General features: G+C 69.6%; 50 protein-coding genes and 1 pseudogene. 28 read left to right on the forward strand and 23 right to left on the reverse strand.

Annotated features, from left to right (window positions below; genetic code table 11):
• Nucleotides 1–116: 116 nt before the first annotated feature.
• Both OUA97_RS16625 and OUA97_RS16630 read right to left on the reverse strand, forming a co-directional pair.
• Nucleotides 117–578 carry a hypothetical protein gene (locus OUA97_RS16625; protein ID WP_267233146.1) on the reverse strand — a complete coding sequence of 154 codons (462 nt, stop codon included), beginning with the start codon at nucleotides 576–578 and terminating at the stop codon, nucleotides 117–119.
• Nucleotides 579–985: 407 nt separating this feature from the next.
• Entirely contained in the window at nucleotides 986–4,609 is a 3,624-nt protein-coding gene (locus OUA97_RS16630) for a hypothetical protein (protein WP_267233147.1), read from the reverse strand.
• Between the two features lie 186 nt (nucleotides 4,610–4,795).
• On the opposite strand from OUA97_RS16630, the gene OUA97_RS16635 reads away from it, so the two are divergent.
• Both OUA97_RS16635 and OUA97_RS16640 read left to right on the forward strand, forming a co-directional pair.
• The gene (locus OUA97_RS16635) at nucleotides 4,796–5,266 is read left to right on the forward strand and encodes a hypothetical protein (RefSeq protein ID WP_267233148.1); all 471 of its coding nucleotides are present in this window, start codon (nucleotides 4,796–4,798) and stop codon (nucleotides 5,264–5,266) included.
• 47 nt (nucleotides 5,267–5,313) lie between these two features.
• Nucleotides 5,314–6,120 (forward strand): acyl-CoA thioesterase, encoded by an 807-nt coding sequence (locus tag OUA97_RS16640; protein WP_267233149.1) that lies wholly within the window; start codon nucleotides 5,314–5,316, stop codon nucleotides 6,118–6,120.
• On the opposite strand, the gene OUA97_RS16645 is transcribed toward OUA97_RS16640, so the two are convergent.
• Nucleotides 6,117–6,587 (reverse strand): hypothetical protein, encoded by a 471-nt coding sequence (locus tag OUA97_RS16645; protein WP_267233150.1) that lies wholly within the window; start codon nucleotides 6,585–6,587, stop codon nucleotides 6,117–6,119. The genes OUA97_RS16640 and OUA97_RS16645 overlap by 4 nt on opposite strands.
• A gap of 91 nt (nucleotides 6,588–6,678) precedes the next feature.
• On the opposite strand from OUA97_RS16645, the gene OUA97_RS16650 reads away from it, so the two are divergent.
• Complete coding sequence (locus OUA97_RS16650; protein WP_323690916.1) at nucleotides 6,679–8,736, forward strand: carbon starvation CstA family protein; 2,058 nt, start codon at nucleotides 6,679–6,681, stop codon at nucleotides 8,734–8,736.
• A 5-nt stretch (nucleotides 8,737–8,741) separates the two neighbouring features.
• Entirely contained in the window at nucleotides 8,742–8,951 is a 210-nt protein-coding gene (locus OUA97_RS16655; protein ID WP_267233151.1) for a YbdD/YjiX family protein, read from the forward strand.
• A 57-nt stretch (nucleotides 8,952–9,008) separates the two neighbouring features.
• On the opposite strand, the gene OUA97_RS16660 is transcribed toward OUA97_RS16655, so the two are convergent.
• Nucleotides 9,009–9,284 (reverse strand): hypothetical protein, encoded by a 276-nt coding sequence (locus OUA97_RS16660; RefSeq protein ID WP_267233152.1) that lies wholly within the window; start codon nucleotides 9,282–9,284, stop codon nucleotides 9,009–9,011.
• Nucleotides 9,285–9,608: 324 nt separating this feature from the next.
• Here OUA97_RS16660 and OUA97_RS16665 point away from each other — a divergent pair, with 324 nt between their 5' ends.
• Both OUA97_RS16665 and OUA97_RS16670 read left to right on the forward strand, forming a co-directional pair.
• Nucleotides 9,609–9,878 (forward strand): hypothetical protein, encoded by a 270-nt coding sequence (locus tag OUA97_RS16665; RefSeq protein ID WP_267233153.1) that lies wholly within the window; start codon nucleotides 9,609–9,611, stop codon nucleotides 9,876–9,878.
• 66 nt (nucleotides 9,879–9,944) lie between these two features.
• Complete coding sequence (locus tag OUA97_RS16670) at nucleotides 9,945–10,925, forward strand: aldo/keto reductase (protein WP_267233154.1); 981 nt, start codon at nucleotides 9,945–9,947, stop codon at nucleotides 10,923–10,925.
• Here the strand turns inward: OUA97_RS16670 and OUA97_RS16675 are convergent.
• The 3 genes from OUA97_RS16675 to OUA97_RS16685 form a co-directional block, all read right to left on the reverse strand.
• A complete protein-coding gene (locus OUA97_RS16675; RefSeq protein WP_267233155.1) occupies nucleotides 10,922–11,131 on the reverse strand; it encodes a hypothetical protein in 210 nt (69 codons plus the stop codon). The two genes, OUA97_RS16670 and OUA97_RS16675, sit on opposite strands and share 4 nt — an antisense overlap.
• Nucleotides 11,132–11,223: 92 nt before the next feature.
• On the reverse strand, nucleotides 11,224–12,036 hold the full coding sequence (locus OUA97_RS16680) for an arylamine N-acetyltransferase family protein (protein WP_267233156.1): 813 nt from the start codon (nucleotides 12,034–12,036) through the stop codon (nucleotides 11,224–11,226).
• 1 nt (nucleotide 12,037) lies between these two features.
• Entirely contained in the window at nucleotides 12,038–13,255 is a 1,218-nt protein-coding gene (locus tag OUA97_RS16685) for an LLM class flavin-dependent oxidoreductase (protein WP_267233157.1), read from the reverse strand.
• Nucleotides 13,256–13,433: 178 nt separating this feature from the next.
• On the opposite strand from OUA97_RS16685, the gene rlmJ reads away from it, so the two are divergent.
• The 5 genes from rlmJ (at nucleotide 13,434) to OUA97_RS16710 (ending at nucleotide 16,631) form a co-directional block, all read left to right on the forward strand.
• Nucleotides 13,434–14,255, forward strand: a complete 822-nt coding sequence (rlmJ, locus tag OUA97_RS16690) for a 23S rRNA (adenine(2030)-N(6))-methyltransferase RlmJ (RefSeq protein ID WP_267233158.1) — start codon at nucleotides 13,434–13,436, stop codon at nucleotides 14,253–14,255.
• A gap of 80 nt (nucleotides 14,256–14,335) precedes the next feature.
• Nucleotides 14,336–14,749, forward strand: coding sequence for a hypothetical protein (locus OUA97_RS16695; RefSeq protein ID WP_267233159.1), 414 nt, complete (start codon nucleotides 14,336–14,338; stop codon nucleotides 14,747–14,749).
• Between the two features lie 81 nt (nucleotides 14,750–14,830).
• Nucleotides 14,831–15,394 (forward strand): sugar transferase, encoded by a 564-nt coding sequence (locus OUA97_RS16700; protein WP_267233160.1) that lies wholly within the window; start codon nucleotides 14,831–14,833, stop codon nucleotides 15,392–15,394.
• Between the two features lie 99 nt (nucleotides 15,395–15,493).
• Complete coding sequence (locus OUA97_RS16705) at nucleotides 15,494–15,958, forward strand: c-type cytochrome (RefSeq protein ID WP_267233161.1); 465 nt, start codon at nucleotides 15,494–15,496, stop codon at nucleotides 15,956–15,958.
• A gap of 1 nt (nucleotide 15,959) precedes the next feature.
• A complete protein-coding gene (locus OUA97_RS16710) occupies nucleotides 15,960–16,631 on the forward strand; it encodes a cytochrome b/b6 domain-containing protein (RefSeq protein ID WP_267233162.1) in 672 nt (223 codons plus the stop codon).
• 136 nt (nucleotides 16,632–16,767) lie between these two features.
• Here OUA97_RS16710 and OUA97_RS16715 read toward each other — a convergent pair whose 3' ends face one another.
• From OUA97_RS16715 to OUA97_RS16725, 3 genes and pseudogenes are all read right to left on the reverse strand, one after another.
• Nucleotides 16,768–17,100, reverse strand: a complete 333-nt coding sequence (locus tag OUA97_RS16715) for a hypothetical protein (protein WP_183777139.1) — start codon at nucleotides 17,098–17,100, stop codon at nucleotides 16,768–16,770.
• Nucleotides 17,101–17,152: 52 nt separating this feature from the next.
• Complete coding sequence (locus tag OUA97_RS16720; RefSeq protein WP_267233163.1) at nucleotides 17,153–18,577, reverse strand: amidase; 1,425 nt, start codon at nucleotides 18,575–18,577, stop codon at nucleotides 17,153–17,155.
• Nucleotides 18,578–18,599: 22 nt separating this feature from the next.
• Nucleotides 18,600–19,870, reverse strand: a pseudogene (locus tag OUA97_RS16725) (aminotransferase class III-fold pyridoxal phosphate-dependent enzyme).
• A gap of 76 nt (nucleotides 19,871–19,946) precedes the next feature.
• On the opposite strand from OUA97_RS16725, the gene OUA97_RS16730 reads away from it, so the two are divergent.
• On the forward strand, nucleotides 19,947–20,954 hold the full coding sequence (locus OUA97_RS16730) for a DUF1176 domain-containing protein (protein ID WP_267233164.1): 1,008 nt from the start codon (nucleotides 19,947–19,949) through the stop codon (nucleotides 20,952–20,954).
• On the opposite strand, the gene OUA97_RS16735 is transcribed toward OUA97_RS16730, so the two are convergent.
• Nucleotides 20,955–21,578: an exopolysaccharide biosynthesis protein gene (locus tag OUA97_RS16735; protein ID WP_267233165.1), complete on the reverse strand. Its 624-nt coding sequence runs from the start codon at nucleotides 21,576–21,578 to the stop codon at nucleotides 20,955–20,957.
• A gap of 111 nt (nucleotides 21,579–21,689) precedes the next feature.
• Between OUA97_RS16735 and OUA97_RS16740 the strand changes: the two genes are divergently transcribed.
• The 4 genes from OUA97_RS16740 to OUA97_RS16755 all read left to right on the forward strand — a co-directional run bounded on the left by OUA97_RS16740 (nucleotide 21,690) and on the right by OUA97_RS16755 (nucleotide 25,201).
• The gene (locus OUA97_RS16740) at nucleotides 21,690–22,850 is read left to right on the forward strand and encodes an MFS transporter (RefSeq protein WP_267233166.1); all 1,161 of its coding nucleotides are present in this window, start codon (nucleotides 21,690–21,692) and stop codon (nucleotides 22,848–22,850) included.
• Between the two features lie 142 nt (nucleotides 22,851–22,992).
• Nucleotides 22,993–24,012: a zinc-dependent alcohol dehydrogenase family protein gene (locus OUA97_RS16745; RefSeq protein ID WP_267233167.1), complete on the forward strand. Its 1,020-nt coding sequence runs from the start codon at nucleotides 22,993–22,995 to the stop codon at nucleotides 24,010–24,012.
• A 14-nt stretch (nucleotides 24,013–24,026) separates the two neighbouring features.
• Nucleotides 24,027–24,557, forward strand: a complete 531-nt coding sequence (locus OUA97_RS16750) for a VOC family protein (protein WP_267233168.1) — start codon at nucleotides 24,027–24,029, stop codon at nucleotides 24,555–24,557.
• Nucleotides 24,558–24,562: 5 nt separating this feature from the next.
• Nucleotides 24,563–25,201 (forward strand): carboxymuconolactone decarboxylase family protein, encoded by a 639-nt coding sequence (locus tag OUA97_RS16755; RefSeq protein WP_267233169.1) that lies wholly within the window; start codon nucleotides 24,563–24,565, stop codon nucleotides 25,199–25,201.
• A 39-nt stretch (nucleotides 25,202–25,240) separates the two neighbouring features.
• Here OUA97_RS16755 and OUA97_RS16760 read toward each other — a convergent pair whose 3' ends face one another.
• Entirely contained in the window at nucleotides 25,241–25,663 is a 423-nt protein-coding gene (locus tag OUA97_RS16760; RefSeq protein ID WP_267233170.1) for a CBS domain-containing protein, read from the reverse strand.
• Nucleotides 25,664–25,840: 177 nt separating this feature from the next.
• Here OUA97_RS16760 and gdhA point away from each other — a divergent pair, with 177 nt between their 5' ends.
• Nucleotides 25,841–27,184, forward strand: a complete 1,344-nt coding sequence (gene gdhA / locus OUA97_RS16765; RefSeq protein WP_267233171.1) for an NADP-specific glutamate dehydrogenase — start codon at nucleotides 25,841–25,843, stop codon at nucleotides 27,182–27,184.
• Between the two features lie 8 nt (nucleotides 27,185–27,192).
• Here the strand turns inward: gdhA and OUA97_RS16770 are convergent, their stop codons facing one another.
• From OUA97_RS16770 to cysD, 3 genes are read right to left on the reverse strand one after another with little or no spacing between them, the layout of a single operon-like run.
• A complete protein-coding gene (locus tag OUA97_RS16770; protein WP_267233172.1) occupies nucleotides 27,193–28,752 on the reverse strand; it encodes a DUF389 domain-containing protein in 1,560 nt (519 codons plus the stop codon).
• 59 nt (nucleotides 28,753–28,811) lie between these two features.
• Entirely contained in the window at nucleotides 28,812–30,716 is a 1,905-nt protein-coding gene (gene cysN / locus OUA97_RS16775) for a sulfate adenylyltransferase subunit CysN (RefSeq protein WP_267233173.1), read from the reverse strand.
• On the reverse strand, nucleotides 30,716–31,645 hold the full coding sequence (gene cysD / locus OUA97_RS16780; RefSeq protein ID WP_267233193.1) for a sulfate adenylyltransferase subunit CysD: 930 nt from the start codon (nucleotides 31,643–31,645) through the stop codon (nucleotides 30,716–30,718). The genes cysN and cysD overlap by 1 nt, the downstream gene beginning before the upstream one ends.
• 251 nt (nucleotides 31,646–31,896) lie before the next feature.
• Between cysD and OUA97_RS16785 the strand changes: the two genes are divergently transcribed.
• From OUA97_RS16785 to OUA97_RS16815, 7 genes are all read left to right on the forward strand, one after another.
• On the forward strand, nucleotides 31,897–33,393 hold the full coding sequence (locus tag OUA97_RS16785; protein ID WP_267233174.1) for an AlkA N-terminal domain-containing protein: 1,497 nt from the start codon (nucleotides 31,897–31,899) through the stop codon (nucleotides 33,391–33,393).
• Complete coding sequence (locus OUA97_RS16790) at nucleotides 33,377–33,904, forward strand: methylated-DNA--[protein]-cysteine S-methyltransferase (protein ID WP_267233175.1); 528 nt, start codon at nucleotides 33,377–33,379, stop codon at nucleotides 33,902–33,904. Before OUA97_RS16785 ends, OUA97_RS16790 begins: the two co-directional genes overlap by 17 nt.
• A 107-nt stretch (nucleotides 33,905–34,011) precedes the next feature.
• On the forward strand, nucleotides 34,012–34,263 hold the full coding sequence (locus tag OUA97_RS16795) for a hypothetical protein (RefSeq protein ID WP_267233176.1): 252 nt from the start codon (nucleotides 34,012–34,014) through the stop codon (nucleotides 34,261–34,263).
• A gap of 138 nt (nucleotides 34,264–34,401) precedes the next feature.
• Nucleotides 34,402–36,936 (forward strand): polar localization protein TipN, encoded by a 2,535-nt coding sequence (locus OUA97_RS16800; RefSeq protein ID WP_267233177.1) that lies wholly within the window; start codon nucleotides 34,402–34,404, stop codon nucleotides 36,934–36,936.
• Nucleotides 36,933–37,916 (forward strand): N-acetyl-D-Glu racemase DgcA, encoded by a 984-nt coding sequence (gene dgcA / locus OUA97_RS16805; RefSeq protein ID WP_267233178.1) that lies wholly within the window; start codon nucleotides 36,933–36,935, stop codon nucleotides 37,914–37,916. The genes OUA97_RS16800 and dgcA overlap by 4 nt, the downstream gene beginning before the upstream one ends.
• A gap of 40 nt (nucleotides 37,917–37,956) precedes the next feature.
• Complete coding sequence (locus tag OUA97_RS16810; RefSeq protein ID WP_267233179.1) at nucleotides 37,957–38,388, forward strand: DUF4112 domain-containing protein; 432 nt, start codon at nucleotides 37,957–37,959, stop codon at nucleotides 38,386–38,388.
• 17 nt (nucleotides 38,389–38,405) lie between these two features.
• On the forward strand, nucleotides 38,406–38,774 hold the full coding sequence (locus OUA97_RS16815; protein WP_267233180.1) for a VOC family protein: 369 nt from the start codon (nucleotides 38,406–38,408) through the stop codon (nucleotides 38,772–38,774).
• On the opposite strand, the gene OUA97_RS16820 is transcribed toward OUA97_RS16815, so the two are convergent.
• The 3 genes from OUA97_RS16820 to OUA97_RS16830 all read right to left on the reverse strand — a co-directional run bounded on the left by OUA97_RS16820 (nucleotide 38,771) and on the right by OUA97_RS16830 (nucleotide 42,739).
• Nucleotides 38,771–39,094 (reverse strand): antibiotic biosynthesis monooxygenase family protein, encoded by a 324-nt coding sequence (locus tag OUA97_RS16820; RefSeq protein ID WP_267233181.1) that lies wholly within the window; start codon nucleotides 39,092–39,094, stop codon nucleotides 38,771–38,773. The genes OUA97_RS16815 and OUA97_RS16820 overlap by 4 nt on opposite strands.
• Before the next feature lie 67 nt (nucleotides 39,095–39,161).
• Nucleotides 39,162–41,312, reverse strand: coding sequence for a methylmalonyl-CoA mutase (gene scpA, locus OUA97_RS16825; RefSeq protein ID WP_267233182.1), 2,151 nt, complete (start codon nucleotides 41,310–41,312; stop codon nucleotides 39,162–39,164).
• On the reverse strand, nucleotides 41,309–42,739 hold the full coding sequence (locus OUA97_RS16830) for a methylmalonyl-CoA mutase family protein (protein ID WP_267233183.1): 1,431 nt from the start codon (nucleotides 42,737–42,739) through the stop codon (nucleotides 41,309–41,311). Before OUA97_RS16830 ends, scpA begins: the two co-directional genes overlap by 4 nt.
• Nucleotides 42,740–42,874: 135 nt before the next feature.
• Here OUA97_RS16830 and OUA97_RS16835 point away from each other — a divergent pair, with 135 nt between their 5' ends.
• Nucleotides 42,875–43,882 carry an NAD(P)H-dependent flavin oxidoreductase gene (locus OUA97_RS16835; protein WP_267233184.1) on the forward strand — a complete coding sequence of 336 codons (1,008 nt, stop codon included), beginning with the start codon at nucleotides 42,875–42,877 and terminating at the stop codon, nucleotides 43,880–43,882.
• Nucleotides 43,883–43,955: 73 nt separating this feature from the next.
• On the opposite strand, the gene OUA97_RS16840 is transcribed toward OUA97_RS16835, so the two are convergent.
• Complete coding sequence (locus OUA97_RS16840) at nucleotides 43,956–44,789, reverse strand: flagellin (protein WP_267233185.1); 834 nt, start codon at nucleotides 44,787–44,789, stop codon at nucleotides 43,956–43,958.
• Nucleotides 44,790–45,158: 369 nt separating this feature from the next.
• Between OUA97_RS16840 and OUA97_RS16845 the strand changes: the two genes are divergently transcribed.
• A complete protein-coding gene (locus tag OUA97_RS16845; protein ID WP_267233186.1) occupies nucleotides 45,159–46,511 on the forward strand; it encodes a dicarboxylate/amino acid:cation symporter in 1,353 nt (450 codons plus the stop codon).
• A 67-nt stretch (nucleotides 46,512–46,578) separates the two neighbouring features.
• Nucleotides 46,579–47,964: a sensor histidine kinase gene (locus tag OUA97_RS16850; RefSeq protein ID WP_267233187.1), complete on the forward strand. Its 1,386-nt coding sequence runs from the start codon at nucleotides 46,579–46,581 to the stop codon at nucleotides 47,962–47,964.
• On the opposite strand, the gene OUA97_RS16855 is transcribed toward OUA97_RS16850, so the two are convergent.
• The 3 genes from OUA97_RS16855 to OUA97_RS16865 form a co-directional block, all read right to left on the reverse strand.
• Nucleotides 47,961–48,386: an OsmC family protein gene (locus OUA97_RS16855; RefSeq protein ID WP_267233188.1), complete on the reverse strand. Its 426-nt coding sequence runs from the start codon at nucleotides 48,384–48,386 to the stop codon at nucleotides 47,961–47,963. The genes OUA97_RS16850 and OUA97_RS16855 overlap by 4 nt on opposite strands.
• A 62-nt stretch (nucleotides 48,387–48,448) precedes the next feature.
• Entirely contained in the window at nucleotides 48,449–49,876 is a 1,428-nt protein-coding gene (locus tag OUA97_RS16860) for a DHA2 family efflux MFS transporter permease subunit (protein WP_267233189.1), read from the reverse strand.
• Complete coding sequence (locus OUA97_RS16865) at nucleotides 49,873–50,310, reverse strand: MarR family winged helix-turn-helix transcriptional regulator (protein WP_267233190.1); 438 nt, start codon at nucleotides 50,308–50,310, stop codon at nucleotides 49,873–49,875. Before OUA97_RS16865 ends, OUA97_RS16860 begins: the two co-directional genes overlap by 4 nt.
• 109 nt (nucleotides 50,311–50,419) lie before the next feature.
• Between OUA97_RS16865 and OUA97_RS16870 the strand changes: the two genes are divergently transcribed.
• Complete coding sequence (locus OUA97_RS16870; RefSeq protein ID WP_267233191.1) at nucleotides 50,420–50,608, forward strand: hypothetical protein; 189 nt, start codon at nucleotides 50,420–50,422, stop codon at nucleotides 50,606–50,608.
• Here OUA97_RS16870 and OUA97_RS16875 read toward each other — a convergent pair.
• Nucleotides 50,605–50,915 (reverse strand): hypothetical protein (locus OUA97_RS16875; RefSeq protein ID WP_267233192.1); only part of this gene is annotated, 311 nt, incomplete at its 5' end. The two genes, OUA97_RS16870 and OUA97_RS16875, sit on opposite strands and share 4 nt — an antisense overlap.

Below are 50,915 nucleotides of genomic sequence, written 5' to 3' on the forward strand. Positions count from 1 at the left end.
CCCCGACTCCACCCCAGATAGGTGCTGCAGAAAACTCGCTATGCCGGCCGCGCCCGGCGCGTCGAAGCACAGCGCGGCGGCTCGGATCATCGGCCTGGATGTCGCCGCCGCCAAGTCTAGCGGGTGACGCGCGTGTTCTCTCCGTTGCCGACGACCCGGACACGGTCGCCGATCCGGAAATCGTTCGGCCCGCCGGGCTGGACGATGGCGATCGTGCGGCCGGAGTCCAGTTCAACGGTCAGCTCAAGGCCGGCTGTGTTCTGCGAACCTTGCAGCGCGCTGCCCAGGGCCCCGCCGGCTACCGCGCCGGCCACCCCGCCGGCGACGTTCGCCGCTGTGCCGCCGCCGATCTGGCTGCCGGCGATTCCGCCGAGAATGGCGCCCGTGCCCATGCCCAGGCGCGTCTCTCCCGGCCGGATGTTCACTGGGCGGATGCTCTGCAGCGTGCCCAGTTCCACCGACTGCGGCCGCATCGTCTCCGTGCGGCTGTAGCTGTTGGGCGTGGGCTGCGGCGTGCAGGCGCTGATGAGCGTGGCGGTCGCAAGGAGGGCCAGGCTGAGGTGCGGTATTCTAGTCATTCGGCACGTCTCCGCGACGGCTGCGGCCGGCATTGGGCTTGCGGCGTTGGTTTTCCCCGCGGCCATTCGACCGGAGGCGGCCGCGCGGCGCCATCAGGTTGAATCCCGAGCCGGTCTGGGGGCCCGTCCCTGGTGGGCGACATTCTCGGCCGGCGCGACGTTCTCCATCCGATGTCGATGGATGGCGATCCGCTCCCGGAAGCGGCCGATATCGACCTCGAGCGTGAGCGGGGCTGACACGGCCGGGGAGCTTGGCCGGCCTAAGGCCTTCGCGTGCAGCCATTCTAGGTGAACCGCCCCGATAGGTGGAGGGCGGCTGCGGCCCCGACGCTGTGTGCGAGGCGGACTTGGCGCCCGCATCATCATCGGAGCGCCAGGAGCGCTGGCCGGTCGTAGGGGTGGGGCGCTCAGCCCAGCAGCGCGTCGCGCTGAGCCTGGCTAAACGCCGCGACCTGGCTGGCGGTGAAGGCCTCACGGACCCAGGGGCTCATCGCGCCGATCGCCGCCGGCGGCAACTCGGCGAGTTGGGCCCCGGTCAGCGCGGCGACCTGGCCGATCTCGAACATCGCGCCCTGCTGCGGCGTCAGGGCGGCGATCACCGCGGGGGGCAACGCGGCGATCTGGGCCGGCGCCAGCGCCCGGAACTGCACCGCCCCGAACTCCCCCAGGTCCCGCGCCGTCAGCTGCGCGACCTTGGCGAGCGGCAGGCCGCCGATCTGCGCGGCGCTGAGGCCGCCGACCTGGCCCGCACTCAGCGCCTGGAACTGATCGAGGGTCAGGACGCCGATCTGCTCGCCCGACAAGCCCGCCAGCTGATCGTTCGACAGCGCGCCGAGCTGGGCGGCGGTCAGGGCCCGCAAATTCGCGGGCGAAAGGCCCGAGATCTGGGCGGCGGTGAGGCCGGCGATCTGACCGGGGTCGAACGCCGCCACCTGCGCGGGGCTGAGCGCGTTGAGCTGGGCGGTCGAGAAGCGGCCGATCTGCGCGGCGGCGAACTTGCGCAGGTCATCGCCCCGCAAAGACGACAGCTGGCCCGCCGTCAGGCCGCTGATCTGCAGCGCCTCCAGCTTGCGGAGGCTCTCGGGCGCGATGGCCGAGAGCAGGTCCGGATCGAGCGCTCCGATCTGCGCGGCGGTCATCACCTGCACCTGGCCCGGCGCGAAGACGTCGAACTGGGCCGGGGCGAACGCGGCGACCTGCGCCGGCGTCAGGCCCGCCACCTGCTGGCGGCTCAGCCGCGCGAGCTCATCGTCGGTCAGTGATGTGATGTTGCGCAGGCTGAGGCCCGCCAACTGCCCGGCGCTGAAGGACATGATCTGGTCAGCGCTGAATTCGTCGAAGTCTTCGGCGCTCAGGTCGCCCATTCGGGTCGCGCCGATCCCTGACAGCTGCGCAGCCTTCAGCCCGGCGACCTGCTCCTGGGTCAGGGCCGAATAGGCTTGCGCCGACATGCCGCCGATCTGCTGGGCGGTCAGGCCGCCGACCTGCGCGGCCGAGAACCCGGCGATCTGGTCAGGCGTCAGGCTGCTCAGCTGGGCGCTGGTCAGGCCGGCGATCTGGGCCGGGGTCAAGGCGGGCAGATGCGCGCTCAGCGCCGCGAGCTGTTCGTTGCGCAGTCCGCCGATCTGGGCAGCCGACAGTCCGCCGACCTCGGCCGCCGCAAGCTCTGCGGTCGAGGCCAGGCTCAGGGCGCCGATCTGAGACGGGGTGAGCGCCAGCCGTTGGACCGGGCCGAGCGCCGCGAAGCTCGATGGCGGCAGGGCGGCGATCTGTGCGGCGCTCAGGCCGCGCAACTGTGCGGCGTTCAGCGCGCTCAGCACCTGAGGAGGCAGTGAAAGGAAGTTCTCGACGCTGAGCGCCCCGAGTTGCGCGCCGCTGAAAGCGAGCAGTTGGGCCGGCTGCAGTTCGGCGAAGTCCGCCGGGGCCAGGGCGGAAAGCTGGCCAGCGCTCAGGCCCTTCACCTGGGCCCCGCTCAGCGAGGCGATCTGCGATGCGGTGAGGGCGGCCAGGCCCTCGGTCGAGAGCGCGCCGAGCTGGCCGGCGGTCATCCCGTCAAGCTGGGTCTCCGACAGCGAGCTCACCTGCGCCTGCGACAGCGCGCCGAGCTGGCCCGTGCTCAGCGCCCCGATCTGCGCGCCCGTGAACTTGGCGAGCACAGCGGCGTCCAGCGCGGCAAGGTTCGAGGCCGAGATCGAGCGGACCTGCGAGGCCGACAGCGCCGCCAGGCTGGTGGCGGGAATCGCGCCGAGCTTGGCGGGGCTCAGCGCCGCGATCTGGGCCGCCGACAGTGTCCGGGCCTGGCTCGGCGAGAGGGCGGCCGTGTGCTCCTCGCCCAGGGCGCCGATCTGCGCCGGGGTGAGGGCGGCGATCTGCTGGGGCGTGAAGCCGGCGATCTCGGCCGGCGTCAGCGAGGCGGTGTTCGGCAGACTCAGCGCGGCGAGCTGGCCGGGGCTGAACGCCAGAACCTGGGGGCTGGTCAGGGCGATGAAGGCGGCGGCCGGCAACGAGCCCACCTGGGTGGGCGTGAGGCCCTGGAGCTGGGGCTTGGAGAGGGCGGCGAACTCGGCCCCGCTGAACAGCGCCAGCTTGGCCGGTGAAAGCGCGCTGAGCTGGCCGCCGGTGAGGCTTAGCCGCTGGTCGCTGCTCCAGGCCGCGATGAAGCTTTCGTCCACGGCCGTCAGCTGGCCCCTGGTCAGGCCGCGGACCTGGCTCGTGCTCAGGCCGGCCGCCTCGTCCAGGGTCAGGGAGGTGATGTTGTCGGCGCTCAGCGCCCCGAGCTGCGCTGGGCTGAGGGCCAGCACCTGGGCCGAACTGAAACTGTCAAAGGTGGCGCGCGCCAGCTGCGCTATCTGGCGGGCGGTCAATCCCGACAGCTGGGCCGGCGTCAACGCCCCGATCTGGTTCGGCGACAGCGCCGCCAGGTGGGTGCCGGTCAGGCCGCTGACCTGCGCGGCGGTCAGGCCGCCGATCTGGCCGGTGGTGAACGCGGCGAGCTGCGTCGGGCTGATGACGCCGGTCTGCGTCCAGCTCAGCGCCCCGATCTGCTCCGGCCTCAGCGCCGCCAGGTGCGCCGCGTCCAGGCCCGCAATCTGCGGCCCGGTCAGCCCCCTGATCTGCGCGCCTGACAGTCCGGCGACTCGCTCGGGCGGCAAGGCGTTGAGCGCCGCCGGCGAAAACGCCCCGATCTGCGGCGCCGAGAACGCCGCGAACTGCTCGGCCGTGAAGACAGTGAGCTGCTCGACCGACATCGCCTTGAGCTGGGCCGGGGTCAGGCCCTTGATCTGCGCGGCCGACAGTCCCGCGATCTCGTCGGGGGTCAGCGTCGACAGGCCGCCAGCGTTGATTGCGCCGATCTGGGCCGCACTGAAGCTATGAACCTGCTCAGTCGTGACCTTGGCGAAGTCGGCGGCCGAGAGCAGCTTGATCTGGACGGGAGATATGCCCAGCGCCTGGACGCCGTCGAGGCTGGCGAACTGCTCGGCGGTCAGCGCCGCCAACTGCCGGGCGGTCAGGGCGCTCATCTGCTGGCCGCTCAGCGCGTCCAGCCGCGACGTCGACAGCCCCGCTATATGCAGCTCCGACAGGGCGCGCAGGTGGCTGCTGGTCAGGGCGCCGATCTGCGCTGCATTGAACTCGTTGACGTCGGAGACGCCCAGGGCCGCCAGCATCGTCGGCGACAAGGACTGCACCTGCGCGCGAGAGAGGCCTTCGACCTGCTCCTGCGAAAGCGCGGCGAAATTGGCGCTCGAGAGGGCGTTGAGCTGGGCGCTGGAAAACGCCAGCAGCTGGGCGGGCGTGAACTCCGCCATGTCGGCCGCCGCCAGCCCCTTGAGCTGCGCGGCCGTGACCCCCTTGATCTGCGCCGCCGACAGCGAGGCGACCTGTTCGCCATTCAGCGCTGAGAGTCCCGCGGCCGGAATGGCGCCGACCTGGGTCGCGCTCAGGCTCTTGAGCTCGTCGGTCGTCAAGGCCTCGAAGGTGGAGACGGGAAGCGCGCCGATCTGGTTGGGGGAAAGCTGCGAGATGCCCATCGTCGCCTGGCGCGTTCGAATCGTCGCTCAAGCTTAGGCAGCGGCTCCTGAGTCTCACAACCTGGCGGCGCTCAATGTGGGCGCCCTCGCCCCGCGGCGTCCTTTCCTCGCCGCAATCTGTTGCTCACAGCGTAGACTTTCATGGCTCGCGGGATTCGCGGGCGGACTGCTGCGTGGGAGCGTTTCATGATCATCGCCGGATGGATTCTCGCCATCCTGGGCCTGGCCCAGGTCGTTTTCGCCGGCACGATCGAGGTCTCCCAGCTGACCGAGGGCAACCGCCTGATCGGCCTGGCGCCCAGCGTGGTGGCCAATGTCGACCTGGTCGGCCAGCGGGCGATGATCCACACCGGCGGCTGCGCGACCTTCCTGGCCGGCGTCGTGTTCATCGGCGCAGCCTATCTGAAGCCGGCCCCTCCCGGACAGCAGTCCAAGGCCTGGACCGGCATCGCCGCCATCGCCGCCCTGGTGCTGACCGCCGCAGCGGTCGGCGGGTTCGGCGCGTTCCTCTATGCGCTGCACGGCCAGAACGCCGACCAGCGCCTGGTCGACGAGATCCGCGCCCGCGAAGCGCGCAACCAGTCGACGGAATCGCTCATGCAGGAGGCGGACCGCCGCCTGCGCAACGAGGCCGAGGCGGCCGCGGCGTCGCGGTGATCGCAACGGGCTTGCGCTGACGCCCCGGTGCTCTCATGGAGTGCGCCATGAGCGCGCCCCAATTCTTCGACCTGCAAGCCACCCACAATCCGCACCGCTGGTACCTGCCGCTGACCCCGGCGGTCTGCGTCGGTGCGCGGGACAATCTCTTCATGTTCGGCGGCGTCGGCATGGCCTCGGCGATCACCGCCCTGGAGCGGACCTGCGAGCGGCCGGTGATCTGGGCCACGGCGCAGTACCTGTCCTATGCGCGCCCGCCCAGCATCGTCGACCTGGACGTCTGGGTGCCGGCTGCGGGCAAGTACAACAGCCAGGCCCGAGTCATCAGCCATGTCGGCGACAAGGAGATCCTGACCGTCAACGCGGCGCTCGGCTCGCGGCCCAGCGACATCTCGCGCCAGTCGCTGACCATGCCGGAGGTGGCGCCGCCGGAAGACTGCGAGCCGGCCGATCACTGGCGCGGCGGCGGCGATGACCTGCATAGCCGCATCGAAGTGCGCGTCGCCCAGGGGAGCTACGGCGGCACCGCGGTCAGCGACGGCGGCGAGGACGGGCGCCTGCTGTTGTGGATCCGGCCGCGCGAGGGCGTGGCGATCGACGCCGGCATGCTGGCGATCATGGCCGATTTCATTCCCGGCGCGGTGGGCAACGCGCTCGGCCTCAGCGCTGGCGGCAACAGCCTCGACAATACCATCCGCTATCGGCGCATCGTGGCGACCGAGTGGGTGCTGTGCGACATCCGCATCACCGGCGTGCACGGCGGCTTCGGCCATGGCGCCATGTACCTGTTCGCCCAGGACGGCGAGCTGATGGCCACCGCCAGCCAGTCGCTGATCGTGCGGGTGCGCGACTAGGTCAGCGCCTCAAGCAGGGCGACGCGAGCCAGGTCCTTGGGGCGACCGAAGCGGCGGCAGATCGCAGCCTGCTCGGCCGCGCTCGGCGTGAACAGGCGTCGCCCCCTCCAATCGAGCGCCTGACGTGTGGCCGGGACCACCGGCGCCCAGGCGCCGTCGGAAAACGCTTCGAAGCCGGCCATGATCTCGATCGGCAGGGCGGCGACCTGCGCCTTGGCGAAGATGGCGGACCGGAACAGCGGCGAGGCCGCCGCCGCGAGCGGCGCGGTGTTCCAGCGGTCCAGCAGCCGGCGCGCGTCGCGCTCGCTGACGATCAGGTCGACGTCGGGCGGCGTCAGGCCTGGGACGCCGACCAGCGCCATGCCGGCGCTGCCGAACACCCACCAGGGATCGGTCAGGTCCGCGCAACCCTCGGCGACGACGTCCAGCGCGGCCGCCAGCGGCCCGGCGATCTGCGGCATTGTCATGCGCGGGTCCTAGAGAGGTTCACGCGAAGGCTCAATCAGTTGTAGCTAGGCGGGCGCCGAGTGCGGGCGCGGCAGGGGAGGAGACGGCGGAATGGAAGTGGTGCGCAAACACGGGCCCTGGGCCTTGCTGGCCGCCATAGGCGCCGGCGCGCTGGGCGTTCTGGCCACCTCCCGTGGCGAGAGCGTCAACGCGCTCTGGATCCTGACTGCGGCGATCTGCGTGTACCTGGTCGCCTACCGCTACTACAGCCTCTACATCGCCCAGCGGGTCATGCGCCTGGACCCGGCGCGGGCGACGCCGGCGGTCACCCGCAACGACGGCCTCGATTACGTTCCGACCGACAAGTACGTGCTGTTCGGTCACCATTTTGCGGCCATCGCCGGGGCCGGGCCGCTGGTCGGGCCCGTGCTCGCCGCCCAGATGGGCTATCTGCCGGGCGTGCTCTGGATCCTGACCGGGGTGGTGCTGGCCGGGGCGGTCCAGGACTTCCTGGTGCTCGTCATCTCCATGCGTCGCGACGGCAAGTCGCTCGGTGAGCTGATCCGCGAGGAACTGGGGCCGATCCCCGGCGTCATCGCCCTATTCGGCGCCTTCATGATCATGGTCATCATCCTGGCGGTGCTGGCCCTGATCGTGGTCAAGGCCCTGACATCGAGCCCCTGGGGCACGTTCACCGTCGCCGCCACCGTGCCGATCGCCATCGCCATGGGCGTCTACATGCGCTTCATCCGGCCCGGCCGCATCGCCGAGGTGTCGATCTTCGGCTTTGTGATGCTGATCCTGGCCATCGTCGGCGGCCAGTGGGTCGCGGCCTCGCCGCAGCTGGCGGGGATGTTCACCCTGACCGGCATCCAGCTGTCGTGGATCCTGATCGGCTACGGGGCGGTCGCCGCGGTGCTGCCGGTCTGGCTGCTGCTGGCGCCGCGCGACTACCTGTCGACCTTCCTCAAGATCGGCGCGATCCTGGCCCTGGCCATCGGCATCGTCATCATGCGGCCCGAGCTGCAGATGCCGGCCGTGACCCAATTTGCTGCTGGTGGCGGGCCGGTCTGGTCGGGCACGCTGTTCCCATTCCTGTTCATCACCATCGCCTGTGGTGCGGTCTCTGGCTTCCACGCCCTGATCTCCTCGGGCACCACGCCCAAGCTGATCGACAACGAGGTCAACGCCCGCTTCATCGGCTACGGCGGCATGCTGATGGAGAGCTTCGTGGCGATCATGGCGATCATCGCCGCCTCGATCCTCGACCCCGGCGTCTACTTCACGATGAACAGCCCGGCCGCGGTGGTGGGAACCACCGCCGAGAGCGCCTCTGCCGCGGTCGGCGCCATGGGCCATCCGATCAGCGCCGAACTCATCGAACAGACCGCCAAAGACGTCGGCGAGACGACCATCATCTCGCGCGCCGGCGGCGCCCCGACGCTCGCCGTCGGCATGGCGCACATCTTCTCCCATGTGCTGGGCGGCAAGGCGATGATGGCCTTCTGGTACCACTTCGCCATCCTGTTCGAGGCGTTGTTCATCCTCACCGCCGTCGACGCCGGCACCCGGGCCGGGCGCTTCATGCTGCAGGATCTGCTCGGGACCTTCATTCCGAAGTTCAAGGACACCTCGTCGTGGACCGCGAACCTGACCGCTACCGGCCTCTGCGTCGCGGCCTGGGGCTTCTTCCTGCACCAAGGCGTCACCGACCCGCTCGGCGGCGTGAACACCCTCTGGCCGCTATTCGGCATCTCCAACCAGATGCTGGCCGCAATCGCGCTGATCATGGCGACGGTGGTGATCTTCAAGATGAAGCGGCACCGCTATGCGTTCGTGACCATCATCCCGGCGGTGTGGCTGTGCATCTGCACCCTGACGGCCGGCTTCCAGAAGCTGCTGTCGCCAGATCCGGCCGTCGGCTTCCTGTCGCATGCGCGCAAGTACGGCGACGCGCTGGCCGCCGGCCAGGTGCTGGCCCCGGCCAAGAGCATGGCCGACATGACCAAGATCGTCTGGAACGACCGCATCGACGCGGCGCTCTGCGCGGTCTTCATCGCGGTGGTGCTGAGCATGATCTGGTTCGGGATCGGCGCCTGCCTGAAGGCGTTCCGCGCCGACGGCTGGACGGCGCGGGAGATCAATCCCGACGCCATTCCGGCGGAGTAGGGGACATGGCCTCGCCCAACCCCTTCGCCCGTTTCGCCCAGTGCGTCTGCGACGGCGCGCGCCTGATGGTCGGGGTGCCGAACTACGAGACCTATGTCGAGCACATGGCTCGCACCCATCCGGATCGGGCCCCGATGAGCCGGGCGGAGTTCTTCCGTGATCGTCAGGACGCCCGCTACGGCGCCGGGGCCCGCGGCGGCTTTCGCTGCTGCTGAAAAGCGAAAGGCCGGCGTCTCCGCCGGCCTTTGCTACACAGAACTGGGAGAGGGCGCTTAGCGCGCGGCCAGGGCCGAATTGGTCGGGGCCTGGGCCGTGGCGTAGGTGTCCAGGCTGACCTTCACGGTCGCCTTCACGCAGCGCGAATAGGCGTCGAGCGCCAGGGTTTCGTTGCGGGTGGCGCGGAAGCAGACGTTGCGCGCGGCCTTGGCCACATCGGCTTCGACTTGGGCTTGGCTCTTGCCGGCCAGCGGAACGCTGATCGAAGCGGCTTGAGCGGGAGCGGTGATGGCGAACACGGCCACGGCGGTCAGAGCAAGAGTACGGATCATAATCACTAATTCCCGGAAAGGGGTTGGGGCCAACCACCTCCCGACGTTTCCTTTGGCGACGGTTCAAATTCTCGCGTGACCGTTTCGCCTAGCCATGTTCCTGCCCTTTGACGGACAAGGTTTCAAGCGGATTTGCTGCGGTGCAGTAGCGCAGTTGTGCGATGCAACCGCGGTGGGCGCCGGCGCCCGGGATTGCAGCAGAGGGAGCGCGAGGCGGGGCTTGGGCACGCCGATTGCGGTGGACAACCCCGACGGCCCCGAAATGAAACACTTGCCATCGGCGGGGCTTCACCATTGAGTAATCTTCGTTAACGTCGAGGTCCCATGTTCCTGTCTGCTCTCGCCGCCGCCGCCGTGATCTCGACCACCTACGCCCCGGCGCCCGCCGCGGCCCCGGTCGCGCCGCCCGCCGAGCAGGCGGTGCTGGTCGATTGCCAGGTCAGCGGCGCGAACCTCACCGACTGCAAGGCCCTGGACGCCGACGGCGCGCCGGCCGCCGAAGCGGTGAAGCTGGCCGCCCAGGTCGAGGTTCCCGAGGCCTTCGCCCTCGCCAATCCCGGCCGCATCGTCATCAAGATGAACGTCACGCCGTAAGGCTGTTGACCGCGCTCCGCGTCTGACGCCTTCTCCCACTCAACAAGTAGGGAACGGGAGAACGGCATGGACCAGCGCAAACTGGGCGAATTCGACGTCTCGGCCATCGGCCTGGGCTGCATGAGCCTCTCGCACGCCTACGGCTCGCCGCCGCCGCGCGAGCAGGCCGAGCGGGTGCTGAAGGGCGCCCTCGACGCCGGGTACACCTTTCTCGACACCGCTGCGGTCTACGGCGTCGGCCATAACGAGACGCTGGTCGGCGAGGTGCTGAAGGACCGGCGCGGCGACTACGTCCTGGCCTCCAAGTGCGGCCTGACCAACGGCGATCAGCGCGAGCTCAACGGCCATCCGGACGTCTTGAAGGCCACTTGCGAGGGCAGCCTGCGCCGGCTGCAGACCGACGTCATCGACCTCTACTACCTGCACCGCTGGGACAAGCGCGTGCCGATCGAGGACAGCGTCGGCGCGCTGGCCGATCTGGTGCATGAGGGGAAGATCCGCGCCATCGGCCTGTCGGAGGTCTCGGCCCCGACGCTGCGCCGGGCCCACGCGGTCCACCCGATCACCGCCCTGCAGACCGAGTACTCGCCCTGGACCCGCAATCCGGAGATCGCGGTGCTCGAGGCCTGCCGCGAGCTGGGTGTGACCTTCGTGGCGTTCAGCCCGGTCGGCCGCGGCTTCCTGGCCGGCGGGGTGCCCGACGCCGCGGCGCTGGAGGACGGCGACTTCCGCAAGGCGATGCCGCGGTTCCAGGGCGAGGCCTTCGCCGCCAACCTCAAGATGTTCGAGGGGTTCGCCGCCCTGGCGCGGGAGGCCGGCTGCACTCCGGCCCAGCTGTGCCTGGCCTGGCTGCTGGCCAAGGACGAGACCCTGGTGCCGATCCCGGGCACCACCAATCCCGACCACATGCGCGAGAACGCCGCCGCCGCGGGGATCACCCTCTCAGAGGCGGTGATGGCCAAGGTCGAGGATCTGGTGAACCCGCAGACCGTGACCGGCCCGCGCTATGCGCCGGCGATGCAGGCGTCGGTGGACACCGAGGGCTAGCTCGCGCCGAGGCTGGTCGCCGCCGCCCGCAGGGCGTCCTGCGCCATCCGCCTGGCGCGGTCGGCGACCTCCTCGATCGGCAGGTCGTGCAGTCCGCGCGGCCGGGGCAGGCTGACCTGGACCGTCACCCCATCGTCTGTCAGCACGGATACGCCGACGATGGTGGGGCTGACGGTGACGGAGGGCGGCAGGGAAAGGTCGGTCATCGCGTCTCTCCTGGATTCCCCCGTGGGCGGATTTGACCGCGCGTCCATAGGATGTCCAGGCACGCTTTTATGACCGTCCCGGTAGGGAACCGTTAGGGCGTCAGCGCCCCGAACAGCTCCTCGTGGCGGGCGCAGACGGCGGGCCACAGGTCGCGCGCCTGCGGAATGTCCAGTTCAAAGCGAGCGCGCAGGATGCTTGCAAATTCATCCGCTGAATCAATGATCTGCATCGCCTTCCCGCCGGGGCGGATGAAGTTGAACGTGCGGCCCCGCAGCACCGCCACCCCGCCAGGCTCATGGCGGAAGGCGAAGGCGGTCTGGGTGAACACCGAGTCCGGCGCGGTGCTCAGCCAGCGGCACATGGCGGCCAGTTCCTCGCGGTCGGCCGGCTCGTTGCGGAAGTCGTAATAGGCCGCGCCGCCGTGCGGGTGGTTGTGGAAACGCAGCCAGCCGTCGTCGAGCGCCTCGAACGAGAAGTCGAAGCCGGCGCAGTGGTGCGGCCCGAACTCCAGCGGCATGGCTTCCAGCAGCGCGTCGCCGAACCCGACGTCGGCGATGTAGGGCCGGTCCAGGTCGACGCGCAGCACCAGATGGTTGGCGTGCGAGGCCGCCCCGCGCTCGCCGCGCAGCACCGCCCCGGCCATCTCGGTCACCTGGAAGCCGACCTCGCGCAGCATCGCGCCCAGCAGGCCGTTCATCTCATAGCACCAGCCGCCACGCCGCTGGCGGACCATCTTGTCGAACGCCGCCTGCGGATCGAGCGTCATCGTCCGGCCCAGCTGGACGTCGAAGTTCTCGTAGGGGATCGCGCGCAGGTGCAGGCGCTGCATCGCCTTCAGCGTCGCGGCGTCCACGCGTGGGACGCCGACGAACCCGATGCGGTCGAGATAGGCCTGCAGGTCCATGTTACTCCTTGGCCGGCGGCGCGGCGCCCTGGATCATCGCCACGATCTCGGGACGGATCTTATCGGCGCCCTTTTCCATCATATGCGAGACGATTCGGGCGCCCACCGCCGCGCGGGTCTGCGAGGTGAACTCGGTCTTGTTGCTGCGCACCCAGTCCATCGAGGCCTGGCGGTTGACGTTCAGCTGCTGGAAGTGCGGCACGACATAGCGCGCGATCAGCTCGTAGGAGCGCTTGGTGTCTTCCCAGCGCGCCCAGTTGTGCGCCATCAGCAGGAAGCAACCGAAGCCGCCGCTCTCGTCGACCAGCTGTTGCAGCCGCGCGATCGCGTCGTCGGGCGTGCCCACCACCGCCTGGCCCAGCGCCAGATAGGCTTCCACCGGGTCGCCCTTGAAGTCGTCGGGCACCATCGGCAGGTTGGCGATCTCCTTGAAGTAATAGATCCACTTCTCCAGCCCGAAGCGGACCTGCTCGATCGCCTTGTCCTTGGTCTCGGCGATATGCATCTGGCCGACCAGCCGCCAGCGGCTGCGGTCCATGGTCTGGCCGTTCTCCTTGGCGATGTCCTCGGCGATGCCCCAGTTGGCGGCCAGCGAATTGAAGCCGGCGGTGGTGGTCGCGCCCAGCGACAGCAGCCCCGCGCCATGCTTGCCCGCGGCCCGCGCCCCGGTCGGCGAGACCTGGCTGGCGACCGCGATCTCCACCGAGGGCCGCGAGTAGGGCGTCATCTGCAGGCGGGCGTTGACCAGGCTAAACCAGTCGCTCTCGTGGGTGACCTCCTCGCCACGCAGCAGCGGGACCAGCACGTCCAGCGCCTCGTCCATGCGGTCGCGCTGCTTGGCGACCGGAATGCCCATCATGAAGGCGTCGGAGACCAGCGCCCCGGGGCCGACCCCGAACATCACCCGGCCGCGGGTCATGTGGTCGAGCTGGTTGATGCGGTCGGCCAGCATCATCGGGTGGTGATAGGGCAGGGACGACACCCCGGTGCCCAGCCGGATGTGCTTGGTGCGCTCGGCGGCCGCGGCGATGAACACCTCGGGGCTCGCGATCAGCTCGTAGGCGGCCGAGTGATGCTCGCCGATCCAGGCCTCTTCGTAGCCCAGCTGGTCCATCCACTGCACCAGCTCCAGGTCGCGCTGGATGGCCAGGGTCGGGTTCTCGTCGAGCGGATGGAACGGCGCGATGAAGGCCCCGAAGCGCAGCTTGTTTCCGAGCATGATGGCCCTCCCTTGGCCGTTTGAGCGGAGGCTAACTCCCATTTCGCCGGGAAGACCAGATTGACGTTCCGTCAGCGTCAGCTGCGCGGTTCGTGCGGCCTTACGTAGGCGGAAGGGGCTTTGGCGGACCCGGCAGACGTGGCAGGAAGCTCCTCGAACCGCGGCGGGAGGATCCCACTTGAACTACCGTCATGCCTTCCACGCCGGAAACTTCGCCGACCTGGTCAAGCACGCCGCCTTGCTTGACCTGCTGGCCCGCCTGCAGACCGCGCCGGAGCCGTTGGCGGTGTTCGACACCCACGCCGGCCGCGGGCTCTACGACCTCACCGGCGAGGAAGCCCAGCGTTCGGGCGAGGCGAGGGCCGGCGTCGCCCAGCTGATGCAGGCGCCCGACCTGCCGCCGGCCCTGCAGGCGCTGCGCCAGGCGGTGGTGCGGCTGAACGGCGGGGCCGAGGCCAACCTCTATCCGGGCTCGCCGCTGTTGGTCGCCGGCGCCCTGCGCAAGGGCGACACCTATCTGGGCTGCGAGTTGCGGCCCCAGGAGCATTCGGCGCTCTCTGACACCCTGGCCAGCTGGCCGGCGGCCAAGACCGCCTGCGCCGACGGCTATGTCGAGGTCGCCGCCCGCATGTCGCGGCAGGGCGCCGTCCTGGTGCTCATCGACCCCCCGTTCGAAAGGAGCGACGACTACGAACGCTGCGCCGCCGCCCTCGGCGCCTTGACCGCCAGGAACCCAGCGGCGGTGGTGATGGTCTGGATGCCGCTCAAGGACCTGGAGACCTTCGACGCCTTCCTGCGCGAGGCCGAGGACGCCTATGACGGCCCGCTGCTGGTCGCCGAGGCGCGCATGCGGCCGCTGACCGATCCGATGAAGATGAACGGTTGCGCCCTGGTGCTGGCGAACGCGCCGGAGGGCTTCGAGGCGACCTTGGCCGAGGTTTGCGGCTGGACCGTTGGCCGGCTGGGCGCCAACGGCAAGGCCCAGGTCTGGACGACCTGAAACCTTCATTTTGCGCCTGCGAGAAGTCGGGTTAGGGTTTGCTGCATCGCACAAACCCTGGCTGTTTGGAGGCGTATCCTATGGCTCTCACCGTGTTCGCAGAGGGGCCTGTGTCCCTCGATCCCCAGAAGGCCCTGTACATCCCGGTCGGCGCGGCCTCGCCGCTCTGGTTCCTGTTCGCGGGGGCGGCCTCGGCCGGTCTCGCCTACTGGTGGATGACCCGCTTCACTGATCGCACCAATCTCGAGGCGCTGCTCGGGGCCTCGCCTGCCGGCGGAGCGGTCCTGCCTGCGCCCGACGTCGTGCCGCCCGAGCTGGCGGCCGAAGTCGCCGAAACCGCGGCGATCGCCGAGGCGATGGTCGATCAGGCGGTGCAGACCGTCGCCGACGTCGCGGCGGCCACGCTGGAGCCGGCGGTGGAAGCGCCGTCCGAGCCGTCCGCCAAGCTCCGCGCCAAGGCCCGTCCCGCCGACGAGCCGTCGCCCGACGCCTAGGCAGGCGTCGCCGGACGCTTGGCGTGGGCGCCCGCAGCGGGCTATCCCTGGCCCGTTGCAGACGGCGAGGGGAACGCGCGCGTGGCCAAGCGGGCCTTCGACATCCTGGCGGCCCTGGCCGGCCTGATCGTGCTCGCCCCGGTGATGGCGGTGATCGCGCTGGCCGTGCGCGCCGACAGCCCCGGCCCGGCGCTGCACTGGTCCAGCCGGGTCGGCCGCTACAATCGCCTGTTCAAGATGCCGAAATTCCGGACCATGAAGACCGGGGCCCCGAACGTGGCGACCCACCTGCTCACCGATCCCGACGCGTGGATCACGCCTCTCGGCCGCTTCCTGCGCCGTTCCAGCCTCGATGAACTGCCCCAGCTGTGGAGCGTGCTGGTGGGCGATATGAGCCTGGTCGGCCCGCGGCCGGCCCTGTTCAACCAGGACGACCTGGTGGCGCTGCGTGCCGCCGCCGGCGTCGAGGTACTGCGGCCGGGCGTCACCGGCTGGGCCCAGATCAACGGCCGCGACGACCTGCCCAACACCGAGAAGGCCAGGCTCGACGCCGATTATCTGACCCGCCAGGGCCTGATCTTCGACGTGCGGATTATCGTCATCACGCTCGTCGCGGCGATTTCCGGGCGCGGCGTGCGTCACTGACGGCTGCAACACGCCCGCAATCAGCGCTGGTCATCGTTGATTGACGCCCGCTGGCCGGGCGCCCACTCTGGCCCCAGTCCATCAGCAGAGGTTTCGACGATGCCCTTCCGCCCCGCCAAGCCCCTCGTCGTCGCGCTCGTCCTGGCGCTCGGCGCCACCGGCGCGATCGCCGCCACCGCCGCCGAGACCGCGATCGCCACGCGCCAGGCCGGCTACAAGAAGATCGGCGGCGCCTTCAAGGCGATCAGCGACGAACTCAAGAAGGGCTCGCCGGACGCCAAGCTGATCGCCGCCAACGCCGCGGTGGTGAACGCCCAGGCGGCCCAGGTGCCCAAGTGGTTCCCCAAGGGCTCGGGCCCGGAGGCCGGCTTCAAGACCGAGGCCAAGCCCAACATCTGGACCGACAACGCCAAGTTCGCCGCCGCCGCCGCCAACTTCCAGACCCAGGCGGGCAAGCTGCAGACCGTGGCCGCCGCCGGCGACGTCGAGGCGATCAAGGCGCAGTTCCGCGCCACCGGCGGAACCTGCAAGGCCTGCCACGACGTCTACCGCGTCGAGAAATAGCATGCCGTCAGACGCTGCAGCCGGCCCGCCGCGCCCGCTCTGGGACGTCCCGACGCGGGTCGTGCACTGGTCCCTGGTCGTGCTGCTGCTGGTCTCCTGGTTTTCGGCCGGCGAGAACATGCAGCTGCACCGTTGGTCCGGCTACGCGATCGTCGGCCTCCTGGTCTTCCGGCTGTGGTGGGGCGTGGCCGGCGGTTCGACCGCCCGGTTCGCGCACTTCCTGCGCGGCCCCGCCGCGACGCTCGCCTACACCCGCACGCTCGGCTCCCGCAGCCCCAGCGACGGGGCCGGCCACAACCCGCTGGGCGCCTGGAGCGTGCTGGCCATGCTGGCGGTGATGCTGGTCCAGGTCGGGCTCGGCCTGTTCGCCAGCGACCTCGACGGCCTGGAGTCCGGCCCGCTGTCGCACCTGGTCAGCTTCGAGGCCAGCCGCGCGGCCGCCGAACTGCACGAGACCGTGTTCCGCGTTCTGCAAGCGCTGGTCGCCCTGCACATCGCCGCCATCGGGTTCTACTGGGTGTGGAAGCGCCAGAACCTGATCGGCGCCATGGTCACCGGCAAGCGCCCGTTTCAGGGCGAGGCCCTGCGCCCGGCCGCCCTCTGGCGGCTGCTGCTCGGCGTGGTGCTGGCGGTCGGCGTCGCCTGGGCGATCGCCAAGGGCCTGCGGTTCTAGGTTTCCTCCCCCTTTGGGGGAGGCGGGTCGGCGCGCAGCGCCGAGACGGAGGGGGACTGCTCTTACGAGCTTCAAAGTCCCCCTCAGTCAGCCATACGGCTGACAGCTCCCCCAGCGGGGGAGCATCCCGCAGATCCTACTTCCCGTCGGCCGCGCCGCGCAGGCAGTTCAGCCAGGCGTCTTCACGCGCCTTCTCGGCCGCGCGCAGCTTGTCTTCGGCTTCGCGCACGCCGGCGTCGTGCTTGCGCCATTCCAGCACCGCGCCTTCGCGCGCTGCGCGCGCCGCTTCCATGGTCGGGAAGCGGGCCAGCACCGCACGCACGCTGTAGTTCACCGGCGGGCCGACCGTCTCGCGGTCGGGATAGAAGCCGGTGATCGAGTCGGCCGTCTCGTTCTCGATGTGGAAGACATCGGCCCAGCCCGCATGGTGGCGCATCAGGGCCCAGGGCCGTTCGATCCGGTCGCTCATGGAATACTCCTAGAATCCTGGCCCCAAGCTACCGCGGGAGGCGCGTGGCTTGCTACCCCCAGAGCGCCGGGCGGCGGGCCTTCCAGGGCGCTTCCTTTTCGAGTTGCGCGGCCAGCCGCAGCAGCGTCGCCTCGTCGGCGAAGCGGGCGGTGAACATCATCCCGATCGGCAGGCCGTCCTCGTCCATTTCCAACGGCAGCGACAGCGACGGCTGGCCCGAGAAGTTGAACGGCGGGGTGTAGGGGAAAGCCTTGCTCTGGCGCTTGTTCAGCTCCTGCGGGTCGACCGCCACCGGATCGATCAGACCGACCGGCGGCACCGGCGTGCCCAGCACCGGGCAGAGATAGACATCGTAGTCCTCGAAGAACATCAGCGTCTTGCGATTGAGGTCGCGCAGGTCCTGCCAGCCGCGAAACGCCTGCTCGCCGGTCACCTTGCGCCCGCTCTTCAGCGCCGCCCAGGTCAGCGGCTCCAGCTCATGCTCCTGCGGCTCGCGCCCCAGCATGGCCGCCAGCCGGGCGATGTTGGCCGCGAAGTTGGCGCCCGAAACCGGCCCGCGGGCGGTGTAGAGCGCGCGGTAGTCGATCCCCAGGCCCTTCTCGACCACCTCGTGGCCCAGGCCCTTCAGCAGCGCCGCGGTGCGTTCCAACGCCGCCTGGATCTGCGGGTCGATCGGCCGGCCGGACGGGGTTTCCGACGACCAGGCGATGCGCAGTCTGCCGGGACTGCGTTCGATCTCCTCCATGTAGGGCCGCTCCTTGTGCGGCGCCTGGAACGGCGCGCCCGGCTCGGGGCGGCCGGTGGCGTCCAGCATGGCGGCGCTGTCGCGCACCGTCCGCGTCACCACATGGTCGACGGAAAAGCCCATGGCGTAGTTGTCGCCGTCCGGCAGGTTCGGGTTGCGGTCGCGGGTGACTTTCAGGCCGACCAGCCCGCAGCAGGCGGCGGGGATGCGGATCGAACCGAGCCCGTCGCTGGCGTGGGCCAGCGGCGCCATCCCGCTCGCCACCGCCGCGGCCGCGCCGCCCGACGACCCGCCCGAGACGTGGCCCGGGTTCCAGGGGTTGCGGCAGGCGCCCAGATAGCCGCCCTCGGTGACGCCGGTGATGCCGTACTCAGGCGTGTTGGTCTTGCCCAGCAGCACGACGCCGGCCTCGCGATAGCGCCGGGTCAGGCCGCAGTCCTCCTTGTCGACATAGCCGGCGGCGAAGCGGCTGCCATAGGTGCGCGGCCAGCCGGCCACCGGCACGCCCAGGTCCTTGATCAGGAACGGCACGCCCTTGAACGGCCCGTCGGGCAGGGGGCCCTGCGCAACCTTGCGCGCCTCGTCATAGGCCTTGTGGACCACGGCGTTCAGCGCCGGGTTGTGCCGCTCGATGCGCTCGATGGCCGCGTCCACCAGCTCCAGCGGCGTCACCTCGCCCTTGGCCACCAGGGCGGCCAGCGACAGGCCGTCGTGCTCGGAGAAATCGTCCATCTTCCTACCCTTTTGAATTTTCTTATCTTTGACCGCCGGCCAGGAAGGCCAGCTTCTCGACCGGGGCCAGGCCGCCGGCCTCGCGCTTGAGCGCCGCCAGCGAGTCCTCTGCGGCGTTCAGCACCCCGTCGATGTCGGCCTCGGTCATCGCCGCACACAGGAACATGTTGTGCCAGGGGTGCAGGTAGATCCCGCGCGCCAGCATCTGCGAAACGAAGAAAAATCCCTTCCGCAGGTCGGGATCCTCGTCGAACAGGTAGAGCGGCATCTGCCCCGGCCCGGTGCAGCGCAGGCCAAAGCCCGCCGCCGCCGCCCGCTCGGTCAGGCCCGCCGACAGACGCTCGCCCATGGCGGTCAGTCGCTCCAGATAGTCGGTGGTGCGCACCAGCCGCAGGGTCTCCAGCGCTGCGGCCATGGGCGCGGCCTGGTACCAGAACGAGCCGGTGACATAGATCGCGGCCGCCGCCTTGCGCGCCTTCTCCGAGCCCAGCAGCGCCGAGATCGGATGGCCATTGGCGATGCACTTGCCCCAGGTCGAGAGGTCGGGCTCCACGCCCACCACCGACCACGAACAGTCGCGCGCCATCCGCAGGCCCGCGCGCACGTCGTCGACGATCAGCAGCGCCCCGGTCTGGTCGGCCAGCTCGCGGCAGCGGCGCGCATAGGCGCCGTCCGGGGCGGCCTGGTCGATGAAGGCGTCGTGCTTGAACGGGGCGGCGAAGATCGCGGCCAGGTCCTCGCCCGCCTGCGCCACGGCCGCCTCCAGGCTGGCCACGTCGTTGTAGTCGCAGAAAATCTGGTGCGCGCGGTCGGTGTCGGTCGTGCCTGCCGGCCTCGGCGTGCACCAGGGCGCGGCCCCGTGATAGGCGCCCTTGGCCCGCACGATGGTCTTGCGCCGGGTGTGCGCCGCGCGGTCATGAGCGCCATGGTCGTGGCGTCGGTGCCGTTCTTGCAGAACATCGCCCAGTCGGCGTGGCTGACCAGCAGGGTCATCTCCTCCGCCAGCCGCACCATCAGCTCGGTCGGCCCGGTCAGGGTGTCGCCGATCCCGAGCTGGCGCACATAGGCCGCGTCGATCTCGGGATGGCCGTAGCCGAAGAGGTTCGGGCCATAGGCGCACATCAGGTCGAGGTAGCGCTTGCCGTCGGCGTCCCAGATGTGCGCGCCGTCCGCCTTCGAGAAGAACTGCGGATAGTCGTCGGGCAGCAGCCCCACCGCCTGGTGGCCGTACATCCCGCCGGGGATCACCGCCGCGGCGCGTTCCCGCAGGGCTTTGTCCAGGCTGCGCGTCATGGTGGAGTTCTCCGTCGACGAAGGCCGTAGTGAGACCTTACGCTGCGCTCGCGTATCGGCAACCGGGGAGCAGGCGATGACGGCGAAGGTTTTGGCCCTGACGGGCGCGGCGGCGCTGCTGGCCTCGCCGGCCCTGGCCAACGAGACCTTCAAGGATTGGTGGGTCACCTGCGACAACACCCGCCAGTGCGCCGCCTTCGGCTTCGCCGGCGAGGCCTACGAAATGTCGGGCTATCTGAAGGTCGCGCGCGGGTCCGGGGCGGCGGACGAACCGGCCGCCCGGATCGTCATGGACGGCAAGGCCGGGACCTGGAGCCTGGCGATCGACGGCCGCCCTCTGGCCAGCGTCACGGCGCGGGACGAGGACGGCGAGCGCGCGTCCGCCGAGCTGACCGCCGGCCAAGCCACGGCGCTGATCGCTGCGGCCGCCAACGGCAGGGCGCTGCAGGTCGCGGCCGGCGGCAAGTCGCTGGGCGCCATTTCCCTGGCTGGCAGTTCGGCCGCCCTGCGCTGGATGGACGACAAGCAGAAGCGGGCGGGCACGGTCACCGCTCTGGTCGCCAAGGGCGCTTCGCCGGCTTCGGCGGTTCCCCCGGCGCCTGCGCCGCCGCTGGTCCAGGCCGCGCCGGCCATGTCGCAGGCCGGGCTGGCCGCCAAGCTCCCCCGCTCGGTGGCGGCGATGATGAAGGACTGCGACGACGACATCGCCACCCTGGAGATCGAGCCGGTCTCGGGCCGGCTGTCGCCTGGCCTCACGCTGTGGGCGCCGCTCTGCACGCGCGGGGCCTACAACATGATCTACAGCTTCTTCGTCGTCGACGAGAAGGGCGCGGCCCATCCGCTGCCGATCCGCTATGCCGACACCGCCGAGGCGACCACCGAACTGATGAACGTCAGCTACGACGCTGCAACCCAGACGCTCTACAACTTCGAGAAGGGCCGGGGCCTGGGCGACTGCGGGGCGACCAACACCTGGGTCTGGGACGGCAAGGGCTTCGTCGCCACCGCCCAGGACCTGATGGGCGAGTGCCGCGGCGTGCCGCCGGACGACTGGCCGGTCAGCTACCGCACCCGCGCGAAGTAGTCAGAACATCCCGAACAGGGTGGCGAAGAACGCCAGGATCGCCGCCACGATCGCCTTCGACAGCACGACCAGCACCACCACCGACAGGATCGCGGCGACCCAGCCGATCAGCGCGGCCAGCCCGTCGCGCTCAGCCCCGCCGATGGCGAAGGCGGCGATCGCGAACGACGGCAGCATGTTCCCGAACGGGATCGGCAGGAACACGATCAGCGACAGCAGGAAGCAGAGCGCTCCCACCAGCCGGTCGCCCAGCGGGTTGTACATGAAGGTCAGCCGCGGCCGCAGCCGCCGCTCCAGCCGCCCCAGATGCGGCTTCAGCTTCACGGTCAGGGCGCGGAAGTCGGCCATGCTCATGGTCCGCGACAGCATCACCTTGGGCAGCCACAGGGTCTTGCGCCCCATCATCCACTGGAAGGTGATGAAGATCAGCGGCGCGCCCAGCAGCGCCGAGACGCCCGGCGGCATCGGCAGCACCAGCGGGGCCGCGAACACGAACATCAGCGCGCCGAAGGCGCGGTCGCCGAAGGTGTCCAGCAGGTCTCCAACCGACACCTCGCGGCCCGGACGCTCCGCGATCAGGTCGAGGAGTTCGGATACGCTCGCGGCTTTACGGTGTTCGGACATTTCAAGCTTCGCGCTAGCACGGCTCGGCGCCGTAGCGGAAGGAAAAGCCGCGCTTGCGGCGTCGGAAGTCACGGGATTGTTGGTGGCGACTCGCATAATCGGTGGCCTCAGATGTCGCAGCCGATCCGCCTTGGCCTGTTCTACGCGGCCCTGTTCGTGGGGACCGGGGCGAGCTCGCCCTACATCCCGGTCTGGTTCGCCGCGCGCGGCCTCTCGGGCGCCGAGATCGGCCTGATCCTTTCGGCCCCGATGCTGGCGCGGGCGGTCACCGCGCCGGCCATCGCCATGTGGGCCGACAGCTTCTCCCTGCGCCGCACGCCGCTGATCCTTATGGGGCTGGCCGTGGCGCTGGCCTACGGGCTGCTGGCCGCGCCGTTCGGTTTCGCCTGGTGGTTCGGGGTCTGGTTCCTGGCCAACACCATCCTCTCGACCATGATTCCGCTGACTGACGTCATCGTCTTCCGGCGGGCCGGGCGCGACGGGTTCAACTACGGCTGGCCGCGCGGCATCGGGTCGGTGGCCTTCATCATCGCCAACGTCACGGTCGGGGCGCTGCTGGCCCGCTACTCGCCCGAGCTGGTGCTGGTCTGGATCACCGCGGCGGCCATGCTGGCGGCCGGCGCGGCGCGCGGCCTGCTGCCGCCCGACCCGGTGCGCGAGGGCGGAGCGGCCAGCCGCCTCTCCGAGCGCCTGGCCGGTCTCGGCGAGCTGCTGCGCGACCGGAACTTCATGCTGGCGGTGGTGTCGGTCGGGCTGATCCAGTCGGCCCACGCCTTCTACTACTCGTTCTCGACGCTTTCCTGGAAACAGCAGGGCATGCCGGAGAGCTGGACCGGCCTGCTGTGGGGCCTGGCCGTGGCGGTCGAGGTCGGCTTCATGTGGTTCATGGAGCCCTGGCGGCGACGCATCGGCCCGCGCAATCTGCTGGTTATCGGCGGGGCCGCCGCGCTGGTTCGCTGGACGGCGCTGGCCTTCGCCCCGCCGCTCTGGCTGCTGCTGCCGATCCAGGCGCTGCACACGTTCACCTATGCGGCGACCTTCCTCGCCTCGCTGCAGCTGGTCGAGAAGCTCTCGACCCCGGCCAACGCCTCGGCCGCCCAGACCATCAACTCGGCGCTGTCGGGCGGGCTGCTGATGGGGGCGGCGACCATCGGCTCGGGCTGGTTGTTCGACATGGCCGGCGCCAAGGGCTACCTGGCCATGGCCGCGATGTCGGCGCTCGGCCTGGTCGGCGCGCTGCGCCTCTACGGAGTCCGCCGGCTCGACCCCTAGACCCTGTCCTGGTTGGCTTGAAACAAGCCGACCAGGATGAACAGGGTCGATTCTTTGAGTTTGGAGCCCTTACCCCACGACAGTCTTGCGGCCCGCCGCCAACGGGCGGCTAATCCCTGCAACAATGATTGGGGAGTGACGCATGCGGGCTCTGGAAGTCGCCGCGCCGTGGGGTTTCGACGCCTTGAAGCTAGTTGAGGCGCCCGATCCGACGCCGGGGCACGGCGAAGTGCTGGTCCGCATGAAGGCGGTCTCGCTGAACTATCGCGACATGCTGATGGTCAATGGCATGTACAGCCGCGGCTCGGCCACGGCCGGCGGGACCATCACCCCTTTCTCGGACGGCTGCGGCGTGGTCGAGGCGGTCGGCCCGGGCGTCACCCGCGTGGCGGTCGGCGACCGGGTCGCGACCCTGTTCTTTCAGCACTGGACCTCGGGGCGTCCGACCCTGGAGAAGCTCACCTCATCGCTTGGCTTCCCGATCCCCGGCGCCGGCCGCGAACTGGGCGTCTTCAGCCAGGAAGGCGTCTCCAAGGTTCCCGACTTCCTGACCGATCAGCAGGTCGCGACCCTGCCATGCGCGGCCCTGACCGCTTGGCGCGGCCTCTTCGAAGACGCCCGGCTGGAGCCTGGCGACACGGTGGTGCTGCAGGGCACCGGCGGGGTCTCGATCTTCGGGCTGCAGTTCGCCAAGGCGGCCGGCTACCGCACGGTGATCACCTCGTCCTCGGACGAGAAGCTGGCCCGCGCCAAGGAACTCGGCGCCGACCACCTGGTCAACTATCGTGCGACCCCGGATTGGGCGGGCGCCGTGCGCGAGGCGACCGGCGGCGTCGGGGCTGACTTCATCATGGAGGTCGGCGGCGCCGGCACCATCCAGCAGAGCCTCAAGGCCGTCCGCATCGGCGGCCACATCGCCATCATCGGCGTGGTCGCAGGGGCCGGCGAGGGGGTCAATCCCGGCGTCCTGATCGGCAACAGCGCCCGACTTCAGGGGCTGTCGGTCGGCTCGCGCGAGATGTTCGAGGCCATGTGCCGGGCCATCGAGCTGCACCGGATCGAGCCGGTGGTCGACAAGGTTTTCCCCTGGACGGATGTCGCCAAGGCGTTCGCCGCCATGCAGGGCGGGGAGCATTTCGGAAAGATCGTCCTGCAGTTCTGACAAGGAGGCAGTCGATGCGTACGACGGGCATCAATCACCTCGCCCTGGTTTGCCGCGACATGGAGGAGACGGTCGCCTTCTACGCCGGCGTCCTCGGCATGCCGCTCTACAAGACCGTGGCCCTGCCGGACGGCGGCCAGCACTTCTTCTTCGACTGCGGCGGCGGGGATTCCGTCGCCTTCTTCTGGTGGCCGGACGCGCCGCCCGCCGCGCCCGGGATCGCCTCGGTGAAGGCCTTCCCCGAGGCGCCGAAGTCGGCGATCGGCTCGATGAACCACGTCGCCTTCAACGTGCCCGAGGAGAAGCTCGACGAGTACCGTCAGCGCCTGGTCGATGCAGGCGTGAAGGTGCTGCCGAACATGGTGGTCAATCACGACGACAGCCCGATGGGCGTCAGCGCCGAGAACCACGAAGGGGTGTTCTTCCGCTCGGTCTACTTCACCGATCCCAACGGCATCATGCTGGAACTGGCCGCCACCACCCGCGCCTTCGGTCCTGAGGACGTCAAGCATACGCCGGCCCGCGCCGTCCGGGCGGAGGCGTAGGGGCCATGCCGCGCCTGCGTCAGATCCCTCGCGCCGAGGCCGATCCCAAGGTTCTGCGCAGCTACGACCTGCTGTTCGGCGACCGCGACCCGGTGGCCGAACCTGGCACCAGCACGGGCACCCCCGGCGACTGGTGGACTGTGTTCGCCAACGTCCCGGACGTGCTGGAGCACTGCAACCGCGGCTTTGCGCTCTATCGCAGCCCCGACCGCAAGCTCGACCCGGTGCTCCGCGAACTGGCCCAGACACGCGTCGGCTTCACCAAGGCCAGCCAGTTCGTGTTCTCGCAGCGCTGCAAGTCTTTGCGTGGGCTCAAGGTCTCCGAGGACCGCATCGCCGCCATACCGCACTGGCAGGTGGCCGATTGCTATTCGGCTGAGGAGCGGGCGGTGCTGGCCTATGCCGACTGCCTGTCGCTGCAGGCCGGCCGCACGCCCGAGCCGGTGTTCGAGGCCCTGAAATCCTTCCTCAGCGACCGCGAGATCCTCGAACTGACCTACATCACCTGCATGTACGACATGCACGCGGTGATGAGCCGGGCCCTGCGAACCGAGTGGGACGACCGCGACGACCCCATCGTCGAAGTCGCCGCGCCCGAGGACTTCAGCGGCGCCGACTTCCTCGACATCGGTCGGCGGCCGTAGCGCCACCACCGATCATCCCGGCGAATGCCGGGAGCCCGCCTAGTGCTGGTTGGCCGGTTCGGCCGAGATCTCTTCGAGGGTCCGGCCGACGGCCTTGGCCCCGTAGTCCAGCGCCACGTCGCCCAGCGACAGGATGCCGGCGAGGCGGCCGTCGGCATAGACCAACAGGCGGCGCACCTGGTGCGCGCCCATCTTGGCGGTCGCGTCGGCCAGGTTGTCGTCGGCGTGACAGGACTGCACGTCGTCGGTCATGATGTCGGAGACCGGCGCGTCCAGCGCGCCGCCGTCAGCGACCACACGCACGACGATGTCGCGGTCCGTCACCAGGCCCAGCACCTTGCCATCCTCGGCGATCGGGATCACGCCGCTGTCGATCTCCGACATCATGCGGGCGATTTCCTTGACGGAGGTCTTCGGCTTGGCCGTGACGACCTGGGCGGTCATGACTTCGCTGACTTTCAAGACAGCTCTCCTTCCGTGGATGGAGGTGTTTGAACCCCAGCCGGCCGCGTCTGTTCCGTTCGGTAAGCTCGCGAAGGCGTTACTCACCAAGGGTGGTACCAGCCACACTCTCGATTGTGCTGGCCGGATCGAGGCCCTAGACCGCAGCATTCTTTAATTTACTGCCGCGAGGACCCGATGAAGTTCAAGAGCCTGGAGGACTGCCTCAACACCGTCGCGGCCGACAACGAAGGGCAGCCAGAGTTCCTTCAGGCGGTGACCGAGGTGATGACCAGCCTCTGGCCCTTCATCGAGCGCAATCCGGCCTATGCCGAACAGGGCCTGATCCACCGGCTGGTCGAACCCGAGCGGGTCATCATCTTCCGGGTGCCTTGGGTGGACGACAAGGGCGAGGTCCACGTCAATCGCGGCTACCGCATCCAGCACAGCTCGGCCATCGGTCCGTTCAAGGGCGGCATCCGCTTCCATCCGACGGTGAACCTGTCGGTGCTGAAGTTCCTGGCCTTCGAGCAGACCTTCAAGAACGCCCTGACCACGCTGCCGATGGGCGGCGGCAAGGGCGGCTCGAACTTCAATCCCAAGGGCCGCAGCCCGGGCGAGACGATGCGCTTCTGCCAGGCTTTCATCTCCGAGCTCTTCCGCCACATCGGGGCCGACACGGACGTGCCGGCCGGCGACATCGGCGTTGGCGGCCGCGAGGTCGGCTACATGGCCGGCATGATGAAGAAGCTCACCAACCGCGCGGACGCGGTGTTCACCGGCAAGGGCTTGAGCTTCGGCGGCTCGCTGATCCGTCCCGAAGCGACCGGCTACGGCACGGTTTACTTCGCTGAGGAGATGCTGAACCACGCCGGCCGTTCGATGGAGGGCCAGCGGGTCTGCGTCTCCGGCTCCGGCAACGTCGCGCAGTACGCCGTCGAGAAGGCGATGCAGATGGGCGCGCGGGTGATCACGGTCTCCGACTCCAGCGGCACGGTGATCGACGAGGAAGGCTTCACGCCCGAAAAGCTCGCCGAGCTGATGGAGGTGAAGAACCACTATTTCGGCCGGGTGTCGGACTATGCGGCCAAGCTGGGCCTGCGGTTCGAGCCGGGGATCCGTCCCTGGGGCGTGCCCTGCGACGTGGCGTTGCCCTGCGCCACCCAGAACGAACTTGGCCGCGAGGACGCCGAGGTCCTGATCGCTAACGGCGTCTTCTGCGTGGCCGAAGGCGCGAACATGCCTTCGACCATCGAGGCGGTGAAGGCCTTCGAAGAGGCCGGCGTGCTGTTCGGCCCGGGCAAGGCGGCCAACGCCGGCGGCGTGGCGACCTCGGGCCTGGAGATGAGCCAGAACGCCATGCGGCTTTCCTGGCCGCGCGTGGAGGTCGATCGCCGGCTGCTGGAGATCATGCGCGGCATCCACGCTTCCTGCCTGCGCTATGGCGAGCGGGCGGACGGCTCGGTCAGCTATGTCGACGGGGCCAACATCTCCGGCTTCGTGAAGGTCGCCGACGCCATGGCCGCGCAGGGGGTGATCTAGAGCGCGATCTAGGGGGCGGCGGTCACCCGCGCGGCCAGATACGCGGCCGGATCGCCCTCGACGGCGTCCGGCACGCTGGCCCCGACGCTGGTCGTGATCCCGCGCTCGCGAAGCACGCGCGCCACCGCCTCGCCCCGCGCCAGGGCCACGCGCAGGTCTGCGGCGCGAGGTCCGCGTGAACCGGGCGTAGCCAAACCCTCGACCTTGGCCGAGTTCAGACCCCATCGGTTCAGCACCCAGCCGATGGTCTCGGCGGCTTGCCGGCCGTCTGCGTCCAGCGCGCTCGTACCGTAGGCGAAGCGCACGGCCGGCAGCGGCGCCAGCGGCGGGATGATCCGCACTGGCGTCTGCGGGAGAAAGCGTTGGGCGGCCTGCTCGGCGGCCCGATACTCGGCGAGGTCGGCCGTTCCGTTCAGCACCACGCTGACCTCGAGCGCCTCGCCCTCGCGCCGCACCGACTCCACGCGGCCGACGCCGCCCAGCATGGCGCGCAGCTTCTGCTCCGGACCGGCCGGGGCGCTGGTCGGCGTGACTCGATTGGCCAGGGCGCCGCCGCTGCTGATCGCAGGCAGGACGCCGGTGGCGGTGACGATCTGCTCGATCTCGACATGGGCGCCGGTCTTGAGCTGGCGCGCGACCTCTTCCTGCGCGCCCGGAACGTACTTGCGGGTGACGACCACCGCCTGCACCTTGCTGGCCCCGCCGCGCTCGGTCTCGACCATCAGCTCTGTGATGTGCGGCGAGGCGTCGGCGAACGCCTCGGACACGACGCCGCGGACGCGGGTGGTCTCGCGCGCTTCGATGACGATGCTGCGCAACGACACCGCCAGCGGCACGCAGAGCGCGACCATGACCGCCAGCAGCGCCCAGGTCTCCCAGGCCCGCCCCTCGCGCGCCTGCGGCCGGAAGCCGTAGCGTCGGGCGACGCCGTAGACCGCCCCGAGGATCGACACCACGTTGGTCAGGAACAGCAGCATCGCTCCGCCGGCGATCTGCCAGTTGGCGGTGGCCAGGCCGTAGCCCACCACCGCCAGCGGCGGCATCAGGGCCGTGGCGATGGCGACCCCGGCGATCGCGCCGCCCTTGCGGTTGACGGTCAGGTAGGCCCCGACGAAGCCGGACAGCAGGGCGACGATCAGGTCGAGCAGGGTGGGGCGCGTGCGCGAGAGGATCTCCGGCGTCGCATCCTTCAGCGGCGAGACCCAGACGATCAGGACGGAGGCCGCCACCGATAGGGCCGCCCCGATCGCCAGGGTGGCGGCCGCGGACCGGAACGCGCGGGTGTCGAGCCGGGCGAGCGCCATGCCCATCGCCATGATCGGTCCCATCAGCGGCGAGATCAGCATCGCCCCGATGATCACCGCCACGGAGGACTGGAGCAGCCCGAGCGCGGCGATGCCGCAGGCGCTGAACAGCATGAAGCTGTAGGCGGGCGTCAGGCGGCCGGCCTCATAGATCTCAGCGGCCGCGACGCTGCGTTCACTGTCGGACAGAAGCCGGGCGGGCGGGGCGATCGCCTCACGGATGGCGTCGACCGCCTGGCCGATCCCGGATTTGGACGCCGCCATGCCGTTCCTCCTGACTCGCACCGCCACCATAACGCGCGGCGCGGAGCGGGCCAGGGACCTCAGATCGAGTAGTCGAGCTCGCCTTCCAGCCAGGCGACGATCTGCTCGGCCGCCTCGGTGGCCGACATCGCGGTGGTGTCGATGACGATCTCGGCGTTCTCCGGCGCCTCATAGGGGCTGTCGATGCCGGTGAAGTTCTTGAGCTCGCCGGCTCGGGCCTTCTTGTAGAGGCCCTTGACGTCGCGCTGCTCGGCGACCGCCAGCGGCGTATCGACGAACACCTCGACGAAATCGCCCTCGGCCTGCAGCTCGCGGGCCAGGCGGCGCTCGGCGCGGAACGGCGAGATGAACGAGACCAGCACGATCAGCCCGGCGTCGACCATCAGCTTGGCGACCTCGGCCACCCGGCGGATGTTCTCGACACGGTCCTCGTCGGTGAAGCCGAGGTCCTTGTTGAGGCCGTGCCGGACGTTGTCGCCGTCGAGCAGGTAGGTGTGGCGCCCGTCGGCGTGCAGCCGCTTCTCGACCAGGTTGGCGATCGTCGACTTGCCCGAGCCCGACAGGCCGGTCAGCCAGACCACCCGGCCGCGCTGGCCCTTGAGGGCGGCGCGGCTGGCCTTGTCGACGTCCAGCGCCTGCCAGTGGATGTTCTGGCTGCGACGCAGGGCGAAGTGCAGCATGCCGGCCCCGACGGTCCGGTTGCTGATCCGGTCGATCAGGATGAAGCCGCCGAGGTCGTGGTTCTCGGCATAGGCGTCGAACGCGATGGCTGCGTCGAGCGAGAGGTTGCAGACCCCGATCTCGTTGAGCTCCAGCCGCTTGGCGGCCAGGTGCTCGAGGGTGTTCACATTGACCTTGTACTTCGGCTCGGTGACCTGGGCCGAGACGACGCGGGTCCCGACCTTGAGCAGGTAGGGCCGACCCGGCAGCATGGCCTCGTCGTCCATCCAGACGATGGTCGCCTCGAACTGGTCGGCTGTCGGCGGCGGCGATCCGGCCTCGGCGATGACGTCCCCGCGCGAGATGTCGATCTCGTCCTTCAGGGTCAGGGTGACCGACTGTCCGGCCACCGCTTCGTCAAGGTCGCCGCGGAACGTGACGATACGGTCGATAGTGCTCTCGCGGCCCGAAGGCAGGGCCTTGATCTTGTCGCCCGGACGCACCGTCCCGGTGGAGATCAGCCCTGAAAAACCGCGGAAATCCAGGTTCGGACGGTTCACCCACTGGACCGGCATGCGGAACGGCTGCTCGCGCAGATCGTCCTCGACCGGCAGGGTCTCCAGCAGGGTCATCAGGGCAGGCCCCTCATACCAGGGCGCGGCCTCGCTGCGGCTGGTGATGTTGTCGCCTTTCAAGGCGGACATGGGGATTGCGGTGTAGTCCTTGATGCCGATCTGGGCGGCGAAATCGGCATATTCCTGCAGGATCGCGTCGTAAACCTGCCGATCCCAGCCGACCAGATCCATCTTGTTGACGGCCAGGACCACGTGCCGGATGCCCAGCAGCGAGACCAGGTACGAGTGCCGGCGGGTCTGGGTCAGCACGCCCTTGCGCGCGTCGATCAGGATGACCGCGGCGTCGGCGGTCGAGGCGCCGGTGACCATGTTGCGCGTGTATTGCTCATGGCCGGGGGTGTCGGCGACGATGAACTTGCGCTTGTCGGTCGAGAAGAAGCGATAGGCGACGTCAATGGTGATGCCCTGCTCGCGCTCGGCTGCCAGGCCGTCGACCAGCAGGGCGAAGTCGATGTCGCCGCCCTGGGTGCCGACCTTCTTGGAGTCTGCTTCGAGCGCGGCCAGCTGATCCTCGAAGATCATCTTCGAGTCATAGAGCAGCCGGCCGATCAGGGTCGACTTGCCGTCGTCCACCGACCCGCAGGTCAGGAACCGCAGCAGGCTCTTGCGCTCGTGCGCCGACAGGTACGCCTCGATGTCCTCGGCGATGAGTGCGGACTGGTGGGCCATCAGAAGTAACCCTCTTGCTTCTTCTTCTCCATCGAGGCGGCCTGGTCGTGGTCGATCATCCGGCCCTGGCGCTCCGAGGTCGTGGTGAGCAGCATTTCCTGAATGATTTCAGGCAGCGTGGCGGCGGTGGACTCGACCGCGCCGGTCAGCGGGTAGCAGCCCAGGGTGCGGAACCGCACCGACTTCTGCATCGGAACCTCGCCCGGCCGCAGCGGCATCCGCTCGTCGTCGACCATGATCAGCGTGCCGTCGCGCTCGACCACCGGTCGCACCTCCGAGAAGTACAGCGGGACGATCGGGATGTTCTCAAGGTGGATGTATTGCCAGATGTCCAACTCGGTCCAGTTGGAGATCGGGAACACACGGATGCTCTCGCCGGGGTTCTTGCGGGTGTTGTAGAGCCGCCAGAGCTCCGGGCGCTGGTTCTTGGGATCCCAACGGTGCTGGGCCGAGCGGAACGAGAAGATGCGCTCCTTGGCGCGGCTCTTTTCCTCGTCGCGGCGGGCGCCGCCGAAGGCCGCGTCGAAGCCGTACTTGTCGAGCGCCTGCTTCAGGCCCTCGGTCTTCCAGATGTCGGTGTGCAGCGCGCTGCCGTGGTCGAACGGGTTGATGTTCCGCTCGACGGCCTCGGGGTTCTTGTGGACCAGCAGCTCGAAGCCGAGCTCCCTGGCCATGCGCTCGCGCATCTCGTACATCGCCCGGAATTTCCAGGTCGTGTCGACGTGCAGCAGCGGGAAGGGCGGCTTGGACGGATAGAACGCCTTGGCCGCCAGGTGCAGCATCACGGCGGAGTCCTTGCCGATCGAATAGAGCATCACCGGGCGCTCGGCTTCGGCCGCCACCTCGCGCATGATGTGGATGCTCTCGGCTTCCAGGCGCTGCAGATGGGTGAGCGTTTCGGGAGCGATGGCGGGCGCCTTGGCCTGCATCAGGGCTGTACCTTGCACGTGAACCTCGGGCCTCACCCTGAATTCTAACAACGAAAAAGTCCGCCCGTCGCTGCTGACGCGCCGCGCGGATTGGCCCTGAGCGACGGCTTAAGGGACCCGGGGACCGATGACGATAGAGATTTACTGACAGGCCGCCGAGGAAAATGGAGCCGTCCGAAAACCGCCGAAGCCAGGCCGGTCATGTCCGAAAACCGCGAGACATGCGCCGCTCATAGGCCGATCATCGCCGTATGGATATGGATGACGACGCCTGTTACCGCGCCTTCCAGATGCGAGACGCCCGCTTCGACGGGCGCATCTTCAGCGGCGTGACGAGCACCGGGATCTACTGCCGGCCGATCTGTCCGGCCCGCACGCCCAAACGCGAGAACATGCGGTTCTATCGCTCGGCGGCCGCCGCGCAGGAGGCCGGGTTCCGGCCCTGCCTGCGGTGCCGGCCGGAGACTTCGCCGGACTTGGGGTCGTGGCGCGGCACGTCGAACACGGTGTCGCGGGCGCTGGGCCTGATCGAAGCCGGGGCCCTGGACAACGGCGACGTCGATAGCCTGGCCGAACGGCTGGGCGTTGGCGAGCGCCAGCTGCGGCGATTGTTCCAGCAGCATGTCGGCGCCTCGCCGGTCGCGGTCGCGCAGACCCGCCGGGTGCTGCTGGCCAAGCAGTTGCTGCACGAGACCCGCATGCCGATGGCCGAGGTGGCGCTGGCCGCCGGCTTCGGCAGCGTCCGGCGCTTCAACGAGACCTTCCAGCAGCTGTTCGATCGTCCGCCGGCCAAGCTGCGCCGGCTGGGCGGCGCGGAGGTGGCGGCCGGCGAGGGCGGGGCGGCGACCATCCGGCTGCCCTATCGCGCGCCCTATGACTGGCCGGCCATGCTGGCGTTTCTCAGCGCCCGATCGATCCCCGGCGTCGAGGCGGTGCGCGAGGGGCGCTACGCCCGCAGCCTGCGCGTCGGGGCGGCGCGCGGCGTGGTGATGATCGAGCCCGGCGAGGGCGACTATCTCAAGGCGACGCTGCGGTTTCCGAAGGTGGAAGCCTGGCCGGCGGTCATCGCCCGAGTGCGGCGCGTGTTCGATCTCGCCGCCGATCCGGCGGTGATCCAGGCGCACCTCTCCGAGGATCCCGATCTGGCGCCGCTGGTGGCGGCGCGGCCGGGCCTGCGTGCGCCCGGCGCCTGGGACGGCTTCGAGTTGGCGGTGCGCGCGGTGCTGGGCCAACAGATCACCGTGCAGGCTGCGCGGATGCTGGCCGGCAAGATCACCGCCGCCCATGGCGCGCCGCTGGAGGACGAGGCCGCGCATGCGCTCGGCCTGACCCATTTTTTCCCCGAGCCGGCCGCCTTGGCTCAGGCCGACGTCGAGACCCTGGCCATGCCCAGGGCCCGCGGCCGCGCGCTGGTCGGGCTGGCGGCCGCGGCGGCGGCCGACCCGGAGCTCTTCGGCATGCGTCGCAGCCTGGACGAGGCCGTCGCCGCGCTGCGCGCCTTGCCGGGGATCGGGGAGTGGACGGCGCAGTACATCGCCATGCGGGCGTTGCGTGAGCCCGACGCCTTTCCCAGCGCCGACATCGGCCTGATGCGGGCGCTGGAAGGCCCGGACGGCGTGCGTCCAACCGCCGCCGAACTGCTGGCCCGCGCCGAGCGCTGGCGGCCCTGGCGCGCCTATGCGGCCTCCCACCTCTGGGCGGCCGACCCGAAGAACCCGTCGGAGAGCAAGCATGCCAAGGCCGCCTGAAGTCCTCACCCTCGACCGAATGGCCACTCCGCTCGGCGAAGGCCTGCTGGTCACCGACGCCGATGGCTATCTGCGAGCCTTGGACTGGACGACGCACGAGACACGGCTGACCACGCTGCTGCGTCGCCAGAACCCTCCCGCCGAGCTGATCGGGGGCGGTGCGCCGGCGGCGATGCGCGCCGACCTGGACGCCTATTTCGCCGGCGACTTGACCGCCCTGGGCCGTATCGCCTGGCGCACGGGCGGGACGGCGTTCCAGCGCCAGGTCTGGACCGCGCTCTGCACCATCCCGGCCGGCGAAACCTTGACCTACAAGGGGCTGGCCGAGCGCATCGGCCGGCCGAAGGCGATCCGCGCTGTGGGCTTGGCCAACGGCTCCAATCCGGTCTCGATCGTCGTGCCCTGTCACCGGGTGATCGGGTCGAACGGCACGCTCACCGGCTACGGCGGCGGTCTTGATCGCAAGCATTGGCTGCTCAGCCACGAGGGAGCGGCTTTCGTCGACAACTGATCGACGCTTCATGACTGAAATTTCATGTTGCGACACATCGCCCGATCACAGCAGTCATCGTATAACGTCGCTCGCTGGAATCGTGTCGGACGGACGGGAGAGCTCCGATGCAGACCTTTACCGAGATCGTGGCGGCCGTGGTGGTGTCATCGTCCGCCGCGGCTTATTCGCATTTCGGCGTGACGCTGGACGCCCAGAAGGTCGAGAAACCTGTTCCGGCCGAGCGTACGGTCGCGCGGACGATCAGCCCCAAGACGCCCGCGAATCCCGCGCCGCGCGTGATCGCCAAGTCCGGCAAAGGACCGACCATGGTCCGCGAAATCTGTCCCGAAACTCGCGCCAAGCTGCTGCGGACCTAACGGCCGCAGCTCTCGCCGCCGATCAGTGCTTTGCCTCGGGGGCGTTCGCCGGTAATCCTTCGATCCTGGGCGCAATGATGAGGCGCGCGTGTGTTTGCGCGCCCGCCGGCAGGGGTGGAAGGCCGCTTACGACGGGCCATGAAGATCAAAAAGCGGCAACAACCGGTCGATCTGCAATCGCTTGACGGAGACGGCGCGCCAACGCCGGCGCCCGTCGACTTGGCCGAGGCCGAGGCGGCTGATCGGGCCTTCGCCTTCGCCCCGCCGCCGTCAGGCGACCTCGCCGTCGAGACCAAGACGTCGACGCCCGCGAGCAGCGCCTCGCGGCTGACCCCGCGCATTCCCGTGACCCCGACTACGGCCGTAGCGCCGTCGTCCGGTTGGACCATCTACATGGCCGCCCTGGTGGTCTCGGTGCTGTGGGCCTGCGCGCCGATCGCCTTCGCCTGGGGCTATCGCCGCTCCGTCGCCCCGTTCGATTTCGAGCCGTTCGCGGTCGCCGTGTTCGCGGCGCTGGCCATCGGCCCGGCGGCCCTGGTCTGGGCGCTGGCCTACATGGTGCGCCAAGGCCAGCTCCTGGGCGCCGAGGCCCGGCGCACCAAGGCCCTGGCTGACGAGATGGTGACCCCGGCGATGGCCGCCGGCGCCCAGACCGTCGACCTGGTTCACGCCATGCGCGAGGAGATCGCCCGCGCCGGCGCCGCCGCGCAGGAAGCGCGCGACACGATCATCGTGCTGCGCCAGGCGCTGGCCGGCGAGAGCGAGGAGCTCGCCGCCGCCGCCGCCAACGCCGCGCGCACCGCCCAGGGGCTGTCCGAAAGCCTGGGCCGCGAGCGCAGTGAGCTGGGCGGCCTGGCCCAGACCCTCGACTCTCAGGCCGCGGCCGTGGCCGACGCCATCACGCGTCAGGCCAAGATGGTCGGCGAGGCGTCCGACCTGGCCGAGGCGCAGCTGCGCGAAGCCGAGGCCTCGCTCGCCGCACGGGCCGCCGACCTGGCCGCCGCTGCGGGCGAGACCAGCGATGTCGCGCGCACCGCGGCCGAGGACCTGACCCGCCACATCGCCCGCCTGGAGACCGCCGGTCTCGGCGTGACCGAGCAGATCGGCGCCGTCGAAAAGGGTCTGACTGAACAGCGCGCCGGCCTGGTCGCCGCCGCCCATGCCCTGCGCGCCGACCATGAGAACTTCGCCGCCCAGACCGAGACCCAAACCGCCCAGCTGTCGGAGTTCATCGGCCAGGCGCGTCTGTCGGCCGCCGAAATGGGCGACCGCGCCGTGAGGGGGGGCGAGGCGCTGCGCCAACTGATGGCCGAGGCCACTGCGCAGTTCCGCGAGCTGGCGGAGACGGCCAAGGCCGAACGCGACGAATTCGGGCAGTCGACTCTGCACTCGGTGGAGGCCGTGGCCGCCGCCGCCGCCGCCGAGCGCGCGCGTCTGGAGGAGCAGACCCGGGCGGCGATCACCGCCATGACCCAGGCGGCCGAGGACACGCGCCAGGTGGCCGCGCGCCATGCCGAGACTGCGCGCGATCAGGTCGACCAGTTGTCGGAGGCGGCCTTCACCGCCGGCCAACAGGCCAACAAGGTGTTCGAGGCGCGGCTCGAGGAAGCCCGCGCCTTGATCGAGCAATCGGCGAAGATGGTTGAGCAGGCCGGCGCGGCGACCATCAGCAAACTGGACGAAGGCGCGCGCGCCGCCCGCGCCACGCTTGACGAACTGACCGGCATGCTGGGCGAGATCGAGGAGCGGGCGACCAAGCTGCCGGCCGCCGCCCGCGACCGCGCCGAAGAGGTCCGGATGGCCGTCGCCGAGAGCATCGACGAGCTGATGGATCACGCGCGGCGCACCGCCGACGAGACCCAGGCGATCGACGAGGCGTTCCAGGAACGCGTGCGACGCAACTACGACATGCTTAGCGAGGCCGTGCGGCTGATGGGGTCGGTGGCGACCTCCGCGGGCGCGCCGCCGGCGGCGCCGGCGCCGTTGCGCCCCGAGCGCGTGTCGCTGCGCGAGCGCTTGTCCGCCAAGGCCGTTGCGCCGGCCGAACCCGCGCCCCAGCCCGTGGTCGAGCCGACGCCTGCCGACGAGGCCGATGAGTTGGAATTGACCGAGCTGGCGCCCATGGACGAAGCGGGCGAGCGCGGCCGGCCGCGTCTGCGCCTGACGCCTACGGCGACCGACGCCGAGTTCTCGCATGTGTTCGAACAGGCCGGCGGGCGTCACGAGGAACCCGCCAGCGAAGGCTGGACGTGGAAGGACCTGCTGTCTTCGCTCGAGGAACACGACGAGGGCGAGGCGGAGGCCGAGGCCGCGTCCCGGCCGCTGGAAGAGATACTCGCCGACGAGATCGGAGCGATGGGCATCGACCCGACCGCGCTGCTGCCGCGCAGCCGTATTCACGAACTGGCCGTGGCGTTGCAGGTCCGGGACGTGGACGGCGCGCGGACGGTGGTCCGCAAGCTGGCGCCGGCCGCTACGCGCCGGTTGACCCGCAAGCTGTTCACCGACGAGCCGCTGAAGCGTCAGGTGATGACTTATCTGGCCCGCTACAACGAACTGCTGGAGGATGCGGCCGAGCGCGACGCCGAGGGGCGGGTCGTGGAGAAGCTGCTGAGCTCGGAAGCCGGCCGCACCTACCTGCTCTTCGACGCGGCGGCCGGCGACCTGGCTTGAGCCGGCGCCTGACGGTTCGCGACGAGCGTTGGCCGCTGGCCGGCGCCTTCGTGATCGCGCGGGGCGCCAAGTCCGAGGCCCACGTCATCGTCGCCGAGATCGCCGAGGGCGCGGCGGTCGGGCGGGGCGAGGCGGTGCCCTATGGGCGCTACGGCGAGAGCGTCGAGGGTGAGCTGGCCCGGATCGAGGCCCTGCGCCCGGCCCTGGAGGCGGGCCTGACCCGTCAGGCGCTGCAGGACGCCCTGCCGCCGGGCGCGGCGCGCAACGCGCTGGACTGCGCGCTCTGGGACCTGGAAGCCAAGCTGAGCGGCGTGCCGGCCTGGCGGGCTGCGGGACGGACGCGCCTGGACCCCGTCAAGACTTGCTACACGATCAGTCTCGACACCCCCGAAGCGATGGCGCAGGCCGCCAGGCCGATGGCCCGCCGCCCGTTCCTGAAGCTGAAGATCGGCGGTGCGGACGATCTGGACCGTGTGGCGGCGGTGCGCGCCGCCGCGCCCAAGACCCGACTGATCGTCGACGGCAACGAGGGCCTGAACTTCGACGACCTCGTCCGCCTTGCCCCAGAGTTCGCGCGGCTCGACGTCAAGATGATCGAGCAGCCGCTGCACGCCGACGCCGATGAGGCGCTGGAGGGCTGGACCAGCCCGGTGACGCTGTGCGCCGACGAGAGCTTGCACACTCGCCGCGAACTGGCGACCTGCGCGCGGCGCTACGGCGCGGTCAACGTCAAGCTCGACAAGGCCGGCGGGCTGACCGAGGCCCTCGCGGTCGTGGCGCAGGCGCGGGCCCTGGGCCTCGAACTGATGGCCGGCTGCATGGTGGCGACCTCGCTGGCCATGGCGCCGGCGATGATCATCGCCCAGGGCGCGGAGGTGGCCGACCTTGACGGGCCGCTGCTCCTTGCCCGGGATCGCGATCCGGGACTGGTGTTCGACGGCTCGCTGATTTTTCCGCCCACGCCGGAGCTTTGGGGCTAGGCTGCGCCTCCCTATATCCTGGCGATGACGTGGAAGCGTGATGGCTGACGACAAGGAACGTGCGCACGGGGCCTGGCGGGCCGCCGAGCGGATCAAGCGCCTCTCCGACCGGCTGGTCGGGGTCGGGCCGGTCGGGATCGGGCTGGACGGGATCCTGGCCTGGGTGCCGGTGGCCGGCACCGCCTACAGCCTCGGTGCGGGCGGGTTGCTGCTCTATCAGGGCGTAGTGGCCGGCGCCTCGTTGCCGACCCTGGCGCGGATGGCGGCCTATCTGCTGCTGGATTCGGCGGCCTCGGTGCCGCCGGTGGTGGGCTGGGCGGTCGACACCCTGTTCCCCGGCCACCTGATGGCCGCAGGCGCGCTGCAAAAGGACATCGAGGCGCGGCACGGCCCTGCGGAGCTTCCTCCGACCTGGTACGGAAAGCCAGGGCGGCGCGCGAAGGCGGTGAAGGTCGCGCCCAGGATCGTCTAGAACGCGGAGACACGGCGATGTTCAAGCACGTGAAGTTCGCAGGATTGCCGGTGAGCGACCAGGATCGGGCGGTCGCCTTCTATCGTGACGTGATCGGCCTGACCCTGGCGGCGGACCAGCAATACGGTAGCGGCTGGCGCTGGATCGAGTTCGAAGTGCCCGGCTCGCCGACCAAGATCCTGTTCGAGAAGCGCGCCAACGAGGCGCCCGGCGAGCAGCCGAGCCTGATCTTGGTCGTCGCCGACGTTGACGCCGCCTTCCGGGAACTGAGCGGCCGCAGCGTCGTGTTCGACCAGGAGCCGATCGACGCGCCCTGGTCGCCGAAGGAGCGCTACGCCCTGCTGCGCGACAGCGAGGGCAATCTGGTGATGATCGGGTCGGGTTAGGCCGAGGCCGGGGCGACGCTCTGCAGGACTTCAAAGCCTTCGAACTGCGGATGGCCGGCATAGAGCGGCTTGTTGTCCCCAGCGCCCTTGTGCGCGAGGCGGAAGGCTTCGGACTTGGTCCAGGCCTCGAAGGCGCCCCTGGACGCCCAGCGCGAATGCGAGGCGTAGAGCGTGTGATCGTCGTGCTCAGGACCGCGCAGCAGGCTGAAGCCGAGGAAGCCCGGAACCTGCTCCAGGTGCGTCTCGCGCGAGAGCCACACGGCTTCGAAGGCGCTCTCCTGTCCGCGCAGGACCTGGAAGCGGTTCATGGCGATGAACATGGCGAACTCCTGCTTGAATGCGTCAGTCTGCCCCCGATGCCCTCGGTGTTCCAGCCTTGCCGCCGGTTCAGGCCTTTTCGAGCTGGGCGTAGCCCATCTGTTCGTTGAGCCTGTCCAGCACCTCGATCGCCGCCTCGGGCACCACCGTGCCAGGGGTGAAGATCGCCGCCACGCCGGCGTCGCGCAGGGCCTGGAAGTCCTCGGGCGGGATCACCCCTCCGACCACGACCAGGATGTCCGCACGCCCGAGCTTGGCCAGTTCGTCCTTCAGTTCCGGCACCAGGGTCAGGTGGCCCGCGGCCAGCGAACTTGCGCCGACCACGTGGACGTTCTCGGCGACAGCCTGGGCGGCGGCCTCGGCTGGGGTCTGGAACAGGTTGCCGATGTCGACGTCGAAGCCGAGGTCGGCGAAGCCGGACGCGATGACCTTCTGACCGCGGTCGTGGCCGTCCTGGCCCATCTTGGCGATCATCACCCGCGGCTTGCGCCCGTCGGCCTGGCGGAACGCCTCGGTCATGGCCTTGGCGCGCTGGGCCTGGGGCGTCGCGCCAGACTCGCGCAGATAGACGCCGGTGACGGCGGAAGCCTCGGCGGCGTGGCGGCCGAACACCTTTTCCAGGGCCAGGCTGATCTCGCCCACCGTCGCCTTGGCGCGGGCGGCGTTGACCGACAGTTCGAGCAGGTTGCCGTTCCCTGCCGCGCCTTCGGTCAGCGCAGCGAGGGCGGCCTCCACGGCGGCGGGGTCGCGCTCGGCCCGCAGGCGCTGCAGCTTCTCCAGCTGGCGCTCGCGCACGGCGGTGTTGTCGACCTTGAGCACCGGGATCTCGTCGGCGACGTCGGGCTTATAGCGGTTGACGCCGACGACGCTCTGGCGGCCGGCGTCGATGCGGGCCTGGGTGCGGGCGCTGGCCTCCTCGATGCGGCGCTTGGGCAGGCCGTCCTCGATGGCCTTGGCCATGCCGCCCAGGGCCTCGACCTCAGCGATGTGCTCCAGGGCGCGCGCGGCGAGGTCGGCGGTCAGCCGTTCGACATAGTAGGAGCCGCCCCAAGGATCGACGACACGGGTCTGGCCGCTCTCCAACTGCAGGAAGAGCTGGGTGTTGCGCGCGATCCGGGCCGAGAAGTCGGTCGGCAGGGCCAGCGCTTCGTCCAGCGAATTGGTGTGCAGGCTCTGGGTCTGGCCGCCGGTGGCGGCGATCGCCTCGACCAGGGTTCGGGGCACGTTGTTGTAGACATCGTGCGCCGCCAGGCTCCAGCCGCTGGTCTGGGTGTGGGCGCGCAGCGAGAGCGAGCGGGAGTCCTTGGGGTCGAACTCATCCTTCATCAGCTTGGCCCACAGCAGCCGGCCGGCCCGCTGCTTGGCGATTTCCATGAAGGCGTTCATCCCGGCGTTCCAGAAGAACGACAGCCGCGGCGCGAACTGGTCGACGCTCATGCCGGCGGCGACGCCGGCGCGCACATACTCCACGCCGTCGGCCAGGGTATAGGCCAGTTCCAGGTCCAGCGTCGCACCGGCTTCCTGGATGTGATAGCCGCTGATCGAGATCGAGTTGAACTTCGGCATTTCGCGCGAAGTGTATGAAAAAATGTCGGAAATGATCCGCATCGAGGGCGCGGGCGGATAGATGTAGGTGTTCCGGACCAGGAACTCCTTGAGGATGTCGTTCTGGATGGTGCCCGACAGCTTGGCGTGCGGCACGCCCTGTTCCTCGGCCGCCACGATGTAGAGCGCCAGGATCGGTAGCACCGCGCCGTTCATGGTCATCGAGACGCTCATCTTGTCGAGCGGGATGCCGTCGAACAGCGTGCGCATGTCGAGGATGGAGTCGATCGCGACGCCCGCCATCCCCACGTCGCCCTTCACCCGCGGGTGATCGCTGTCGTAGCCGCGGTGGGTCGCCAGGTCGAAGGCGACCGAGAGGCCCATCTGCCCGGCAGCCAGGTTGCGGCGATAGAAGGCGTTGGAATCCTCGGCCGTGGAGAAGCCCGCATACTGGCGGACGGTCCACGGATTGGTGAGGTACATGGTCGGGTAGGGACCGCGCACGAACGGCGCGAGGCCCGGATAGCCGGTGGCGAGGCCGGCGATGTCGGCCGGACCGTAGGACGGGCGCACGGCGATGCCTTCCGGCGTCTCCCAGGCGGCGCCCGTGGCGGGCGGCGCGGCGACGCCGTCGGCGTCGAAGGGGAGGGCGGTGAAATCGGGGAACTGACTCATCGGGCGGCCTCGTACGGCGCGGCGATACGGATGGGGGCGAGCGGAGGGCAGCGGCCGTCGGGGCCCGGCAGGCGCGGCGATGGGGCGTCGGCCGAAACGGGGCTGGGACGCTCGACCTCGACCGGTGCGTCCTCGGTCGGCGGGAAGGCGGTGACGCCGACGATCTTCAACGGGCCGGCGGCCTCGCGCGCTGCGCAGGTGGCGGCGACCTGGGCGGCGACGTGACCCGACGCTAGAGCCGCGACGGCGCCGCCTTGCGCCTCGATCGCCTGGAACTGGGTCCAGGCGGCGCGGGCCATCTCATCGGTGAGCGCCTCAATGTAGCCCGAGCCGGCGGCGGGGTCGGCGACCCGGCCGAGGTGGGCCTCCTCCATCAGCACCAGCTGGGTGTTGCGGCTCTGGCGACGGGCGAAGGCCGTGGGCAGGCCGATCGCGTCGGTGAAGGCGCCCAGCACCACGGCGTCGGCGCCGCCGACCGCGGCGCCGAATCCGGCCGAGGTCAGCCGCAGCATGTTGGTCCAGGGATCCTGCGTGGCCAGCATGCGCCGCGAGGAGCGGGCCTCGATCCGGGCCGGGGCAGTCGCGCCGCAGGCCTTGGTGAGCTGCGCCCAGAGCACGCGGGCGGCGCGGATCTTGGCGATCGAGGCGAAGTAGTCGGCGTCGGCGGACAGGCCAAGATGGATGCCCGCGAACGCCTGGTCCATGGTCAGGCCGGCCCGCACCAGCGCCTTGGCGTAGGCGAGCGCCGAAGCGAGCATGAACGCCAATTCGCCGGCCTCGCCGCCGCCGGCCTCGTGGATCACCCGCCCCGAGGCCAGGAACAGGCCGGCCTTGGGATAGGATTCGGCCAGGCGGGAGCCGACCGTGGCGGCCGAGACCAGGTGGCTCTCGATGGGGCCCGGGCTCTCGCCGGCCTGGGCGAAGGCGCCGAGCGGATCCATGTGGAACGAGAGCAGGGCGTTGGGCGAACCCTTGGCGACCGTGGCCAGCCAGTCGGCCGCCTTCGGGCCGAGGAAGCCCGCATCCAGCGCCACCGGAGCCAGCTCCAGCATCACTCCGTCGAGCACTCGAGCCAGGTCCGCGGCCGAGCCGACGGCCACGCCGCCGGCGCCAGTCGGGTCGATGCAGACGAGGCCGGACGCCGCGCCGCCCTCAAGGTCGGTCAGCAGGTCGGCGCGGGCGCGCGCCGGGTCAGGATAGGCGACGGCCGCCCGCAGGTCCCAGGGGCGTTCGGCATCGTGCGGCCGCGGCGCGAACTTCGGCCCCTCGCGCCCGGCTTCGTAAAGCGGGGCGATGGGCAGACCCTCGAGCGTGGTGCGCTGAAGGCTCTCGAAGGGGGCGTCCTTCAGGGTCTTTTCCACCAGGACGCGCCAGTCGGCGGCGGTGGCGGGCGGGAAGGCGCCGGAAGCGATCGAAGTGTCGGTCATCACCCTGTCATTGCGACCTGAGCCAGCGACGCGTCAAGTTCACGCGGGGTCAGGCGGGGCAGGGCGCTTGCGTGGCATGAATTTTTGTGTGTACGCTGTAAAAATTAGATCGACACATCTCATAAGGACGACCCCATGGCCTTGCCCCCCATTCTCGCAGAGCGCCTGCGCATTCCGGTGATCGGCTCGCCGCTGTTCATCATCTCCGGCCCGGAACTCGTGATCGCCCAGTGCAAGGCGGGGATCGTCGGTTCGTTCCCGGCGCTCAATGCGCGCCCGGCGAGCCAGCTCGACGAATGGCTGGCCCAGATCACCGAGGAACTGGCCGATTGGGACCGCAAGAACCCGGACACCCCGTCCGCCCCCTTCGCGATGAACCAGATCGTCCACAAGACCAACGACCGGCTCGAACACGACGTCGAGATGGCCGTGAAGTACAAGGTGCCGGTGACCATCACCTCGCTCGGCGCCCGCGAAGATGTGAACAAGGCGATCCATTCGTACGGCGGCGTCGTGCTGCATGACGTGATCAACGACCGTTTCGCCCGCAAGGCGGTGGAGAAGGGGGCCGACGGCCTGATCCCGGTCGCGGCCGGGGCCGGCGGTCACGCCGGCCACCTGTCGCCGTTCGCGCTGATTCAGGAACTGCGCGAGTGGTTCAATGGTCCGATCGCGCTGTCGGGTTCGATCGCCAACGGCGCGGCGATCCTGGGCGCTCAGGCCATGGGGGCGGACCTCGCCTATATCGGCTCGGCCTTCATCGCGACGAAGGAGGCCAATGCGGTGCAGGGCTACAAGGACATGATCGTCGCCAGCAGCGGCGACGACATCGTCTATTCGAACCTGTTCACCGGCGTGCACGGCAACTACCTGCGCCCCTCGATCGAGGCCGCGGGGCTGGACCCGGACAACCTGCCGGAATCTGACCCGTCGAAGATGAGCTTCGGTTCGGGCGGCAACCAGAAGGCCAAGGCCTGGAAGGACATCTGGGGTTGCGGTCAGGGGATCGGCGCGGTCAAGGAGATTCCGAGCGCCGGCGAAATGATCGATCGGCTGGCTGCTGAATACGAGGCCGCCAAGGCCGCGCTGGCGGCGAAGACCTCGCTGACCCGCGGCAGCGCTCTGGCGATGGCGGCCGAGTAGGGGCCTCAAAACGAAAGCGGCGGGAAGGTTTCCCTTCCCGCCGCCGCCGTCGAACGCGAAGCGTTCGTTGGTCTTATCGGAACAGGCCGAGCAGGCTGCTCGACGACTGGTTGGCGATGCTGAGGGCCTGCACGCCAAGCTGTTGCTTGGTCTGCAGCGCTTGCAGCTTCGCGCTTTCCTTCGCCAGGTCGGCGTCGACCAGGTTGCCGACCCCGGCGTCCAGGGTGTCCTGGAGCTTCATGACGTTGGTCATGTGGGTGTCGAGCGCCTTGGCGCCGGTGCCGAGCTTCGAGAGGGCCGAGGAGACGTCCTGGATGGCGTCTTCCACTTCCTTCACGTCCGCCGAGGTCACGCCGTTGGTCAGGGTGGCCAGGGTGGCGGCGATCTTGGCGTTCGACTTCGACAGGACGACGTGGTCGATGTCGATGGTCGCGGTGGCGTCGGCGTTGGCGATCGCCTTGATGCTCGCGCTGTTGACCGAGGTCGTCGAGATCAGGTTGACGCCGTCGAAGGTGGCGTTGTTGGCGATCGTGTCGATCTGGTCGCGCAGCGACTTGTATTCGTCGCTGAGCGCCGCCTTGGAGGCGGTCGACAGGCCCGCTTCAGTCGCCGCCAGGACCTTTTCCTTCATCTGGACGAGGATGTCCGAGATGGCGGTGCCGGCCGACATGGCGACGTCAGCCACCGACTGGCCGCGTTGCAGCGACGAGATGACCGAATTGAGGGAGGCCGATTCAGCGCGCTGGTTCTGGGCGATGGCCCAGATGGCGCCGTTGTCCTTGGCGGTGGAGATCTTCTGGCCGGTGTTGATCCGGTTCTGAACGATGCCGAGGTCTTTGTTGGTGGCGTTCAGGTTTTGCAGCGCGATCATCGCGCCTTTGTTCGTGTTGACCGAATTCATCGACATACACTTGGTTCCTTTTCTCGGAGACCGACGTCATTTTGACTGCCGGAGGCGTTTTGCCTGCGGGACTCCTGAGCAAGGGTCGGGCCAGTTTTGGTCGTTAACCAATCATCGTTGATCTGCTTGAGGTTTTTCGCAGATCGTCGTCTCGGGGGCGGCTTTCCAGGCGCCGCGCAAGGTCAAACACGGTAAATTCTGCCGTCCAGGCGCGGCAAAAACTGCGCCCCCAGGTGGGCAGGTTCTGCCGATCGGCGCCGGCGATAGGGCCGATCCGAGCGCTTGCAGGTTTTCTAAGGACACCAAAAGCTCAAACCGCTGGCGCGGGGGCCGAGCCCCGACCATGCTCCGCGCGATCTTCAGCAGGAGCTTTCAATGGCGCAGGCGCGCAAACGCGGCGGCATCTTCGCCTCATTCGGCTTTCAGGTGCTAGCCGGCATGGCGCTGGGGCTGGGGCTGGGGCTGCTCGCGCGCCAACTGGGTTCTGAGACCGGGCAGGCGGGGCATGGCCTGTCGGAGGCCTTGCGGCTGGTGGGGGCGATCTTCATCCAGCTCCTGCGCGTGCTGGTGCCGCCGTTGGTGTTCACCGCCATCGTCGCCAGCATCGCAAACCTGCGTGAACTGCAGAACGCTGCGGCGCTTGTCTGGCGCACGCTGTTCTGGTTCGCGGCGACCGCCCTGATCGCCGTCAGCATCGGCATCGTCCTGGGCCTGGTACTCAAACCGGGGCTCAACACCACCGTTGCGGCGACGGCCGCGGGGGTTTCTCAGACGAGCGGCTCCTGGCTCGACTTTCTGACCGGCCTCGTGCCCTCGAACATGCTGGGCCTCGCGGCGTCCACGACCCTGGCGGACGACGGCGCGAAGACGACGCTGTCATTCAACGTGCTGCAGATCGTGGTGATCTCCCTGGTCACCGGCATCGCGGCGCTGAAGTCGGGCGCGGCGGCCGAGCCGTTCCTGGCGTTCAACGCCTCGGCGCTGGCCATCGTGCGCAAGATCCTTTGGTGGGTGATCCGCCTCACCCCGATCGGCACCATCGGCCTGTTCGGCAACGCGGTGGCGCACTACGGATGGGACGCGCTGGCGCAACTCGGCGCTTTCGCCCTGGCCGTCTATGTGGGGTTGGGCCTTGTGCTGTTCGTGGTCTACCCAGCCCTGCTGGTCGCCAATGGATTGAATCCGCTCAAATTCTTCGCGGGGGCTTGGCCGGCGATCCAGCTCGGCTTCGTCTCGCGCTCGTCGATCGGGACGCTACCGGTCACCCAGGCGGTGACTGAGAGAGCGCTGGGCGTGCCGCGATCCTACGCCGCCTTCGCCGTGCCGCTGGGCGCGACGACCAAGATGGACGGCTGCGCGGCGATCTATCCCGCCGTGGCGGCGATCTTCGTGGCGCAATTCTACAATGTGCCGCTGGCGGTGAGCGACTACTTCCTGATCGTCTTCGTCTCGGTGATCGGGTCGGCGGCGACGGCCGGGCTGACCGGGGCGGTGGTGATGCTGACCCTGACGCTTTCGACCCTGGGGCTGCCGCTGGAGGGCGTGGGGTTGTTGCTGGCGATCGACCCGATCCTCGACATGGGCCGCACCGCGACCAACGTCGCGGGCCAGGCGCTGGCGCCGACCCTGGTGGCCAAGCAGCAGGGCATGCTGGACATGGATGTCTACAACGCCGCGTCGGGCAACTTGCCGACCGAGCCGGACCAAACGCCGCAGCCCGCCGTCTGAGGCCTATCGCCGTCTGTCCAGAGGAAAGATCCGACCTTAGGATCGAACTGCTACGGGCGGAGGGCGAATGGGCGACGAAGGGCTGAAGGGCGACTGGCGAAACGCCGGCGCCGGCGGCGAAGCGCTGCTCCAGGCGATGCTTGACGCATCCTCGATGCTGGCAGGCGTCGTCGAGCCTCTGGACGACGACTACCGCTTCGTCATGGCCAACCGCGGTGCGTGCGAGTTCTACGGCTGCCCGCCAGGCGCTCTCAACGGCCGAACCGGGCGCGACCTGGGCGTGGCGAGCGACCAGATCGGCGGGCGGCTCGAGGTCCTGCATCGGGTGCTGCGGGGCGGGGCGGCCGAGACGATCGAGTATTCGTTCCGCTTTCCGAGCGGTCGCCAGGGCTGGTTCCTCGGCACTTTCACGCCGCTGGCGGAGGCCGCTGGGCAGGTGGCGTTCATCATCATCGACATCACGCAGCAGCACCTCGCGCAGACCGAGGCCGAGCGTCAGGGCGAGCGGCTGACGCTGGCGTTGAACGCGACCGAACTCGGGTTCTGGGAGTACGATGTCGCCACCGACCGCGTGGATTGGGACGGGCGAACACGGCGAATGTTCGGTCTGCCGCCAGAAGGCGACATCAACTACGCGACCTATGCGGCCGCGGTCCATGTTGAGGATTTCCCGGCCACCCGCATGGCCTACGACGCGGCGATGGCCGGTGAGAACGACGGGCACTATGTGGTCGAGCACCGCACGACGGCCGGCGGCGAGGGCGGATCTGCGGTCTGGGTCCGCGGCGCGGCGCGCGTGTCGTTCGACGGCCTGGGGCGTCCAGTCCGGGTGATCGGCACCTCGCAGGACATCACCGCTCAGGTGGCGGCGCGGCAGCGCCAGGACCTGCTGCTCGCCGAGCTGAACCACCGCGTGAAGAACAACCTAGCCGCGGTGCAGGCGATCGCCTCGCAGACCATGCGCGGGGCGCCCGACGACCCGGCCGCGTTCCGGGCGGCGTTCGACAGTCGCCTGCAGTCGCTGGCCCGCGGCCACGACCTGCTGACCCGCAACGTCTGGGAGGCGGCCGACCTGCGCGACGTGATCGAGGCGGCGCTGGCCCCGTTCGCAGCCGAAGGGTTCGAGATCGACGGCGCCGAGGCGCCGGCGCCGCTGGGCCCCGAGATGGCGGTGAACCTGGTGATGGTGTTGAACGAGCTGGCGACCAACGCGGCGAAGTACGGCGCGCTGTCGGGATCGGGACGGGTCTCGATCGTCTGGAGCGTGGACGGCGAGCGCCTGCAACTGCACTGGCGCGAGCGCGGCGGGCCGCCGGTGACCCCGCCGAAGCGCACCGGGTTCGGCACGCGGCTGACGCTCAGCGCGTTGCAGGCCTATGGCGGGACGGTCGAGCTGGACTTTCCGCCCGAAGGGGCCGAGTGCCGGATGAGCGCCCTGCTGGCGCGACGCTAGGAGATCAACGTCGCCTGCAGCGTGATCTCGGCGTTGAGCAGCCTGGAGACGGGGCAGTTCTTCTCGGCCATGCGGGCCAGCTCGTCGAACTTGACCTGGTTGATCCCTGGGACCTTGGCCTGCAGGGTGAGGGCCGAGCGGTCGATCCGGAAGCCTTCGCCGTCCGGGACCAGCGACACCGCCGCTTCGGTGGAGAGCTCCTCGGCGGCCAGGCCCGCTCGCTGGATCAGGAAGGCGAGCTGCATGGTGAAGCAGCCGGCGTGGGCTGCGGCGATCAGCTCCTCCGGGTTGGTTCCGGGGGTGTCCTCGAACCGGGTTTTGAAGCTGTAGGGCGTGGCCGACAGCACCCCGGAATCGGTAGTCAGATCGCCGTCGCCGTCACGGCCGGTTCCGCGCCAAACCGCGCGCGCCTTGCGGATCATGCTCGCCTCCTGAGATGGGATCGCCCCTGGACGAGCGATAAACGCCGCAGGGGCGGAATGGATCACTTGCGGCCGTTCATCTCGTCGCCGGCGTCGCGGGGCAGGGGGATGAAGAAGGCCAGCGAGATCAGGGTGATCAGGCCGGTGACCACGAAGGCGGGGGAGATCGCCGCGGCGGTCAGCTGGTCCTCGCCGCGTGCGACCATGAAGAAGTGCATCAGGGTCGCGGCCAGCCCAATGCCGACCGACTGCACAAGTTGCTGGACCATCGAGGACGTGGTCGAGGCGCGGCTCATGCGGTCCTGGCCGATGTCGGCGAAGGCCAGGCCGTTGAGACTGGTGAAATGCAGCGAGCGGAAGAAGCCGCCGATACCGAGAATCAGCAGGATCAGCCAGTGCGGCGTGGTCGGGGTGAAGAGGCCGTAGGCCACGAAGCTGACGGCGACGATCAGGGCGTTGACGACCAGCACCGAGCGGAAGCCGAAGCGGCGCAGGATCGGCGGGGCCGTCGTCTTCATCACCAGGGCCCCGGCGGCCGAGACGAAGGTCATCAGGCCCGCCTGGAGCGCCGACAGGCCGAAGCCGACCTGGAGCAGCATGGCGAGCATGAACGGGGTGGCGCCCATGGCGATGCGCATAAAGGCTCCGCCGATCACCGACGCGCGGAAGGTCTGCAGACGGAACACCGAGAGATCGAGGATGGCGTGCGGATTACCCCGCGCATGGCGCCAGTAGACGACCAGCGCCGCCAGGCCGCCGAAGAACATCGCTGCAACCAGGACGTCGGGCAGCAGGCCGCGGCCGAGGTTCTCGAAGCCGAAGATCAGGCCGGCCAGCCCAAGGCCAGTGAGCAGCGTGCCCTTCCAGTCGATAGGCGAGACCTCCTGCTCCTTGACGTTGGGCACGTAGCGCATGACCAGCAGCACCCCGACGACGGCGACGGGGATGCTCAGGAAGAAGATCCAGCGCCAGTCGGCGAAGGTGACGATCGCGCCGCCGACGATCGGCCCGATGACCGGGCCGAGCAGGGCCGGCATGGTCATCACCGACATCGCGCCGACCAGTTCCTCCTTGGGCGTGGTGCGCAGCAGGACCAGGCGGCCGACGGGGGCCATCATCGCCCCGCCTACGCCCTGGAAGATGCGGGCGATGACCAGCTGGGTCAGGTCCTGGGCGAAGCCGCAGGCCGCCGAGGCGAGCGCGAAAAGCACCATCGAGACCATGAAGATCCGCTTGGCGCCGAACTTGTCGGCCACCCAGCCGCTGATCGGCAGGAAAACCGCCGAGGCCAGCAGGAACATGGTGATGGCGAGGTTCAGGCGCAGCGGCGGCTCGCCGAGCGCCACGGCCATGGTCGGCAGCGCGTTGGCGATCACCGTCGCGTTCATCGTCTGCATGAGCATCGCCGACCCGATGATCGCCGGGATCACCCAGCCGCGGGTCGCGGCGGTGGCGCCCTTGTCTCCGAGCGGCTGGTCCACCGGGCTCACTGATCCTGCTCCAGCAGCTGCAGCAGCGGCGGGCCGGCCGCGGCGAGGGCGGCGCGGGCCTCGGGCGTCAGCCGCGCCAGACGGTCGGCGAGCCAGTCGTTGCGGCGCTGGCGGACCGCGTCGAGCTGGGCCTCGCCTGCCGGCGTGATCTGCAGGCCTGAGCGACGCCCGTCCTCTTGGTCATCGAAGCGCTGGATCCAGCCCGCGGCCTCCAGCCGCTTGACGTGGCCGCTCATGCTGGGGCGCGAGACCTGCTCGGCCTGGGCCAGCTCGCTGACGCCGACGCCGGGACGCCGGCGGATGTAGCCAAGGATCAGCGCGTCGAGCGCAGAGCTGCCGGCGCGCTGGGCCTCCTGGCGCAGCCGCCGCGCCGCCCGCAGGAGCGGTGCGCGAAGGCTGTCGGCGAGGGCGAGCGTCTCTGGCGAATTCGGCATGACATATAGTTAGGTTTGCGAACTATCTAAGTCAAATGCACGATTAACGGGAACGCGTCTCCAGGTTCGCGAATTCGAAGAGTGGCTGGGCTAATGTGAGGCAACGACGATGGGCGCCGATCGAGGCTTACCGTCCGACCTGATGTTCCGCCTCGCCGCGGAGGTGCGCGGCGCGACGCGGCGAATGTCGCAGGAGCAGGTGCTGGATTTGGCCGACATGCTGCATGACGAGATCCGGGAGCGCCGGGCGGCGCGGTCCTGGCGGTCGGGACGCGAGCAGAACGGCGCGCGCTGCTAGGGCGTCAGCGCGCGCCGGGCCTGGCGGACGCCGGCCGCAAGCGCGCGAGCCTGCGCGGCCAGTTCGTCGAGCACCTTCAGCCGCCAGTCGGCGGGCTCGCCGCGCGAGGCGCCGGCGCGAGCGCGTTCGGCGGTCGCGAAAGCCTCGCGCGCCGCCGCCTGACAGTCTGAGAGGCCGCTGATGAAGCCGCCCTCGGCGCCGGCCCGCCAGGCCTCGCGGGCGGCGAGCCGCGCCTTGGCGCGCGCCTGCAGGGCCTGTCTCTTATACACATCTGACGCTGCCGACGAACCGGAAGGTGTGTAGATCT

Origin of the sequence: Phenylobacterium sp. 58.2.17 (assembly GCF_026411515.1) — a bacterium.
Classification (GTDB): Bacteria; Pseudomonadota; Alphaproteobacteria; order Caulobacterales; family Caulobacteraceae; genus Phenylobacterium.

What these genes read in the sequence shown, in the direction of transcription:
- OUA97_RS16625 (WP_267233146.1), bottom strand. Translation starts at nt 578, where the DNA reads ATGACTAGAATACCGCACCTCAGCCTGGCCCTCCTTGCGACCGCCACG.
- OUA97_RS16630 (WP_267233147.1), bottom strand. Translation starts at nt 4,609, where the DNA reads ATGGGCATCTCGCAGCTTTCCCCCAACCAGATCGGCGCGCTTCCCGTC.
- OUA97_RS16635 (WP_267233148.1), top strand. Translation starts at nt 4,796, where the DNA reads ATGATCATCGCCGGATGGATTCTCGCCATCCTGGGCCTGGCCCAGGTC.
- OUA97_RS16640 (WP_267233149.1), top strand. Translation starts at nt 5,314, where the DNA reads ATGAGCGCGCCCCAATTCTTCGACCTGCAAGCCACCCACAATCCGCAC.
- OUA97_RS16645 (WP_267233150.1), bottom strand. Translation starts at nt 6,587, where the DNA reads ATGACAATGCCGCAGATCGCCGGGCCGCTGGCGGCCGCGCTGGACGTC.
- OUA97_RS16650 (WP_323690916.1), top strand. Translation starts at nt 6,679, where the DNA reads ATGGAAGTGGTGCGCAAACACGGGCCCTGGGCCTTGCTGGCCGCCATA.
- OUA97_RS16655 (WP_267233151.1), top strand. Translation starts at nt 8,742, where the DNA reads ATGGCCTCGCCCAACCCCTTCGCCCGTTTCGCCCAGTGCGTCTGCGAC.
- OUA97_RS16660 (WP_267233152.1), bottom strand. Translation starts at nt 9,284, where the DNA reads ATGATCCGTACTCTTGCTCTGACCGCCGTGGCCGTGTTCGCCATCACC.
- OUA97_RS16665 (WP_267233153.1), top strand. Translation starts at nt 9,609, where the DNA reads ATGTTCCTGTCTGCTCTCGCCGCCGCCGCCGTGATCTCGACCACCTAC.
- OUA97_RS16670 (WP_267233154.1), top strand. Translation starts at nt 9,945, where the DNA reads ATGGACCAGCGCAAACTGGGCGAATTCGACGTCTCGGCCATCGGCCTG.
- OUA97_RS16675 (WP_267233155.1), bottom strand. Translation starts at nt 11,131, where the DNA reads ATGACCGACCTTTCCCTGCCGCCCTCCGTCACCGTCAGCCCCACCATC.
- OUA97_RS16680 (WP_267233156.1), bottom strand. Translation starts at nt 12,036, where the DNA reads ATGGACCTGCAGGCCTATCTCGACCGCATCGGGTTCGTCGGCGTCCCA.
- OUA97_RS16685 (WP_267233157.1), bottom strand. Translation starts at nt 13,255, where the DNA reads ATGCTCGGAAACAAGCTGCGCTTCGGGGCCTTCATCGCGCCGTTCCAT.
- OUA97_RS16695 (WP_267233159.1), top strand. Translation starts at nt 14,336, where the DNA reads ATGGCTCTCACCGTGTTCGCAGAGGGGCCTGTGTCCCTCGATCCCCAG.
- OUA97_RS16705 (WP_267233161.1), top strand. Translation starts at nt 15,494, where the DNA reads ATGCCCTTCCGCCCCGCCAAGCCCCTCGTCGTCGCGCTCGTCCTGGCG.
- OUA97_RS16710 (WP_267233162.1), top strand. Translation starts at nt 15,960, where the DNA reads ATGCCGTCAGACGCTGCAGCCGGCCCGCCGCGCCCGCTCTGGGACGTC.
- OUA97_RS16715 (WP_183777139.1), bottom strand. Translation starts at nt 17,100, where the DNA reads ATGAGCGACCGGATCGAACGGCCCTGGGCCCTGATGCGCCACCATGCG.
- OUA97_RS16720 (WP_267233163.1), bottom strand. Translation starts at nt 18,577, where the DNA reads ATGGACGATTTCTCCGAGCACGACGGCCTGTCGCTGGCCGCCCTGGTG.
- OUA97_RS16730 (WP_267233164.1), top strand. Translation starts at nt 19,947, where the DNA reads ATGACGGCGAAGGTTTTGGCCCTGACGGGCGCGGCGGCGCTGCTGGCC.
- OUA97_RS16735 (WP_267233165.1), bottom strand. Translation starts at nt 21,578, where the DNA reads ATGTCCGAACACCGTAAAGCCGCGAGCGTATCCGAACTCCTCGACCTG.
- OUA97_RS16740 (WP_267233166.1), top strand. Translation starts at nt 21,690, where the DNA reads ATGTCGCAGCCGATCCGCCTTGGCCTGTTCTACGCGGCCCTGTTCGTG.
- OUA97_RS16745 (WP_267233167.1), top strand. Translation starts at nt 22,993, where the DNA reads ATGCGGGCTCTGGAAGTCGCCGCGCCGTGGGGTTTCGACGCCTTGAAG.
- OUA97_RS16750 (WP_267233168.1), top strand. Translation starts at nt 24,027, where the DNA reads ATGCGTACGACGGGCATCAATCACCTCGCCCTGGTTTGCCGCGACATG.
- OUA97_RS16755 (WP_267233169.1), top strand. Translation starts at nt 24,563, where the DNA reads ATGCCGCGCCTGCGTCAGATCCCTCGCGCCGAGGCCGATCCCAAGGTT.
- gdhA (WP_267233171.1), top strand. Translation starts at nt 25,841, where the DNA reads ATGAAGTTCAAGAGCCTGGAGGACTGCCTCAACACCGTCGCGGCCGAC.
- OUA97_RS16770 (WP_267233172.1), bottom strand. Translation starts at nt 28,752, where the DNA reads ATGGCGGCGTCCAAATCCGGGATCGGCCAGGCGGTCGACGCCATCCGT.
- cysN (WP_267233173.1), bottom strand. Translation starts at nt 30,716, where the DNA reads ATGGCCCACCAGTCCGCACTCATCGCCGAGGACATCGAGGCGTACCTG.
- cysD (WP_267233193.1), bottom strand. Translation starts at nt 31,645, where the DNA reads ATGCAGGCCAAGGCGCCCGCCATCGCTCCCGAAACGCTCACCCATCTG.
- OUA97_RS16785 (WP_267233174.1), top strand. Translation starts at nt 31,897, where the DNA reads ATGGATATGGATGACGACGCCTGTTACCGCGCCTTCCAGATGCGAGAC.
- OUA97_RS16790 (WP_267233175.1), top strand. Translation starts at nt 33,377, where the DNA reads ATGCCAAGGCCGCCTGAAGTCCTCACCCTCGACCGAATGGCCACTCCG.
- OUA97_RS16795 (WP_267233176.1), top strand. Translation starts at nt 34,012, where the DNA reads ATGCAGACCTTTACCGAGATCGTGGCGGCCGTGGTGGTGTCATCGTCC.
- OUA97_RS16800 (WP_267233177.1), top strand. Translation starts at nt 34,402, where the DNA reads ATGAAGATCAAAAAGCGGCAACAACCGGTCGATCTGCAATCGCTTGAC.
- OUA97_RS16810 (WP_267233179.1), top strand. Translation starts at nt 37,957, where the DNA reads ATGGCTGACGACAAGGAACGTGCGCACGGGGCCTGGCGGGCCGCCGAG.
- OUA97_RS16815 (WP_267233180.1), top strand. Translation starts at nt 38,406, where the DNA reads ATGTTCAAGCACGTGAAGTTCGCAGGATTGCCGGTGAGCGACCAGGAT.
- OUA97_RS16820 (WP_267233181.1), bottom strand. Translation starts at nt 39,094, where the DNA reads ATGTTCATCGCCATGAACCGCTTCCAGGTCCTGCGCGGACAGGAGAGC.
- scpA (WP_267233182.1), bottom strand. Translation starts at nt 41,312, where the DNA reads ATGAGTCAGTTCCCCGATTTCACCGCCCTCCCCTTCGACGCCGACGGC.
- OUA97_RS16830 (WP_267233183.1), bottom strand. Translation starts at nt 42,739, where the DNA reads ATGACCGACACTTCGATCGCTTCCGGCGCCTTCCCGCCCGCCACCGCC.
- OUA97_RS16835 (WP_267233184.1), top strand. Translation starts at nt 42,875, where the DNA reads ATGGCCTTGCCCCCCATTCTCGCAGAGCGCCTGCGCATTCCGGTGATC.
- OUA97_RS16840 (WP_267233185.1), bottom strand. Translation starts at nt 44,789, where the DNA reads ATGTCGATGAATTCGGTCAACACGAACAAAGGCGCGATGATCGCGCTG.
- OUA97_RS16845 (WP_267233186.1), top strand. Translation starts at nt 45,159, where the DNA reads ATGGCGCAGGCGCGCAAACGCGGCGGCATCTTCGCCTCATTCGGCTTT.
- OUA97_RS16850 (WP_267233187.1), top strand. Translation starts at nt 46,579, where the DNA reads ATGGGCGACGAAGGGCTGAAGGGCGACTGGCGAAACGCCGGCGCCGGC.
- OUA97_RS16855 (WP_267233188.1), bottom strand. Translation starts at nt 48,386, where the DNA reads ATGATCCGCAAGGCGCGCGCGGTTTGGCGCGGAACCGGCCGTGACGGC.
- OUA97_RS16865 (WP_267233190.1), bottom strand. Translation starts at nt 50,310, where the DNA reads ATGCCGAATTCGCCAGAGACGCTCGCCCTCGCCGACAGCCTTCGCGCA.
- OUA97_RS16870 (WP_267233191.1), top strand. Translation starts at nt 50,420, where the DNA reads ATGGGCGCCGATCGAGGCTTACCGTCCGACCTGATGTTCCGCCTCGCC.